The sequence below is a fragment of the Pseudoxanthomonas sp. genome (assembly GCF_036845285.1).
Taxonomy (GTDB): Bacteria; Pseudomonadota; Gammaproteobacteria; order Xanthomonadales; family Xanthomonadaceae; genus Pseudoxanthomonas_A.
Genome location: NZ_DAIUEE010000013.1, coordinates 57,672 through 115,342, shown reverse-complemented (window position 1 = coordinate 115,342; position 57,671 = coordinate 57,672). Strand labels below are relative to the sequence as shown.

The following is a 57,671-nucleotide window of genomic DNA, read 5'->3' as shown; positions in this document are numbered from 1 at the left end:
GCTGGACCTGGACGCCGCACCGGTACTGAAGCCGGGCCAGCCGCTCAAGCTCAAGGCGACTGCGGCCTACCTTTACGGCGCGCCTGCCAGCGGCAACCGCTTCACCGCCAAGCTGGCGGTGGCGGTGGAACAGCATCCGCTGGAGCAACTGCCTGGCTATTTCTTCGGCGATCCCACCATGGAGCTGCCGAAGGAGGCGAAGGACGTCATCGACACCACGCTGGCCGACGATGGCGTGCTGGAAGAAGACATCGCGCTGCCTGCGGAAGCCAAGCCGCGCAGCCCGATCGCCGCCATCGTGTCCGGCAGCGTCTACGAGACCGGCGGCCGCACGGTGAACCGCACGCTCAAGCGCGTGCTGTGGCCGGCCGATGCGCTGGTCGGCATCCGTCCGCTGTTCGACGACAAGGACGGTGCCGATGCCAACGCGAACGCCGGCTTCGAGATCGTGCGCATGGATGCTGCCGGCAAGCCGCAGCCCGGCAAGGGGCTGAAGGCCACGCTGGTGCGCGAACTGCGCGACTACCACTGGAACCATTCGGACGATGGCGGCTGGGACTACGACTTCACCCGCCGCTTCGAGAACAAGGACACGCGTACGCTGGACGTCGGCGCCAACGCGTCGAAGATCGACTTCCCGGTGGAGTGGGGCGAGTACCGGCTGGACGTGTTCGATCCGGCCACCGGCCTGACCACGCGCTATCCGTTCCGTGCCGGCTGGAGCTGGGACGACCAGAACCGCGGGCTGGACGCGCGCCCCGACAAGGTCAAGCTGGCGCTGGATAAAACCGGCTACAAGGCGGGCGACACGCTGAAGGTCACCGTCACCCCGCCGCATGCCGGCAAGGGCCTGCTGATGGTCGAGAGCGACCGCATGCTGTACGTGCAGGCGATCGACGCCAAGCCGGGCAGCACGTTCTCGATTCCGGTGACCAAGGACTGGGAGCGCCACGACGTCTACGTCACCGCGCTGGTGTTCCGCGGCGGTTCGGCGCCGAGCAAGATCACGCCGGCGCGCGCCGTCGGCGTCGCGCACGTGCCGATGGACCGCCGCGACCGTCGCGTCGCCGTCGGTCTGTCGGTGCCCAAGCAGATGCGCCCCGAGCAGGAGCTACCAGTCACCGTCAGCGTGCCCGAGTTGGCGGGCCAGACCGCGCACGTCACCGTATCGGCAGTGGACGTCGGCATCCTCAACATCACCCGCTTCCCGGTACCAGACGCCAACGCGCAGTTCTTCGCGCAACGCCGGCTGGGCGTGGACGCGTACGACATCTACGGCCGCGTGATCGAAAGCTTCGAAGGCGGCAGCGCCAAGATGCGCTTCGGTGGCGACATGGCGTTGGCCGCGTTGCCTCAGGCGAAGCGGCCGACCTCGCGCGTGCAGACGGTGGACCTGTTCTCCGGTCCGGTGCAGCTGGACGGCAAGGGCAACGCGCGCGTGGCGCTGAAGGTGCCGGACTTCAACGGCACCCTGCGTGTCTCCGCGCTGGTCTATTCGGATACGCGCTATGGCAACCGCGACCGCGAAACCGTCGTGCGTGCGCCGATCGTGGCCGAAGCCAGCCTGCCGCGCGTGCTGGCGCCGGGCGACAAGAGCACGGTGACGCTGGACGTGCAGAACTTCACCGGCAAGGCCGGTGCCTTCAAGGTGCTGGTGAACGGTGAAGGTCCGCTCGCCATCGGCGAAGGCAGCAAGAGCGCCGACCTGTCGGTCGACGCCAAGCGCACGCTGACCTTCCCGGTCACGGCGGGTGAGGGTTACACCACCGCGCAGGTGCGCGTACGCGTCGAGGGCAACGGCTTCAAGGTCGATCGTCGCTACGACGTGCCGGTGCGTGCGGGTTGGCCGGCCGTGTTGCGTTCGCGCACGCAGGTGCTGGACAGCCTGGTGCCGGTGGACATGGGCGCCGGTTTCGCCGATGGGCTGATGCCCGGTTCGGTGACCGCCCGCATGACGGTCAGCGCGCTGCCGCCGATTCCGTTCGCCAGTGCGCTGAAGGGCGCGTTGGAGTATCCGTACGGTTGTGCCGAGCAGACCACCAGCAAAGGCTACGCCGCGCTGGAACTGGACGACGCCACGGCCAAGCTGCTCGGCATCGACGGACTGGAAGTGAAGAAGCGCCGCGAGCGCATGGAGGGCGCGTTCGGGCGACTGGCGTCGATGCAGGTGGCGAACGGCCACTTCTCGATGTGGGGCAACGACGACTACGTCAACCCGGGCCTGACGCCCTACATCGCGGAGTTCCTGCTGGATGCGCGCGAGGGCGGTTTCGCGGTGCCGGATGCCGTGCTGCAGAAGGCGCTCACGCGCCTCAACGAGGACCTGCTGGCCGGCGGTGCGCAGTTCTACGGCTACGACCGACGCGACCACCTCAAGTTCGCCAACCAGGCCTATGCCGGTTACGTGCTCGCCCGTGTCAACCGTGCGCCACTGGGTACGCTGCGCGCGCTGTACGACAACGAACGCGGCAAGACCCTGACCGGCCTGCCGCTGGTGCACCTCGGCATCGCGCTGTCGCTGCAGGGCGACAAGGCGCGCGGCGCGAAGGCGATCGCCGAAGGCTTCGAGAAGACCGGCGATCGTCCCGAATACCTGGGCGATTACGGCACCCGGTTGCGCGACGACGCGCTAATGATCGCGCTGGTGCACGAGCGCAAGCTGGCCAAGCCGGAGTACGACCGCCGTGCGATCTCGCTGGGTCGCGAACTGGATGCCCGCCGCAACAGTGGCTGGATGTGGCTGAGCACGCAGGAGCAGGTGGCGCTGGCGCGGCTGGGCAAGGCGCTGATGGTCGACCAGAAGAAGCTGGTGTCCGGGCAGTGGAGTATTGGCGGCGACGCCGAAGCCGTCGCGCCGGTGCGCCTGTTCGGCCGCAGCGTCGACCACGCCGCGCTGGCGCGTGGCCTGCGTTTCACACCGGAAGGCTCGCCGCCCTTGTACGCCTCGCTGGACGTGGCCGGTATTCCGCGCAGCGCGCCGGCGCCGGACGACCGCCAGATCGGCATCGAACGCCGCTACTACACGACCGACGGACAGGAATGGAAGGGCGGCACGCTGAAGGAAGGCGAGGCGCTGATCGTGCGCGTCGGCATCACCGCCAACGTCGCGATTCCGGACGCGCTGTTCACCGACCTGCTGCCGGCTGGCCTGGAGATCGAGAACTTCAACCTGGGCGATGCCAAGCAGTGGGCGGAAGTCGTGGTCGATGGCATCTCAATCAGCGACCGTGGCAGCGCGGCGGACGTCAAGCACGAGGAGTTCCGCGACGACCGTTACGTGGCTGCGCTGAAACTGGATCGCCGCAATACCGCCAAGCTGTTCTACCTGGTCCGCGCGGTAACGCCGGGCACGTACACCGTGCCGCCCTCGCTGGTGGAGGACATGTACCGTCCGGACATCCGCGGTGTCGGCAGGGCGTCGCCGGCGACGATCACGGTGGTACAGCCATGACGCGTCCCTCCTCCCCGCGCGCGGGGAGGAGGGCAACATCGTAGGGTGCCGTGGGAGCGACGTGAGTCGCGACGGATTGCCGGTAACGCTTCATCGCGACTCACGTCGCTCCCACGGCTACATGCAGTGCTGCAATCCTTCATGCAAAAGCGACGTTTCTCCGGACTGTTGACCTGGCTGCGCTGGGCCACCGTCGTCGTGCTCGTGGCGTTGCTGATCCTCGATCTCGCCTTCCCACCCCCGTTGCCGAAAACCCGCGACACCAGCACGCTGGTGGTCGCGCGCGACGGCACGCCGCTGCGCGCCTTCGCCGACCGCGATGGCGTGTGGCGTTATCCCGCGACGCCCGACACCGTATCGCCGCTCTACCTGCAGGCATTGCTGACCTACGAAGACCGCTGGTTCTGGAAACATCCCGGCGTCAATCCGTGGGCGCTGGTACGCGCCGCCGGCCAGTTCGTCCGCCATGGACGCGTGGTGTCCGGTGGCTCCACGCTGACCATGCAGGTCGCGCGCATGCTGGACCGCCATTCGCGCACGCCCTGGGGCAAGGCCAAGCAGATGCTGCGCGCGGTGCAGTTGGAAGCGCACCTGTCCAAGCGGCAGATCCTGACGCTCTACCTGGAGCGCGCGCCGTTCGGCGGCACCATCGAAGGCGTGGATGCCGCCAGCTGGGCCTACCTCGGCAAGCCGGCTGCGCGGTTGTCGCATGCCGAGGCCGCACTGCTGGCGGTGTTGCCGCAATCGCCCAGCCGGCTGCGCCCCGACCGTCAGCCGGATGCGGCGCGCGCGGCCCGCGACAAGGTGCTGCAGCGCATGGCCGATCTCGGCGTCTGGTCAAAGGCCGACGTCGAAGACGCACGCATCGAACCCGTCGTGGCGCGCAGCCTGCAGGCACCCTTGAGCGCCGCGCTGCTGGCCGAACGCCTTCGCCGCCAGCAACCGCGTGCATCTCGCATCGCGTCGACAATCGACGCCAGCCTGCAACGCACGCTGGAGGAGCGCGTGCAAAGTTACTTCTCGACATTGCCCGCACGCACATCGGCCGCGCTGCTGGTGGTCGACAACGCCACCATGGAAGCGCGCGCCTACGTCGGTTCGGTCGCGTTCGGCGATCGCGAGCGCCTGGGCCACGTCGACATGGTGCAGGCATGGCGCTCGCCCGGCTCGACCCTGAAGCCGTTCCTGTACGGGTTGGCGCTCGATGACGGCCTGATCCATTCCGAGAGCCTGTTGATCGACGCGCCGCAGTCGTTCGGGGGTTACCGGCCGGGCAATTTCGATGCGGCGTTCAACGGCCCGGTCAGCGCGGCCGATGCGCTGCGCCTGTCGCTCAACGTGCCGGCGGTGGACCTGCTGGACCGCGTCGGCGCGGCGCGTTTCTCCGCGCGGCTGGCGAACAACGGCCTGGTGCTGCGTTATCCGCGTGGCGCGCAGCCGAACCTGTCGCTGATCCTGGGCGGCACCGGCGCGCGGCTGGAAGACCTGGTGGGTGCCTACGCGGGGTTGAACCGTGGCGGACTGTCAGGCCGCGTGCGCTACACCACGCAGGATCCGGCATCGGACCGTCGCCTGCTGTCGCCCGGGGCGGCGTGGATCATCCGCGAGGTACTGGAGGCGCATCCGCGTCCGGGGTATGGCACGGGCGTGCTCGATACCGGCAACCGGCCGCGTGTCGCCTGGAAGACCGGCACCAGCTACGGCTTCCGCGATGCGTGGGCGCTCGGCAGCACGCGACGCTATACGGTCGGTGTGTGGGTGGGTCGCCCCGATGGCACCCCATTGCCCGGCCAGTACGGCGCAGTCACCGCGCTGCCGCTGATGTTCGAAGTGATCGACAGCCTGCCGCGCGCGCAAGGCGATGCGGGGCCGGTCCCGCCGCCTGTCGGCGTGGCGGAGCAGGCGATCTGCTGCCCACTGGGAACGTTGGCGGAGGCCGAGCCGCCTGTGCTTTGCCAGCGCAAACGCGATGCGTGGACGCTGGGCGGCAACGTGCCACCGACATTCGCCGAACGCGACGCTCGCTTGTGGAACGCCGGCCGCGAGCGTTTCGAGATGGATGCGCGGACCGGCCTGCGTCTGTCGGGGGAGTGCGCGCAGGCGCATGAGGCGCGCAGTACGGAGATCGCTCGCTGGCCGGCATTGGCATCGCCCTGGTTGCCGCAGCGGGAACGGGCGGCATCGCGCCTGCCGCCGCTGTCACCGGATTGCCAGCCCGACGGACGCGATGCCGCCGAGGAACTGCGCATCGACGGACTCAACGATCTCGCCACGCTGGCCCGCGCACCCGGCAGCGAGCACGGCGTGCGCCTGCAACTGCGCGCGTTGGGTACCGATACGCGCGTGCAGTGGCTGCTGGACGGACGCTGGATCGCGGAAACGCGGGGCGCGCAGGCGTTCCAGCAGGATTTCACCGAAGCGGGCGACCACCAGCTCACCGCGCTCGCTGACAGCGGCGCGTGGGCAAGAGTCCGATTCAAGGTGTTGCGCTGACGATCAGCGGTAGTGGGCGAGGAATTCGCTGAGGGACGTGGCGTCCGGCACCAGCAGGTTCATCAGTGCGCCGGCCACCAGCAGGGATAGCGTCGCGGCGAGGAACGGCTTTACCGTGTGCCGCAACGTGGTCGAAAGCCAGTCGGCGTCGACGGCTGGACGTCTCATGCGTCGGTAGAGACCGGCCGACAGGGCCGCGTCCAGTGCGAGTTCCGCCAGCAGCGCGGGGGCGATCCAGATCACCCAGAACACCGCGAGCAGCGCGCCGCCCAGCACCACCAGCACCAGGACGACGGGCAGCGACTCGTCGGCGTCGAGGGAGTCGTCCAGCGACGGCAGTTCGACCGGGGGCGACATCGGATCGAGTGCGGCGAACGATGCCGGCGTCGCCGGGGCATCGAAGGATGCACTGGCGCCGCCACCGCCGGAACCACCACCTGCTCCCTGCCAATCGCTCTTTCCAGATGCCGATGACGGCGACGCACCGCCGCCATCAGGCAGGCTCAGATCCCATTCGCGATGGCGGCGCCAGACCCAGACCAGGCCGAGAAATGCGCCGTAGGCGATCAGCACGCACACCGGATATCGCAGCCAGAGCGCTTCCATGCCGATCGCGGACAGCATCACCGAGGCGAGAAAGCCGCTAGCCGCGGTCAGCAGCACCAGCAAGCTCATCTGCAGCCGCGGCAGGCTGACCCGTGCCGCGACCAGGGACCTCAATGCGTCGTGCGATCCGTCGCAACGCCGCATGCCTCAGCCCAGCTGTTCCAGCATGTGCTCCGCACCCGAGACCTTGTACTCGCCCGGCGCTTCCACAAACACGTGCTTCACCACGCCATCTTCCGCGTACAGCGCGAAGCGCTTGGCGCGCACGCCCATGCCGTAGGCGCTGGCGTCCATTTCCAGGCCGAGCGCCTTGGCGAGGTCGGCGTTGCCGTCGGCCAGCATCTGCAGCCCGTCCGGCACGTGCTGGGTCTTGCCCCAGGCCTGCATCACGAAGGGGTCGTTGACCGACACGCAGAAGACCTCGATGCCCCGGCTGCGGAAGTCGTCGAAGTGCTGCACGTAGCTGGGCAGGTGCTTCTCGGAGCAGGTGGGGGTGAAGGCCCCCGGCACGGCGAACAGCACCGCCTTGCGGCCGTCGAACAGGGCGGCGGTATCGACCGTCTCGACGCCTTCGCGGATGCGCTTGAGGGTCACTTCCGGGATGCGCTCGCCAATCTGGATGCTCATGGGACTGCCTTGTGTGGGGGGAACTCCGGCCAGTGTAGCGTGCCGCCGTCATGCGCCCGTGACTGCCGGTGTCGACGCCGACTGCGGTCCCGGCGATTAGAATGGCGGCATCGCGCGCGCCGGTGCGCAGCGCCCCCGACGGCGGAGATCGCATGCAGTTCAAGGATTACTACGCGGTGCTGGGCGTGGAGCCCACGGCCGGCGATGCGGAGATCAAGACGGCGTACCGCCGGCTGGCCCGCAAGTACCACCCGGACGTCAGCAAGGAGCCGGGCGCCGAGGACCAGTTCAAGGCCGTCAACGAAGCCTACGAAGCCTTGCGCGATCCGCAGAAGCGCGCGGCCTACGACCAGTTGCGGGCGCAGGGGTACCGGCCGGGCGAAGAGTTCAGGCCTCCGCCGGATTTCGGGCGTGGCGGACCCGGCTCCCAGGAATTCGACTACGAGGAGATCTTCGGCGGCGCGGGAGGCGGCAGCGGCGGGTTCAGCGACTTCTTCGAGGGCCTGTTCGGCCGTCGCGCGCGTGCCGAGCAGGGTGCGCCACGCGGGCCGCAGCCGTCGCGCGATTCCCGTGCCAAGTTCGCCGTTCCGCTGCAGGCGGTGCACGACGGGGGCAGCGTGCGGGTGAACGTCAACGGCCGGCAGCTGGACGTGAAGGTGCCGAAGGGCGTCAAGCCGGGCCAGGTGATCCGCCTGGCCGGGCAGGGTGCGCAGGGCGGCAATCTCTTGCTGGAAGTGGAGTACGCGCCGCACCCGCAGTTCGAGGTGGACGGCCGCAACATCATCCACGTGCTGGCGTTGACGCCGTGGCAGGCCGCACTGGGCGCCACCCTCAGCGTCCCGACGCTGGGCGGTGCGGTGGAGCTGAAGATTCCTGCCGATTCGGATTCTGGCCGCAAGTTGCGGCTGCGCGGGCGTGGCCTGCCGGGCACGCCGCCAGGCGACCAGATCGTCGAACTGGAAGTCACGGCGCCGCGCGCGGAGACCGATGCGCAGCGCGAGGCCTACACCGCACTCGGCAAGGCCTTCGACGCCTGAGGCCTGCCTTGCCGGGAGCGGTGTGGCGATATTTTCGCCACCCATCTTGACACCCCGGCGGCACAAGGCCGCCCGAGGGTTATCCACAGTTTCATGCAGGTGTCATCCACACGAGGTGTGGAAAACCTGCGGCGCCATCCGGCGGAAGCCTGTCCCCGAAAGCACCACGCCACCCGAAGGTGGCGTGGTGGATTGCGTACGACCGGCGTGTAGCGGACTCAGCGCGTCTGCTTGCCCGCCGGTGCCGCGCTCGCCGGAGCGGTCAGGCCACGCTTCTCCAGCAGCGGCTCGATCTTCGGGTCGTGGCCGGCGAAGTCGCGGAACAGCTTCATCGCGTCCTGGCTGCCGCCCTGCGACAGCAGCGTCCTGCGGAAGTGGTCGCCGTTCTCGCGCTTCAGGCCACCATTCTGCTTGAACCACTCCACACTGTTGGCGTCCAGCACTTCCGACCAGATGTAGGCGTAGTAGCCGGCCGAGTAGCCGCCCATGATGTGGCTGAAGTAGGGCGTCCTGTAGCGCGGCGGCACCGGTGCGTAGTTGATGCCGTCGGCAGCCAGCGCGGCGGCTTCGAACTTCATCACGCCGTCGGCGGCGGGCACCTGGTCGGCGGTGATCTGGTGCCAGCGCTGGTCCAGCATGGCGGCGCCCAGGTACTCGGTGGTCTTGAAGCCTTCGTTGAACTTCGACGCAGCGATCACCTTGTCCAGCAGTGCCTGCGGCAGCGGCTCGCCGGTCTTGTGGTGCTTGGCGTAGTTGGCCAGGATCGACGGCCAGTCGGCCCACATCTCGTTGACCTGCGACGGGTATTCCACGAAGTCGCGCGGCACGCTGGTGCCGCTGAAGTAGGGGTACTCCACGTCGGAGAACATGCCGTGCAGCGCATGGCCGAACTCATGGAACGTGGTGGTCACTTCGTCCCACGTCATCAGCGTCGGCTCGCCGGTCGGCGGCTTGGGCACGTTGAGATGGTTGGCGACGACCGGCTTGTCGCCGGTGAGGCCCGACTGCGACACGTACGAATTCATCCAGGCGCCACCACGCTTGGAGTCGCGCGCGTAGGGGTCGAAGATGAAGATGGCCAGCTGCGAACCGTCGGCGTTGAACACGTCGTAGGTCCAGGTGTCGGCGTGGTACTTCGGCAGGTCGGTGCGTTCCTTGAACGTCAGGCCGTACAACTGGGTGGCGGCGTAGAACACGCCGTTCTCCAGCACGTTCTTCATTTCGAAGTACGGCTTGAGCTGCGATTCGTCGAAGTTGTACTTCGCCGCGCGCACCTTCTCGGTGTAGAACGCCCAGTCCCACGGTTCCAGTTGGAACGTCGGCTGGCCCTTGGCCTTCTGCTCCTGATCGATCATCGCCTGCAGGTCGGCGGCCTCGCGCTTGGCGTTGGCCACGGCGGCCGGCGCCAGCTTGCCGAGCATCGCGTTGACGGCTTCCGGCGTGCGCGCGGTCTGGTCTTCCAGGCCGTAGGCGGCGTGGTTCGGGTAGCCCAGCAACTTCGCGCGGTCGGCGCGCAGCTTCATGATGCGTGAGACCAGTGCGGTGGTGTCGAACTCGCCGCCGCGGCTGCCGCGCGTGACCGAGGCTTCATGCAGGCGCTGGCGCAGCGCGCGGTCGGTCAATTGCGATTCCGGCGGCTGGCCGGTGGTGTTGAGCAGGGTCAGCACGTACTTGCCTTCGTGGCCGCGCTTCTTGGCGACTTCGGCAGCGGTGGCGATCTGGCCCGGGGTGAAGCCATCGAGCTGCTTCACGTCGTCGACGACGACGGCCGAGGCGTTGACTTCCTTCAGCACGAAGTCGCTGAACTGGGTACCCAGCGAAGCCAGTTCGGCATTCATCGTCTTCAGCGTCGCCTTGTCGGCGTCGTTGAGGTTGGCGCCGGAGCGCACGAAGCTGGTGTGGTAGCGCTCGATCAGGCGCACGCCCTGCGCGTCCAGGCCCAGGTCGTTGCGCTTGTCGAACAGCGTCTTGATGCGGGCGAACAGCTTGGGATTCAGGCTGATGGCGTCGCCGTGCGCGGCGAACTTCGCGGAGTAGTCGGCACGCAGCTTGTTGCGCGCGTCGTTGGTGTCGGTGCCGACCAGGTTGAAGAACACCGTGGTGGCGCGGTCCAGCACCTGGCCGGACTTCTCCAGCGCGATGATGGTGTTGTCGAAGGTCGGTGCGGCCTGGTTGTTGGCGATCGCCTCGACTTCCTTCAGCTGCTCGGCCATGCCGGCGTCGAAGGCGGGAGCGAAATCGCTGTCCTTGATCTTGTCGAACTGCGGATAGTGCAGCGGCAGCGGGCTTTCGGCGAAGAAGGGATTGGCGGCCTGGGCCGTCTGGGTGGCCGGTGTGGCGGCCTGGCTGTAGGCGGGCATGGCGAGTCCGAGGGTCGCGGCAAGCGCGATGGCGAGGCGGGTGGTCATGAGGCGCTACGTCCTTACAAAGGTGGATTCCCAAGGGTAACCCACGGGAGAAAGGCCGGACCCATGACGAAAGGCATGGGCGGCGGGGTACGGCAGCGCCCCCAGGCTGCGGCAGAATGGCGCTTTCGCCCTCATCGGAGAGTCCTGTGAAGCCTGTCCTTGCCTTCTGCTGCGCGTTGTTGCTGGCGCCCTCGGCGCTGGCCGCCGAAACATTGAAATACGTCGCGCTGGTGGATGGCGGCAAGCAAGCCGGCGAGCAGACGGTCACTACAGGCGACGATGGCACCACGCGCGTCGACTTCATCTTCAAGGACAACGGACGCGGGCCGGAACTGAAGGAGGAATTCCGGCTGCGCGCGGATGGCACCTACGAGCGCTACCAGGTCAAGGGCACGTCGACGTTCGGCGCGCCGGTGGACGAGACCTTCACGCGCGACGGCGACACCGGAACCTGGAAGAGCACCTCCGACAGCGGTACGCACGCCTTCACCGGCACCGCGCTGTACACGCCGCTGGGCGGCACGCCGGCGGCGATGTCGGTGGCGCTGGCGGCACTGGCCAGGCAGCCCGATGGCAAGTTGCCACTGGTCCCGAGCGGCACGCTGACGCAGCACACGGTCGCGTCGATGGACGTCACCCACGACAAGAAGGTGCAGACCGTCGACCTGGTGGCGCTGACCGGGATCGGCTTCACGCCCAGCTTCGTCTGGGTGACGCGCGGCGCCGAGCCGCGCCTGTTCGCCTACATCTATCCGGGTTTCCTGCAACTGATCGAGGATGGCTGGCAGGGCAGTGCCAATGCGCTGGAAGCGCGCCAGAAGACCGCCGAGCGCGAAGCGCTGGTCGCGTTGCAGCGGCGCCTGGCGCATCCGTTGCCGGGCACCACGCTGATCCGCAACGCACGCGTGTTCGACAGCGAGAAGGCCGTGCTGGGTGCGGCCTCGGATGTCATGGTGCGCGATGGCAGGATCCTGTCCGTTTCGCCGATCGGCCAGTCGAAGGTCGCGGCCGACAACGTGGTCGACGCGGGCAACCGCGTCCTGCTGCCGGGCCTGTACGACATGCACGTGCACGCCGGCAGCTGGGAAGGCGGGCTGCACCTGGCTGCGGGCGTCACCAGCGCGCGCGACATGGGCAACGACAACGCCACGCTGCAGCAGCTGATGGTGGAAGAACAGGACGGTACGCTGATGCACCCGCGGGTGATTCCCGCCGGCTACATCGAAGGGCAGAGTCAGCATTCCTCGCAGGGCGGCTTCGTGGTGAAGGACCTGGCCGGCGCGAAGCAGGCGATCGACTGGTACGTCGAGCACGGTTATCCGCAGATCAAGATCTACAACTCCTTCCCCAGGGAAATCCTGCGCGACACTACCGCCTACGCCCACCAGCGTGGCATCCGCGTCAGCGGCCACGTGCCGGCGTTCCTGCGTGCGCAGGACGTGGTGGAGCAGGGCTACGACGAAATCCAGCACATCAACCAGGTGATGCTGAACTTCTTCGTCACTCCGGAGACCGACACGCGCACGCTCGCACGCTTCTACCTCGTCGCCGACAAGACGGACGGACTCGACTTCGACAGCAAGCCGGTACAGGACTTCATCGCATTGCTGGCGAAGAAGCAGATCGTCATCGATCCGACGCTGGCGACGTTCGAGTTCATCCATCAGCGCGAAGGCCAGCTTTCGCCGATCGTCGCCGACGTCGCGGACCATTTGCCGCCGGACGTGCAGCGCGGCCGCCGCGCGGCGGAGATGGACATCCCCGACGATGTCACCGGCGCGCGCTACACGCGCAGCTTCGACAAGCTGGTCGAGTTCACCGGTCGCCTGTACCGTGCCGGCGTGCCGCTGGTGGCGGGCACCGACGAGTTGCCGGGCTTTACCCTGCAACGGGAGCTGGAACTGTATGTGCAGGCGGGGCTGACACCGTCGCAGGCCTTGCAGGTGGCCACCTGGAATGGCGCGAAATACAGCCGTACGCTGGATGACGCCGGTTCCATCGTCCCCGGCAAGCGCGCGGACCTGGTGCTGGTCGACGGCGATCCGACCGCCAACATCACCGACATCCGCAAGCTGGCGCTGGTCATCAAGGATGGTCGGGCGTATTACCCGGCGGAGATCCACGAAGCGCTGGGCATCGTGCCATTCGCGCCGGCCATCAAGGTGCAGCCGGCGCGGTGAGCTTGCTGTTGTAGGAGCGACGTCAGTCGCGACCGCAGAGCCGGAGTACATCAGGCGTGCGGTCGCGACTGACGTCGCTCCTACAGAAGGGCAGGCTTACGTCAGGATCTCGTAGCGCCGCCAGATCCAGGACAGTTCGTACAGCAGCGCCGCCACGGCGAAGATGCCGTGGTAGCGCGGACTCCGCGTGATGGCGGCGGCCACGCTCGCCAGCACGAACGCCGCATTGCGGACCCAGTATTCCGGCCCGAGCTGCTGTACGTAGGCCGTTCCCTTGATCAGCGTGTCGCCGGCGTCGACCACGAACATCACCGCCAGCAGGCCGAAGAACCAGCGTCGCCGTCCGTAGTAGTAGTCGCGGTAGCCCACGCCATCGGCCAGCGACTCGGGAAACACCAGCGCGCACAACAAGTACAGCAGCAGCGCGTACAGCGTGACGAACAGGTAGAGATTGAAATTCCAGTGCGTCTGGTGCGACAGGCTGAACTGCCACCACCAGAAGTGCAGCACGTAGACGAACATGAAGCCGGCCCACACCAGGTGCACGCCGTGGACGCGGTGTGCCTGCGGGCGCTCGACGATGCGCGCGACATGGCGCAGCAGGTGGGTCAGGCCCAGGCCGACGATCATGCCCAGCAGGATGCGGACATGGATGTACAGGCTGGCATGGCTGGCGGGGTCGGCGTCGTGCATGGCGGGTTCCCTGGGCCGGTGTCGGCACGGTAGCCGAATCCGGGCGCGTTTCCCACGCATCGCAAGGCGCGGGCTGCTTGCCCGGCGGGCGCGCCGGGTGTCTGATAGCGCCTTTCCCGGAGAACCCGCATGACGACTGCCTACGACTTTTCCGCGCAGGACCTCGACGGTCGCGAACGTTCCCTGTCCGAGTACCAGGGCAAGGCGCTGCTGATCGTCAACGTCGCGTCCAAGTGCGGTTTCACGCCGCAGTACACCGGACTGGAGGCGCTGTGGCGCGAGTTCGGTCCGCAGGGCCTGGTCGTACTGGGGTTCCCGTGCGACCAGTTCGGCCACCAGGAACCGGGCGACGAAGCCGAGATCCGCACCTTCTGCTCGCTGAACTACGACGTGACGTTCCCGATGTTCGCCAAGATCGATGTCAATGGCAGCGATGCGCATCCGCTGTGGAAATGGTTGAAGCAGGAAAAGGGCGGGCTGCTCGGCATCAGCGCGATCAAGTGGAATTTCAGCAAGTTCCTCGTCGGTCGCGATGGCAAGGTCATCAAGCGCTACGCGCCGACCGACACGCCGGAATCGCTCGCTGGCGACATCCGCGCCGCACTGGGCTGAGCGCGGTGGCGTGAGCGACGAAGGTGGCCCTCTGTTCCATATCGCGTTCGGTACCGCCGACTACGGCCTGCGTGCCCGGGTGACGGGCACCAACGGCACGCTGGAGACCACGTTGGCCTACTGGCGCACCATTGCCGAAGAAGTACGCCGGCTGTCGCCGTCCGGTTTGCTGGTGGTCGACGACATGGACGGCCTGCCGCCGCCACCGGAACAGTTGCTCCAGTTCGTGCAGGCGATGCGGGGGCAGGGCATGGAGGCCGTGCGCATCGCCTATGTCGAGCGGCACGCCGAACAGATTCCGCAGGTGGAATTCGCTGGCCTGCTGGCCAACGAACACGGCTTCGATGCCCGTGTGTTCGCGGAGGAAGCCGCGGCCGTCCGCTGGCTGCGCTACGGCGAGCGCTGAGCGTCCAGACGCGCCGGCCCTGCCGCCGCGAGCATGCGGCGGGCGAGCGGCGACCATACCTTCCACGCATGGCCGCCTTTCACCACGACCACGTGGTCCTGCGGCAGCAGTCCGGCCAACGGCGGCATCGCGCCGGCCAGGCGGTCGTCGGCGCCATAGCCCAGCCACACCGTGCGCGTGCGCGCCGGGTCATCGCGCCAGCCCTGCAGGTGGCGCCACAGTTCGCGCTGGTAGTTGCCTGCGTTCACCTCGACGGGCACGGGGCCCGCATCCCATTGCGCCAGCCCGCGCGTGCGGATGTCGTCCAGCAGGTCGCGGTCGCCCAGATAGGGCGCCAGCAGTACCAGCCCGTCGGCATCGCCGGGATATGCGCGGTCGTACATCAGCGTGCCCATGCCGCCCATGGAGGCACCCATCAGCCACACCTCGCGATAGCCGCGTGCACGCGCCGGCACGATCACCTCATCGTGCAGCCGTTGCGGTGCGCGTCCCTGCATGTAGTAGCCGAAGCCGAGTCCGGTGAGCACGACGTCGGCGTCGGGCCATGCGGACTGGATGGCCGCCGCGATACCGCTTTCGCGCAGCGCCTGCACGTCGTCGCCTCGGCCCGGCAGCACCACCACCAGTCGCGCGGGCGCCTCGGCCGCCGGCACGAGCGCCTGCGGCACCGGCGCCTGCGGGTTGACCGCGGGCAGGCAGCCGGCCAGGGCGAGGGAGATCACAACCAGTGCCCCGGACCACCGCCAGCCTGCCGTCATCGCATCGTCTCCCTGCGTCAAGGCGGCGAGACTAGCATCGCCCCTGCGACGGGTGCGTGGATGCGCGCGTCAGGGGCTGCGCGGCGGTGCACGGCCCTGCAGCGCCTCTTCCGGCAACAGGGCAATCAGTTCCCTGGCGAAGGAGTCGAGTACCGCCTCGGAGTAACCACGGTGCGTACGCACGATGCGTCCGTCCTGTCCGATGATGAACATGTTGGGTAGCGCGGTGACGCCGTAGCGGTCGGTGACGACGCCACGGGCATCGTGGACGAAGGTGAGGTCGAGGTCCCGGTTGGCGCGCAGCACGCCGAGATAGTCGCTGCGCGGCTCTTTCATGTTGATGGCGATGACTTCCAGGTAGTCGCGGCCGACCAGTTTCTGCACCTGCCCGAGCATCGGCAGTTCGCGCCGGCAAGGTCCGCACCACGACGCCCAGAAGGTCACCACGACCACTTTTCCCTTCAGCGCCTCCAGGTCGACGGGGTCGCCATCGCGGTCCTTCAGGGCGATCGGTGGCGGCAGCTCACCGATGCCGGGCTGTTTGGCGGTGTCGGCCGCCCGCACGCAGGGCGACGCGGCCAGCAAGGCGGCCAGCAGCAAGAGGTTTCGGATCATGCCAGTCCTCCCCAGGACGTCGTGGCGCCAGCGTAGCACCCGGCATGCCGGTGGGGGCCGTGGGCTACTTCTCGACGAAGGCGCGTTCGAACACGTACTGGCCGGCCGTGCCGATGCGCGGTGCGGCGGTGAAGCCGCGGCCGTCGAGCAGCGCGCGGAAGTCGGCCAGCATCTGCGGGCTGCCGCAGATCATCGCGCGGTCGTGCTCCGCATCCAGTGGCGCAATGCCGAGGCTGTCCATCATCGCGCCGCTGGCCATCAGGTCGGTCAGGCGACCCTGGTGGATGAAGTCCTCGCGGGTCACGGCCGGGTAGTACAGCAGCTTCTCGCGAATGGTCTCGCCGAGGAACTCGTGCTGCGGCAGTTCCTTCTCGAAGTAGTCGCGGTAGGCCAGGTCGTCGGCATGGCGCACGCCGTGGGTCAGGATGATCTTGTCGAAACGCTCGTACGTGGCCGGATCCTTGATCACCGAGAGCCACGGCGCCAGACCCGTGCCGGTGCCGAGCAGGTAGAGGTTGCGGCCGGGGTGCAGGTCGCTGATCAGCAGGGTGCCGGTGGGCTTGCGTCCGATCAGCACGTGGTCCCCGGGCTTGATGTGCTGCAGGCGCGAGGTCAGCGGACCGTGCTGCACCTTGATGCTGAAGAACTCGAGTTGTTCTTCCCAGTTCGCGCTGGCGATGGAGTAGGCGCGCAGCAGCGGCTTGCCTTCGACCTCCAGGCCGATCATGACGAACTGGCCATTCTCGAAGCGGAAACCGTCGTCGCGGGTGGTGGTGAAGCTGAAGTAGGCGTCCGTCCAGTGACGGACGTCGAGCACCGTCTCGGTGCCGAACGCAGAGGACATGGGGGAGTGTGGGCGTTTGAATCGACGCGTCATTGTAGCCGACCGGCCTGGCGCGACCTTGATCGTGCTCAATCCGGTTCAACGGGATCAGGCACCAGGCCGCCACGCCGGTGGAAGCAGAGTTGCTCGACCACGCGACGCGTCGGGCGCGCCGCCAGCAACAGGTTCACCGGGGCATCGAACTGCGCATGGTCGAAGGCCCACCGCAGTGCGCGCTTGAAAGCGAACGCCGGGACCGCCGACGACGCCATGTGAGGCCCGGCGCGTCCCGACAAGGCGCGGACCAGGCTGCGTCCGATGGTCGCACCGTGCCGCAGTCCCGCATGGATGCCGCCCGCCGTCAGCGGCGACACCATGCCCGCCGCATCGCCGATCAGCACGACGTCTTCGCGCTGCATCGGCCGCACCGGGCCACCGCAGGGAATCAGCCCGGCGCGGATGCTGTCGGGTCGGCGCGTGGCGGACAGTCCCGTCATCGGCGCGACGTGGTGGAGGAAACCCGCCATGTCCGGCACCTGCGTGCCGCCGGGGTGGTGTCGCCGGGCCAGGCCGGCCTGCACACCGGTCGGCGTCTGCGCCATCCAGCCCAGGTAGCCCGGCGCGAAACGCTTGTTGATGAAGCAGTGCAGGGCATGGGGTTCGCGCAGTGCGACGCCGTCGAACTCGTACTCCACGCCGTAGAGGAACTGCGTCACCTGGCCGAGGCCCAGACGGTGCGCGACCCGCGATCGCGCGCCGTCGGCACCGACCAGAACGCGCGCATGGCCCACGCCGTCCACGTGCCAGCTCGTCAGCGTGCGCGTGGCGTTCCTGAAAGCCTGTCCACGGCGCAGTTCGACGCCGCAGGTCTCCACGTACTCGCCCATCCAGCGCATCAGCGCCGGCGTGTCGGTGGTATAGAAGCGGTAGCCGTCCGCGCCCAGCCTTACGCTGCGCAGGTTCGGCGCGTACAGGCGCACATGCGGAACCGCACGCAGGAGTGCGCGGGGCACGCCTGCCAGCAGTGGCGCGTCGCAGGCTTCCTGCACCAGGATGCCGGTGGTGTGCATGCGCTCGCCGAGATCCTGCTTGCGGTCGATCACGCAGACACGCAGGCCATGCGTGGCCAGTTCGCGGGCACAGGCCAGGCCGGCGAAACCGGCACCCACGACGATCGCGTCGTAACGTTGATCCTGCATCGTCGGGCCTTCGCTCCATCCGGGGATGGCGCGCAGCGTGCCGGCGGTGCGGGGAGCGGCGATGAAGTCGCCATGAAGTCAACGACGCGTGTCCCCTGAAAACGAAGAAGGCGCCGAGGGGCGCCTTCTTCCTGTCGCTTCAGCCGCCGCCGCCGCCGCGGGGACCGCGTTGGCCGCCACCGCCGGGCCTGCCACCGCCGCCACCCGGGCGACCGCCAGGACCGCGGCCGCCGGCAGGACGACCGCCCGGTCCTGGGCGCGGACCGGCCTGCTGCGGACGATTGCCGCCACCGCCGGGACGTCCCTGCGGACGCGGGCCACGCGGCTGCTGGCCATACGGACTGAAGCCAGGATTGGCGTGATCGGAGGGGAAGCTCGGCGCGCTGGCGGGATGCCCGTAGGGACGCGCCGCGCGCTGCGGCTTGCCTGCACCCTGTGCGCCACGCGGGCCGCGCTCGGCACCGAAGCCGCCGGGACCGCGCTCGTTGCCGAACCGGTCGCCACCGAAGCCACCTGGACCTGCGCCCGGACCACGCTTGCCGGCGCCGCCACCCGGCTTGCCACCGGCACCACCAGGACGCCCACCGGGCTTGCCGCCGTAAGGCTTCTTCGGGCCGCCGGGACCGGCGTTGCGATGGCCGGCCGGACCGGTGTCCACGCCGTCCGGCACGTACCAGCTGCGGAACGCGGCCGGATTGCCATCGGGCAGCGGCTTCGGGCCTTTCGGCGTACGTTGCTTGAACGGGCGCTGCGACTGTTTCGCCGCCTGCTCGCCGCTGACGGTCAGGCCACCATGCGGCTTCTTGCCACGACCACCACGACCGCGGTCTTCGCGTACATGGTCGAAGCGGCGGAGTTCGCGGCCTTCGTCGGCGCTGTTGTGGCCGTTGACGTAAGCGCTGCCGCTGCGGCCGCCGCCCACGTGCACGGTCGACTTGGATGCCTTGCGCTGGCCGATGACCGGCTGCAGCGTGAGTGCGGCGGGTGCGCCTTCTTCCAGGCCCAGTTGCTTGCGCAGCGCCAGCACCTGCGCGTCGGGCAGTTCCTGCGACTGGCCGCGCAGCAGCGGCTGCGGCAGGCTGACCTTGCCGTAGCGCACGCGCTTCAGGCGGCTGACCTGGCAGCCCTGCGATTCCCACAGGCGGCGCACTTCGCGATTGCGGCCTTCCTTGACCACCACGCTGAACCAGTCGTGCGAATCGGTGCCGCCGATGCGTTCGATCTCGTCGAACTTGGCCGGACCGTCCTCCAGCGCCACGCCGCGGCGCAGGCGATCGACGATGTTGTCCGGCACGCTTTCCTGGCCTTCCGGCGCACGCACGCGCACCACGTATTCGCGTTCGACCTCGTAGGACGGATGCATCATCGCGTTGGCGAGTTCGCCATCGGTCGTCAGCAGCAGCAGGCCGGTGGTGTTGATGTCCAGCCGGCCGATGGCGATCCAGCGCGCGCCCTTCAGGGCGGGCAGTGCTTCGAAGATCGTCGGGCGGCCTTCGGGATCGTCGCGGGTGGTGACTTCGCCTTCAGGCTTGTTGTAGATCAGGACGCGCGAGGGTTCGGTCAACGCGCTGGCGACGAAGGTCTTGCCGTCCAGCTCGATGCGGTCGCCGCCCTTGACCGACATGCCGGTCTGCGCGACCTCACCGTTCACCTTGACCAGGCCGTCGGCGATGCGCTGTTCCAGCGCACGGCGCGAACCCAGGCCGGCCTGCGCCAGCACCTTGTGCAGGCGTTCTTCCAGACGGTTGGTGTCGGGTGCGTCGGTGCCTTCGCCGCGCTTCAGCGACAGCTTGCCCAGGGCGGCTTTCTTCGGGGGGGTGTTGCTCATTGTTTCTGCTCCGACGGTGCCCGGTCTTCCTCATCGGAAGCAGCGGCGTCGTCATCTTGGGGTTGAGGTTCATCGCGATCGCCGGCGTCGTCGCCGGCCTCGTCTGATGCGGTGTCTTGGTCGGCATCGTCCGATGCCGGCGTGTCATGGTCTTCGTCCGTGCCGGCATCCGTGTCGCGGCCATCGTCTCCAGCACGCATGTCGTCGCCCTGCGTATCGTCGACGGCGTCGCCACTGGCGATGCTCACCGGCAGCGGCGCGCCATCCAGCGGCAGCTGCGGTTCCAGTTCGCCGATGTCCTTGAGTTCGGACAGCGGCGGCAGTTCGTCCAGCCGCTTCAGGCCGAAGTAGTCGAGGAAGCCCTTGGTGGTACCGAACAGCGCCGGCTTGCCGGGCACGTCGCGGTGGCCGACCACGCGGATCCATTCGCGCTCTTCCAGGGCCTGGATGATGTTGCTGCTGACCGCCACGCCGCGGACCTGTTCGATCTCGCCGCGGGTGATCGGCTGGCGGTAGGCGATCAGGGCCAGCGTTTCCAGCGTGGCGCGCGTGTACTTGGTCTTGCGCTCGGTCCACAGGCGCGCGACCCAGGCGTGGACGTCGGCCTTGACCTGGTAGCGGTAGCCGGAGGCCACTTCGACCAGTTCCACGCCACGGTCGGCGCAGGCGTCGGCAAGGTGCTGCAGGGCCTGTTCCACGCTGCCTTCCGGCGCCGGCTCGTCCTCGGGGAACAGGCCATGCAGTTGCGCCAGCGTCAGTGGCTGGGTGGCGGCCAGCAGGGCGGCTTCCACGATGCGGTTGATGAGCGGTTGATCCATGCGGTCCTGTCGTTCGGAAGTGCGGTGGGCCATGTGGGGGCCAGCCGCGGTCACGGGCTGTCGTTGGCGGCGTCGCTGTCGTCGAACTCGCTGGAGAACTGCAGCGGTTCGTTGGTGTTGTTCAGCGCCAGCGACTTGATGTAGATCGGGGCGAGGGGGGCTTCCTGCACGATGTCGAGCAACTGCTCCTTGGCCAGTTCCAGCATGGCCAGGAAGGTCACCAGCACGCCGAGCTTGCCTTCCTCGGGCGTGAACATGCTCTCGAAGCGGTGGAACCTGCCGTCCTCCAGCCGCGTCAGCACATCGCCCATGCGCTGGCGCACGCTCAGCGCCTCGCGCTTGATCGCGTGGCCGGTGAACAGCTCGGCGCGCTTGAGCACGTCGTGCAGCGCCAGCAGCATTTCCTTCAGCTCGACCGGCGGTGGCAACTTGACCGAAGCACGGTCCGGCACGTCGGCACTCACCGGCGTGGTGTCACGGTCCTGGCGGGGCAGGGCGTCCAGGTCCTCGGCCGCCTGCTTGAAGCGCTCGTATTCCTGCAGGCGCCGCACCAGCTCGGCGCGCGGGTCGCCTTCGTCGCCCTCCTCGCTGACCGGCCGCGGCAGCAGCATCCGCGACTTGATCTCGGCCAGGATGGCGGCCATCAGCAGGTACTCGGCGGCCAGCTCGAACCGCAGTTCCTGCATCACGTTGATGTAGTCCACGTACTGCCGGGTGATCTCGGCGACGGGGATGTCCAGGATGTCCAGGTTCTGGCGGCGGATCAGGTACAGCAGCAGGTCCAGCGGGCCTTCGAATGCGTCGAGGATGACTTCCAGCGCGTCCGGCGGGATATACAGGTCCTGCGGGATCTGCAGCACCGGCTGGCCATGCACCACCGCCAGCGGCATTTCCTGCTGCTGCGGGTGGGTGGTCGGGGTTTGTGGGTTCGCGTCGGACGCGAGTTCTGGGCTCATCAAGAAACAGCCATCGTGCGGATTACCCTGCGGGCCTGCGCGCGGCAGGACGGCGCGGCACCGGCAATGCACCAACCAAGATCATCATGCGTCGCAGGGCGAACGCTTCCCTTACAGCAACCAGCAAAGCACACCGCAGGAATGCGGCAGCGGACAGCGAGAGGTCGTCGGGCGCGGGCGGGTGGGGGCAGCGAATCGAACGTCCCGGTGGTCCCTTGACGGGTCAGGGAGTCCGGCGTGGCCGGTGGTTCCCCTGGACGGGCCGCTGCTTCCGGCCGTGCAATGGGGGACAGGGTAAGCCTTGGCCCAGACCGTGTCCAGCGCCCGCCGGTGTCCCGGCCCGTACAATTCAGACTTCGCCTTTGGAGTGAACACCATGTGGTATGCCATTGAAGGCCATGACGGCCCCGACGTCCTGTCCCGCCGTCTGGCGGCGCGTGCCGAGCATCTGGCACGCCTGACCGCGCTGCGCGACGACGGCCGGTTGTTGCTGGCCGGCCCCTGTCCGGCGATCGACGCGGAGGATCCCGGTCCTGCCGGCTTCAGCGGCAGCATCGTGATCGCCGAATTCGATTCGCTGGAAGACGCCCGGGCCTGGGCCGATGCCGATCCCTACGTGACGGCCGGGGTGTATGCCCGCGTGGACGTGCGTCCGTTCCGCAAGGTGCTGCCGTGAGCCGCATCGAACGCATCCGTGCTGCGCTCCAGGGTGCACTGCAGCCCGAAGCACTGGAGGTGCTGGACGACAGCCACAAGCACGCGGGGCACGAAGGTGCCCGTGATGGGCGCGGCCATTTCACCGTCCGGATCACCAGCCAGGCCTTCGCCGGCAAGGCACCGCTGGCCCGGCACCGGGCCGTGTACGCCGCCCTGGGCGACATGATGCAGACGGACATCCACGCCCTCGCCATCGACGCCCGCACGCCCGGCGAAGCCCGCTGAGGTTCGTCCGCCATTTGGCGCCGCCGCATGCATGGCAGCATGAAAACGTTTACATTCGGCCCCCTTCGATATGCCGGGAGGGCGCCATGAAGCAGAAATCCCTTGTCTCGCCGCGACCACTGCTGTTCGGTTTGGTGGCCGTCCTGCTGGCGGCGCCTGCGACGGCCAAGCCACCGGTCTACGCCACGCCGGCCGAAAAGGCCTTCGTGGACGCGCTGCTGGCGAAGATGACCGTCGAGGAAAAGCTGGGCCAGCTGAACCAGCCTGCCGGGGTGGGCAACAACACCGGCCCGGCGGCGATGACCGGCAACGAGGACCAGATCCGCCGCGGCGAGATCGGTTCCTACCTGGGCACCCAGGGCGCCGTGCTGACCTGCCGCCTGCAACGGATCGCCGTGGAGCAGTCGCGGCTCGGCATCCCCCTGCTGTTCGGTTACGACGTCATCCACGGCCACCGCACCGTGTTCCCGGTGCCGCTGGGCGAGTCCGCCAGTTTCGATCCGGTCGAAGTGCAGCATGCCGCCCGCGTCGCGGCGATCGAAGCGGCGGCCCACGGTATCCACTGGACCTACGCGCCGATGGTCGACATCGCGCGCGATCCGCGCTGGGGCCGGGTGGTGGAAGGCGCGGGCGAGGATCCCTACCTGGGGTCGGTGCTGGCGGCGGCGCGCGTGCGCGGTTTCCAGGGCGACGACCTGCGCAAGCCGGACGCCGTGCTGGCCACGGCCAAGCATTTCGTCGCGTACGGCGCCGCCGAAGGCGGCCGCGACTACGACGTGGCCGACATCTCCGAACGCACCCTGCACGAGGTCTACCTGCCGCCGTTCAAGGCGGCGGTGGATGCCGGTGCGCAATCGATCATGGCGGCCTTCAACGAGGTCGCTGGCGTCCCCATGCATGCGCACCGGCCGCTGATCGAGGACCTGCTGCGCAAGGCCTGGGGCTGGGACGGCCTGCTGGTCAGCGACTACACCGGCGTGATGGAGCTGATGCCGCATGGCGTCGCCGCCGACCGCAAGCAGGCGGGCGCGCTGGGCCTGCGTGCCGGCGTCGACGTCGACATGGTCAGCCAGATCTACGTGAAGGACCTGCCGGCCGAAGTGAAGGCGGGTCGGGTGCCGATGGCACAGGTGGATGCGTCGGTGCGCCGTGTGCTCAACGCGAAGTACCGGCTGGGCCTGTTCGACGATCCCTACCGTTCCTGCACCGACGATGGCGCGCACGAGCGCGCGATGACGCTGACACCGGAACACCGCGCCGACGCACGCCGGATGGCGCAGAAATCGCTGGTGCTGCTGGAGAACGACAACGACGTGCTGCCGCTGTCGAAGTCGGTGCGCACGCTGGCGGTGATCGGCCCGCTCGCCGACCATCGCCGCGCGATGCTCGGCAACTGGGCGGTGGCCGGACGCGAAGAGGATGCGGTCACCCCGCTCGAAGGCCTGAAGGCGGCGCTCGGGGATGGCACCCGCCTGGTGCTGGCGAAAGGCGCCGACATCGACAGCCAGGACACCTCCGGCTTCGCACAGGCCGTTGCGGCGGCGAAGCAGGCCGATGCGGTGGTGATGTTCCTCGGCGAGCATCCCGACATGAGCGCCGAAGCGAACAACCGTACCTCGCTCGACCTGCCGGGCGTGCAGGAACAACTCGCGCTGGCGGTGGCCGCGACCGGCAAGCCGGTGGTGGCCGTGCTGTTGAATGGACGCCCGCTGTCCATCGGTGGCCTGAAGGGCAAGGTGTCGGCGATCCTCGAGGCCTGGTTCCCGGGCGTGGAGGGCGGGCATGCGATCACCGACGTGCTGTTCGGCGACGTCAACCCGTCGGCCAAGCTGCCGGTGACGTTCCCGCACAACGTCGGCCAGGTGCCGATCTACTACGCGCACAAGAACACCGGTCGTCCGCCGAGCGAGCAGGAGAAGTACACCAGCAAGTACCTCGACGTACCGTGGACGCCGCTGTACGCCTTCGGCCACGGACTCAGCTACACGACGTTCCGTTACGACGCGCCTGTGGTGGCGAAGAAGACGCTGGCGCCGTCCGCCCTGCAACAGCAGGTGAGCGTGAGGGTCACCAACACCGGCAAGCGGGCGGGCGAGGAGGTGGTGCAGCTGTACGTGCGCGATGACGTCGCCAGCGTCACCCGTCCGGTGAAACAGCTGCGCGGCTTCCAGCGTGTGTCGCTGGCGCCCGGGGAGTCGAAGACGGTCACGTTCGACCTCGGGTTCGAAGACCTGGCGATGTACGACGACCGCATGCAGCAGGTGGTGGAGCCGGGTACGTTCACGGCGTTCGTGGGCGGCAGTTCCGACCGCACGCGCGAGGTCGCCTTCGAGGTCGCCGCCAAGTAAATGCACGCGTTGCAGCCGCATGGATTTGCTGCAATGCAAAATACTTGCGGATACCTGCCAGTGTCCGTAAGTGCATGAATTCGTGAGGGTTTGAGCGTCGAATAACGCGGGCTTTACACGTTTCCGTGAAAACGGTTACAGTCCGCGCCACTCAAGGCTGTCATCACCGCGGAGGGGCGGGGAATGGCGCGAACCTCGGTCACCATCAAGGATGTCGCACGTGAGGCGCGGGTTTCCGTCGCCACCGTGTCGCGTGCCTTGAACGGCCACGAGAACGTCGCCGAATCCGTCCGCCAGCAGGTCCTCGCCACGGCCGACCGCCTGCGCTACCAGCCGCATGCCGCCGCGCGCAGCCTCAGCAGCCGGCGCACCCAGACCATCGGCGTGGTGTTGCCCGACCTGTACGGCGAGTTCTTTTCCGAACTGATCCGCGGTGTCGACCAGGTCGCCCGTGCACGCCGCCAGCACCTGCTGGTCTCCAGCTACCACGGCCATCCGGAAGAGCAGGGCGAAGCCCTGCGCGCGATGCGGGGTCGTGTCGACGGATTGCTGGTGCTGTCGCCTTACACCGACCGTCCCGGCTTCCTGGTCGACAACCTGCCGTCGTCGCTGCCCGTCGTGCTGATCAACACCGATGTGCAGGATGCGTCGTACCCGGCGCTGACCATCGACAACTACGGCGCTGCCGTGGCGATGGTGGAGCATCTGGCACAGGCCGGGCATCGCCGCGTCGCCTTCATCGGCGGTCCCGAGGGCAACTTCGATGCCCGCGAACGCCTGCGCGGTTACCGCGATGCGATGGCGCGCTTCGTGCCCGGCACGCAGGTCCAGGAGTTCGCCGGCGACTTCAGCGAGTCGTCCGGATACGAGGCGGGCAAGCGCATCACGCAGTCGGCGGAGAAGCCGCACGCCGTGTTCGCCGCCAACGACATGATGGCGCTGGGCTGCCTGTACGCCTTCAACGAAGCCGGCGTGCGTGTCCCTCAGGACATCGCGCTGGCCGGCTTCGACGACATCCCGCTGGCGCGTTTCGTTCACCCGACCTTGACCACGATGCGGGTCAGTATTGCCGAACTGGGGGAACAGGCGATGAGCCGGCTGCTGGAAACGATCGAGTCCGACGGCGCGCGCGTGGCGCCGTCTTCGATGCTGGTGCCGGAGTTGGTGGTCAGGGCATCGAGCGTGGGGGAAGGCCGGCACGCAAAGGAATGAGCATGACCGGGGGCGGTTTTTTTTTACTGCACCTGTAACCGATTACAAGCGGCGAAAACGCCGAAACATGATGTTCAATCTTTTGGAGGGAGAGAGCCAGATGAAGCACCGCAACCGCACTACGACACAACCCCAACGCAAACTGCTGACCTGTGCGCTGGCCAGCGTACTGCTCATCGCCGGCGGGCAGGCGCTGGCGCAGTCGTCCAACGCCACCTTGCGCGGCAAGGCCGAAGCAGGCGCGCAGGTCACGGCCACCAACACCGCGACCGGCTCCAAGCGCGTCGTCACCGCGAACTCGGACGGCAACTATGCGCTGGTCGGCTTGCCGCCGGGCACCTATTCCGTATCGGCCGGTGGTACGGAACGCACCGTCACGTTGCAGGTCGCCACGTCGGTCAATCTCGATCTGGCGGGCGCCCCGGCTGCTCCGGCGGGCGACGCGACTACCCTCGACACGGTGCGCGTGACTGCGCCGCCGCTGCAGGAGGTCAAGACCTCCGAAGTCGGCACCAACGTGTCGTTGAAGCAGATCAACACAGTCCCGCAGCTGACCCGCAACTTCCTCGAGTTCGCGGACACCGTGCCGGGCATGCAGTTCACGACGGATGGCTCCGGCCATAGCGATATCCGCGGTGGCGCCCAGACCACCAGCGCCGTCAACGTCTACATCGACGGCGTCGGCCAGAAGAGCTATCTGTTCGGCGGTGTGTCCGGCCAGCAGCAGAGCGCAGGCAACCCGTTCCCGCAGCTCGCCATCGGCGAGTACAAGGTCATCACGTCGAACTACAAGGCCGAATTCGATCAGGTCGGTTCGGCGGCGATCGTCGCATCGACGAAGTCGGGCACCAACGAGTTCCACGGCGAGGTGTTCGGCCGTACGACCAACAGCAGTTTCCGGCAGCCGACGGCAGCTGAACTTGAACCCGGAAAGAGTAAGCAGAAGACCCACCAGGACGAATACGGTTTCGCATTGGGTGGCCCGATCATCCAGGACAAGATGCACTTCTTCTTCAGCTATGAAGGAAAGGGCTTCGAGATCAGTGCCGATCCTGTCGTGCCGGGCATGAACGTTGGCATTGGCGCCTTCCTGCCGCAGGACGTGCAGGCCAAGCTGGGTCCGGTCACGCGTCCGTTCAAGGAAGACCTGTACTTCGGCAAGTTGAGTTGGGACATCGGCGACAACGATCGCCTGGAGTTCTCGGCCAAGGTCCGCGAAGAGGACAGCCGTGACAGCGTGGGTAATACCACCACCGCCGACGCAGCCAAAGTCAACAACAACTCGGAAAAGCGCTACGACTTGAGCTGGGAGCATTACGGCGAGTCGTATTTGAATGAAATGCGCATCACGTACGAAGATGCGTTCTTCAATCCCACCGCCTATACGATCGGTAACCAGTCGGTTTACACCCGTGGTCTTGTCCAGAACGATGTCGTGCTGTTCGATGATGCCACCAGCGGCTTGGCGATCCAGCTGAAAGGCCAGAAGGGTCCTGCGTTCCAGAACGACATCACCTTCACCTCCCTGGGTGACCATGTCATCAAGGCCGGCATCAAGTACAAGCAGGTCGACCTGACGCAAAGCGAAAACTCGATCTCCAATCCCTCGTTCTACTATGCGGTGAACGACGGATCGATCCCCGGTCTGCCGGTCGGTACGGCGACCGTCCCCTACATGGTGAAGTTCAACCTGCCGTTTGCGGGTGCGACGCCTTCGGTCACCACGGCGAGCAAGCAGCTGGGTCTCTATATCCAGGATGACTGGAACGTCACGGACAGGCTGCAGCTGAACATCGGCCTGCGCTGGGATTACGAAGAGATCCCCTCCTACGTCGACAACGTCACGCCGGCCGAAGTCAGGGCGGCGCTGACAGGGCCGGGTACGAATCCTGCCATCAGCGCGACCTATGCCGAGCAGCTCCTCAAGGGCGGCATCGACATCAATGACTATCTGAGCAATGGCAACAGCCGCAAGGCGGACAAGGACAACTTCGCACCGCGCCTGGGCTTCTCCTTCGATCTGGGCGGCGACGAGCGGCACGTGATCTTCGGTGGTATCGGCCGCAGCTACGATCGCAACCTTTACGACTACATGGGTCTGGAACAGGTCAAGTCCGCGCTATCGGGTTATGAAGTGCGCTTCTCCGATGTCACCGGTTGCACTCCGACGCCGAACAGCTGCGCCCCGTTCAATCCGGCATACCTGACCGATCCGGCGGCGTTGGCTTCTCTGGCAACGTCGCGCGTTCGCAACGGCGAGATCGACCTGCTGAACAACGATCTGGAGACGCCGTATTCAGACCAGATCTCGCTGGGTATGCGCAACAGCGTCGGTGAATGGAACACGTCAGCCACGCTCGCCTACATCCACAGCAAGGAGGGTTTCGTCTTCACCCTCGGCAACCGTTACCCGAATGGCGACTGGTACCAGAACGGTTCGCAGCCCTGGGGCCATACGCCGCCAGGCTTCGGCGCGCTGATCCTGGGCGACAACGGTATCGAGACCAAGACCACGCAGTTGCTGCTGTCGCTGGACAAGCCGTATACCAAGGAAAGCGGCTGGGGCTTCACGGCTGCCTATACGTGGTCGCATGCCAAGGGCAATCGGGGTGGCGACGAGCACTATGCGTTCGACGCACCGACCATCGAGCAGTACCCCTTCATCGACCTGAAGGCCGTACCCGAGCATCGCTTGGTCATGACGGGCATCTACGATCTTCCTTGGAACATCACGGCTTCCGCGAAGCTGACCTTGTCCACCCCGCCGCCGTTGAACGAAGTCGTGGGCTGGTACAACTATGGCGCACCGGACACGACACTTCCGAGGCCGGTGGCACTGGATGCGCCGCAGACCTTTGGTGTCAAGCAGCTCGACCTGTCGCTGTCCAAGGACATGTTCGTGACGGAGAACGTGACCGTACAGGTGCGTGCTGATTTGATGAACGCCCTCAACAACGACAATTTGAGTGGTTACATCATCAACTGGGGCGGCGGCGGCGTTTACAACCCGCAGGTGTCGCAGCAGCCTTACGGGTCGCAATTCACCCAGCCGCGCGCACTGTTCCTGAGTGCCCGCGTCATCTGGTAACGATCCAACGGTCGTGCAACAACCACAAGACCCGCTTCGGCGGGTCTTGTCTTGCGGGTGTTCCCAGATCCAACGGATGGATGTCCGGCGCGTCGCCGACCCGGCATTCACGTGAGAGAGGTGGAGTTCGATGAGCGAAGACGCAATCAGGACCATCGTCATCGTGGGCGGCGGAACCGCAGGCTGGATGACGGCCGCGGTACTGTCCAAAGTGCTTGGCAGTGCCTACACGATCCGACTGGTCGAATCTGAAGCCATCGGCACCGTCGGCGTGGGCGAGGGCACTATCCCGCACATCCGGTTGTTCAACAGCCTGCTTCAGATCGACGAGACCGACTTCGTCCGCAAGACCCAGGGCACGTTCAAGCTGGGCGTGCAGTTCAACAACTGGGGCAGGGTCGGCGATACCTACATGCATGGTTTCGGCAATGGCATCGGGCAGAACCTCGGTCTGCTTCCATTCCACCAGTGCTGGATCAAGGCTTCGCGCGCCGGCAAGGCCGACGACATCGGCAGTTATGTACTGAGTTCGCTCGCGGCCCCGCGCGGCAAGTTCATGGTCTCGGCCAATGACGTGCCGCAGACGTCGCCGTTGGCGAATATCGCCTACGCCTACCACTTCGACGCCGGCCTGTATGCGCGCTACCTGCGTGCGTACTCCGAACAGCGCGGCGTCCAGCGCACCGAAGGCATCGTTGCGCGCGTGGCGTTGGATCCCGAGTCCGGCCACGTCGAAGCGATCGATCTGGACAACGGCGAGACGATCCGTGGCGACCTGTTCATCGACTGCTCCGGCTTTCGCGGCCTGCTCATCGAAGAGGCCCTGAAGACGGGCTACGTGGCATTCAATCATTGGCTGCCCTGCGACCGTGCCTTGGCGGTGCCCTGCGAAAACGTGGGGCCACCGACGCCGTACACACGCGCTACGGCACGCGAAGCTGGCTGGCAATGGCGCATCCCGCTCCAGCACCGCACCGGCAACGGCTACGTCTATTCCAGCGCCCATATCAGCGACGACGAGGCGGCCGCCACGTTGCTGAAACACCTGGATGGCCGCGCGCTGGACGATCCGCGCCCGCTGCGTTTCGTTACCGGTCGCCGCAAGCAGTTCTGGAACAAGAACGTCGTGGCGATCGGCCTGTCCAGTGGTTTCGTCGAGCCGCTGGAGGCGACCAGCATCTATTCGATCCAGTCGGGCATCATGCGCCTGCTCAGTCTGTTCCCGCGCGATGGCTTCAGCCAGGCGCTGATCGACCGCTACAACACGCAGATGGTGTTCGATTTCGAACGCATCCGCGATTTCCTGATCCTGCACTACCACGCCACCCAGCGCGACGACACCGCGTTCTGGCGGCAATGCCGCGACATGTCGATCCCTCGGGAACTGCAGGACGTCATCACGCTGTTCCGCGACAGCGGCCGTTTCTACCGTAATGGCGAGGAGATGTTCGCCGAGATGAGCTGGGTGCAGGTGATGCTGGGGCAGGGCATCGTTCCTCGCAGCTACCACCCGTTCGTGGATCAGCTGTCGGATGAAGAACTGGAGGGATTCGTTTCGGGCGTCGGCAGGATCGTCAGTAATTGCGTGGATGCCATGCCGGCGCATCAGGCCTTCATCGACCGGCACTGCCGCGCGGCTGCGCCGTGATGTCCCCATCGCGTTGCGATGCAGCAAAAACCTGGATGATTTCCTTTGGCACTTCAGTGGCTTGGATGCTGTTCCGCTGGCCGGGCAAATGCTTTTGCCCCTCGCTCTGAAAACGGTTACATTGCCGGATGTGAAGAGTCGGCCGTGGAGGGCGGACGTGACACAGAGCTGTCCTGATGGTTTCGCGTTCATTCGAAGGATGGACGCAGTAGCGGCACTGCGCGTGCATCCAGTGCCGGAGCGCGATGGTAGTGGCACGGTCGGCGCGGGGAGCATCGACATGCTGCACTACACCCGGATGTAGCCGGTTTTTTTTGAATCGCGATGTAATCGATTACACGCGTTATCGGTACTGCGGACGCGGTACCTCATTCTTGGAGGGGAGACCAATGAAGCATCACGCACGGACCATGTTCCATCCCAATCGCAAGCTGTTGTCCTGCGCCCTGGCGAGTTGTCTGGCAATGGCCGCGCCCCAGGTGCTGGCGCAATCGACATCTGCCACGTTGCGCGGCGCAGCGATCGCCGACGCGACCGTCACCGTTACCAATGTCGATACCGGTCTTACCCGCACGGCAAAAGCGTCCAACGGCAGTTACAACATCGGCGGCCTGCCGCCAGGCACGTACCGGATCGAGGTCAACGCCGGCGGCCAGACCAGCAGCCGCGCGGTGACCTTGGCCGTGGGCCAGACCGCCACGCTGAACCTGCAGGAGGCGCCGCCGGTGTCCGCACCGGCAGGCGACGCCACCACGCTGGATACCGTGCGCGTCACCGCGCCGATGCTGGTGGAAACCAAGACGTCGGAAGTGGCGACGTACGTGTCGAACAAGCAGATTGAACTGCTGCCGCAGAATTCGCGCAACTTCCTGGCGTTCGCCGACCTGGTACCGGGCATGGAGTTCACCGTCGCGTCCGGCAACGGCGAATCGCAGTTGCGCAGCGGCGCCCAGGGCGCCAACAACATCAACGTCTACATTGATGGTGTCGGCCAGAAGAATTACGTGACGCCCGGTGGCCTGACCGGACAGGATGACAGTCGCGGAAATCCGTTCCCGCAACTTGCGATCGGTGAGTACAAAGTCATCACTTCGAACTACAAGGCCGAGTACGACCAGATCAGTAGCGCGGCGGTGACGGCGGTGACCAAGTCGGGCACCAATGAGTTCAGCGGCAGCTTTTTCTGGGATCGCACATCCGATGCGTGGCGCAGGCCGACGCCACAGGAGGAAGTTGCGGGTAGAAAGGCCGAGGAATCCACCCAGCAATACGGTCTTGCATTCGGTGGGCCGATCATCAAGGACAAACTGCATTTCTTCGTGACGTACGAAGCCAAGGATTACATCGTGCCACGGATGCTTGCACCGCCGTCGGCCGTGGTGAGTTCGCAACAATTGCCTTCCTGGATCACCAGCTACTACGGCCCTACCAGCCAGCCTTTCAAGCAAGAAGTGTATTTCGGCAAGTTGAGCTGGTTGGCCAATGAGTCGAACTTGTTCGAGCTTTCGGCCAAGTATCGTGATGAAGTGGGCTTGCTGGATGTCGGTGGCACGCGGACTGAATCCGCCGCCACTGCGCTAGTCAACGACGAAACACGCATCGACCTGCGCCATCAGTTCACTTCCATGAATTGGTTGAACGATGCGCACCTCACCTACGAAGAGTCCGCCTACAACCCGTCCGCGGTGGTGTCGGGGCCTGCTATTTTCTACACGGTCGTCGAACCCAACCAGACCGACCCGACCAGAAATACGCGCGTGTTGTGGATCGGCGCCGGCACCAACAACCAGGACAAGGGGCAGAAGGGTTGGAGCGTACAGGACGACCTGACCTGGTTCGGCTGGGAAGGCCATACCCTGAAGATGGGCATAAAGTACAAGCAGGTTGACCTGAGTTCGTTCTCGAACCCTCCGACGCAATATACCTACGACATCAACGATCCTTCAGGTCTTCCATACCAATTGACCTACAACGCGGTGCGTCCGGGCCGCTCGCCTAACGTCTTGTCCGAGAATAAGCAGTTCGGCGTCTACATCCAGGACGACTGGGAGGTCAACGAGAAGCTAATGCTTAACCTGGGTGTCCGCTGGGATTACGAGCGAAATCCGAGCTTCGAGAACTACGTACTGAATCCCACCATCGCCACGACCGTACGCGCCTATGCGGCGAGCATCACGAATCTCGACTACAACATCGAAGACTTCATCAGCAACGGCAACAACCGCTCTGCGTTCAAGGGCGCCATCCAGCCGCGTCTGGGTTTCTCGTACGACCTATTCGGTGATCAGCGGCATGTGATCTTCGGCGGAGTCGGCCGGGCCTACGATCGCAACATCTTCGATCACATGGCGCGCGAGTTCACGGCGGGGTCGAGGGCCAACGCCACGCTCAATTTCGCAACGGCGCTTCATCCTTGCAATGCGAGTCGGGCCTGTGTGCCTTGGAATCCGGCACTGCTGACGGAAGACGGCATTGCCGCCTACTTGGCGGCCAATCCAATCAATGCCAATGGTGAAGTGCTTCTGATTGACAACGAAATCAAAACGCCGTACTCGGACCAGTTCAGCTTGGGCATGCGCAATACCTTCGCATTATGGGAACAAGACTGGAACTCGTCCGTCGCCGTGTCGCACATCCGTAGCTACGATGGCATCTATTTTCCTACTGGCCGCCGGCGTCCGGATGGCAGTTTCCATCAATTTGAGGCGCAAGGTCAGACATACGGCGGTGGTCCTGGAAACCCCGCTGGACAGAGTAATCTGCTACTTGGTGTGAATGGTTTCGAGTACCGCACCACCTCGCTGCTGGTTTCGCTGGACAAGCCCTATACCGAGGCATCGAAGTGGGGCGTCAATCTCGCTTATACGTACAGCGAGGGCGAAGAGAACCGGCCTGGTTCGACGACATCGGATGCGACATTCGTATTCGACTATCCGTGGGTCAGTAACGAGTTCTACGAATCGACGGGCGTGGCCAAGCATCGCCTGGTCTTGTCAGGCATTTATTCGCCGGGCTGGGATCTTATCTTCAGTGGCAAGTTGATCCTGTCCACACCGAAGCCGCTATCGTCCATCAATCGCCTTAATTCGCCCGCCCCCAACACGTGCGCACCGGTGACGGGAGTAGCGACTTGCAACGACCTGCGCGCGTACCACGATCCGGTCACCCCAGACGGCACCTTGGGCTTCAAGCAGTTGGATCTGGCCCTGGAAAAGCGCTGGGACACCGGTACCGATCTTACTTTCAAGGTGCGCGCTGACCTGTTGAATGCCTTCAACTGGCGCAATTGGACATCGTTCAACACCAATTGGGGGCCTGCCGGTGGGCCTATGAATCCCACGGTGGGGCAACGCAACGGCAACAGCATCGAGTTGCCTACCCGGACGTTCAAGTTGTCCTTCGGCCTCGACTGGTAAGTCGCCCCCGCCCTCGGGCGGCGCCCATCGGCGTCGCCTGACCGGCGGGTTTGTTTGACGCTCTTTTGGAATCGGTTACAACAGGAAAACGCTTTGAACAAGATCACCCCAGCCCCGCGTACGTCCTGGTTCATCGGCGTCGCGCTGACTCTGTTGATCGCCGGTTGCCAGAAGGCGCCGGAAGAGAAAGCCGCACCGGTCGCAAAGCCGGCAGCCGCGCCCGTGGTGGTGGCGAAGCCGGAACCGCCGGCGAAGCCCGAACTGCCGCCGCTGTTCCGCGATATCGAACGCCGCACGTTCCAGTTCTTCTGGGACACCACCAACGAAACGAACGGCATGACGCCGGACCGCTATCCGTCGCGTCCGTTCGCCAGCATCGCGTCGATCGGCTATGCGCTGACCGCATACCCCATCGGCATTGAGAACGGCTGGGTCAGCCGTACGCAGGCGGTGGATCGCACCCTGACCACGCTGAAGTTCCTGCGGGATGTGCCGCAGGGGCCGCAGAAGGAAGGGAAGGCCGGCCACAAGGGGTTCTACTACCACTTCCTTGACATGAATACCGGCGAGCGCTTCAACACCTGGGTGGAACTCTCCAGCGTGGACACGTCGCTGCTGCTGATGGGCGTGTTGTTCGCGCAGTCGTACTACGACCGCGACGATGCACGCGAAAAGGAGATCCGCGCGATCGCCGACATGATCTACAAGCGCGTGGACTGGACGTTCCTGCAGAACAACAAGCCGCTGATCTCGATGGGCTGGTTCCCCGAGAGCGGCGTCATTCCGCACGACTGGAAGGGCTACAACGAGGCCATGATGGTCTACGTGCTGGCGATGGCGTCGCCGACGCATCCGGTCGGCCCGGAAGCGTGGGAAGTGTGGACGCGCAGCTACAGCGAACTGTGGGGCGTGTTCCAGGGACAGGAATACCTGACCTTCGCGCCGCACTTCGGCCACCAGTACAGCCATGTCTGGATCGATTTCCGTGGCATCCAGGACGCGTACATGCGTGAGCGCGGGATGGACTACTTCGAGAACAGCCGTCGCGCCACGTATGCGCAACGTGCGTATGCGATCGAGAACCCGATGAAGTGGAAGGACTACGGCGAGAACGTCTGGGGCCTGACCGCCTCGGACGGCCCGCAGCAGACCTTGCAGGAATACCGCGGCGAGCAGCGTCCGTTCCGCCACTATTCGGCCCGTGGCGCGGGCTTCCGCGAGAACTTCGACGACGGCACCATTGCGCCGACCGCCGCCATCGCCTCGCTGCCGTTCGCGCCGGAGATCGTGATTCCGGCGACCGAGGAAATGCATCGGCGTTACGGCGACTATCTCTACTCCAGCTACGGTTTCCTGGATTCGTTCAATCCCAGCTTCGACTACGACATTCCACTGAAGACCGGGCGCATCGTGCCGGGCAAGGGCTGGGTGGCGAGCGATTACATCGGCATCGACCAGGGTCCGATCCTGGCGATGATCGCGAACTACCGGAACGACTTCGTCTGGAGCGTGATGAAGAAGAATCCGTACATCCGCGATGGCCTGAAGAAGGCCGGCTTCCAGGGCGGTTGGCTGGACGCGAAGGCGGGGCAGGCCGCAGCGGGCGCGGAGACCGCGCCGACCGCGCCGCCGGATCTCGATGCGGCGGCGGCGCGTGCGCTGGGAACGGCGGAGTCGCGCGCCAACCAGGCGGCACAGCCCGAGGCGGTGCGCCCGCAGCAGCCAGAGTAAGCTGTCCGCATGGAACCGTGTGCGCCAGCCAGGGTCTCTCCGGCACGCATCAGGGTCTTCTCCGGTGGAAGGAGGACCCTGGTGCGCTGCTGTTCCCTCGTGGCCCTGATGCTCGCACTGATGGTCGCCGGCTGCGCACGCACGCGGGACGATCGCACCGTTGTGCGGTTCTGGGTGATGGGCTATGAGGGCGAGGTCGTCGCGAAGCTGTTGCCCGAGTTCGAGCGTCAGCATCCCGACATCCATGTCGACCTGCAGATCGTGCCTTGGCTTTCCGCGCACGAAAAGCTGCTGACGGCCTTCGCCGGCGAATCGCTGCCCGATGTCAGTCCGATCGGCAACACGTGGATCCCGGAGTTCGCCGCCCTGGGCGCGCTCGAACCGCTGGACGACGAGATCGCAGCCACCCCGGGTTTCGAGCAGGCGGATTTTTTCCCCGGCGTCTGGGACACTGGCGTGATCGATGGGCGTGCCTATGCGGTGCCGTGGTACGTCGAAACGCGCCTGCCGTTCTACCGGCGCGACATGCTGGCCAAGGCCGGCGTGAAGACCTTGCCGGCCAGCTGGGACGAATGGCGCGTGGCGATGCGCGAGGTCAAGCGGGTCGCGGGGCAGGGCAACTATTCGATCCTGTTGCCGCTCAACGAATTCGAACCGCTGCTCAGCCTGGCGATCCAGCAGCCGGAGCCGCTGCTGCGCGACGGCGGGCGCTACGGCAATTTCCGCAGTGCGGGCTTCCGGCAGTCGCTCGGGTTCTACAAGGAGATGTTCGATCGGCAGTGGGCGCCGGTCGTCACCAACAACCAGATCTCCAATGTGTGGGACGAGTTCGGCAAGGGTTTCTATTCGTTCTACATTTCCGGTCCCTGGAATATCGCCAAGTTCAAGGAACGCCTGCCGGCATCCCAGCAGGCCGACTGGATGACGATGCCGCTGCCCGGTCCTGAGGGCCCCGGTGCATCGCTCGCCAACGGCACCAGCTTTGTGGTGTTCAAGGATTCGCCCAACAAGGACGCGGCGTGGCAGCTGATCGCCTGGCTGTCGTCGCCGGCCGTGCAGGCCGAATTCCATGCGCTGACCGGCGACCTGCCACCGCGCCGCTCGCCCTGGCTTACGCCCGCCCTGGCGAACGATCCGTATGCCAAGGCGTTCCGTGAGCAGCTCGAACGCGCCGTGTCCACGCCGAAGGTGCCGGAGTGGGAGCGCATCGCGACGGAAATGCGGCTGGTCGGTGAGCAGGTCGCCAATGGTCGCCTCACCGTCCACCAGGCGGCCGAGGAACTGGACCGCCGTGCCGACCGTATCCTCGAAAAGCGTCGCTGGATGCTGGACCACGCAGCGAAACCCGGAGGGACGCCATGAGGTCGTCGCATTCGCTGGCCGGCTGGTTGTTCGCCGCGCCCGCGCTGACGGTCATCGTGGTCTTCTTCGGCCTGCCGGTGCTGGCCGCGTTGGCGCTCAGCCTGACCGACTTCGATATCTACGCACTGGCCGACATCAATAACCTGCGCTTCGTCGGCGTCGACAACTACATCGGCCTGTTGCAGAACCCGATGTTCTGGAAGTCCCTGGGCAACACCGTGTACTTCGTGGTGGTGGGCGTGCCGCTGTCGGTGGCGCTGTCGCTGGGGGCGGCGCTGTTGCTGCATTCCAGGCTCGGCCGCTTCAAGGGCTTCTTCCGCACGGCCTTCTTCGCGCCGGTGGTGACCACCGTGGTCGCGGTGGCGGTGATCTGGCGTTACCTGTTCCACACCAAGTACGGCTTGGTGAACTGGGGTCTGTCGTGGATCGGTATCGATCCCGTCGACTGGCTGGGCGATCCCACCTGGGCCATGCCGACCATCATCCTGTTCGCCGTGTGGAAGAACTTCGGCTACAACATGATCGTCTTCCTCGCCGGGCTGCAGAGCATCCCGGAAGACCTGTACGAGGCCGCCCGCATCGACGGCGCGTCGCGCTGGGCGCAGTTCCGCCACGTCACCCTGCCGCAGCTGGGTCCGGTGCTGCTGCTGGTCGGCATCCTGACCATGGCGGGTTACTTCCAGTTGTTCGCCGAACCCTACGTGATGACGCAGGGCGGTCCGCTGGAGAGCACCAAGAGCGTGCTGTACCTGATGTACGAAGAAGGCTTCAAGTGGTGGAACCTCGGCAACGCATCCGCGGTGGCGTTCCTGCTGTTCGTGCTGATGACGGTCGTGACCAGCGGCCTGCTGTGGTTCGCGCGCAAGCGGGGTGTGGAATGAACCAGCGCCTGGCTACCGTTGTCGTCAACGCGCTGCTGGTCGCGCTGGCCGTGGTCAGCCTGGGGCCGCTGCTGTGGATGCTGTCGGTGTCCTTCATGCAGACCGGCGAGGCTGGCCACTTCCCGCCGCCGTTGTTGCCGTCCGCGCCGACGCTGGACAACTACCGCGAGCTGTTCGTGCGCGCCGGCATGGGTCGCTATCTGTTGAACAGCTTCATCGTGTCGACCTGCGTCATGCTGCTGTCGCTGCTGTTCAACACCATGGCCGGCTACGCGTTCGCGAAGCTGCGCTTCAGGGGGCGCGACCGCACCTTCCGCGCGCTGCTGGCGGCGCTGGTGATCCCGGCGCAGGTGGCGATGATGCCGCTGTTCCTGCTGCTCAAGCAGATGGGCCTGGTGAACACCTACGCTGGCGCCATTGTGCCCGGCATGGCGGCGATCTTCGGCATCTTCCTGGTGCGCCAGTACGCACGCTCGATCCCGGACGAACTGCTGGAGGCCGCGCGCATCGACGGCGCCAGCGAGGCGCGGATCTTCTTCCAGATCGTTTTGCCTGGCCTGAAGCCGATCCTGGTGACGCTGGCGATCTTCAGCTTCCTCGGCGCATGGAACGATTTCATGTGGCCGCTGATCGTGCTGAGCGACGACAGCCTGCAGACCTTGCCGGTCGCACTGGCGGGCCTGTCGCGCGAGCACGTGATGGACTACGAACTGATGATGGCCGGCTCGGTCGTCACCATCCTGCCGGTGCTGCTGCTGTTCCTGGCATTGCAGCGCTACTACATCCAGGGCCTGTTGCTGGGCAGCGTCAAAGGCTGACCCGGAGCGGGTCATCGTGGAGTTTGAATCACCATGAAGATCGAATCGTCATTCCTGCGCAGGCGGGAACCCAAAGGCTTCGCCTCCCGCAACACTGCGCTGGCTTGCGGCCTGCTGCTCGCGTGCGCCGCGCCCGCCTTCGCCGCACAGGAGGGCGCCCGCGTCCTCGACGACTTCAATGATCCGTCGACCTGGCGCGTGGTGACGTCCAACCAGGTCAGCGGCGCACTGCGACCGGTCGATGGCGTGGACGGGAAGGCAGTGTGCCTGGACTACAACTTCAACGGTGTGTCGGGCCACGCGGGTATCCAACGCGACCTGCTTATCGAGTATCCGCAGAACTACCAGTTCGACTTCCAGCTGCGCGGCGACTCGCCACGCAACGACCTGCAGTTCAAGGTCGTCGATGCGAGCGGCGACAACGTCTGGTGGGTGAACCGGCCGAAGTACGAATACCCGACGGCATGGACGCCGGTGCGCTACAAGCAGCGTCATATCGACAAGGCCTGGGGACCCGACCCGGATCGCGTACTGCGCAGGAGCGTCAAGCTCGAGTTCACCGTCTACAACAACGTCGGCGGCAAGGGTTCGGTCTGCTTCGACCAGCTGACGTTCCAGCCGCTGCCGGTGGATGACGGCGCGCCGCTGACCGGCAAGGCCAGTGCTTCCGTCGCGTTTCCGGCCGGCGCCGCTGCCTTGGCCGTCGACGGCAAGGCGGATACGGCGTGGTCCGCCGACTTGCACGGCGAGAAGGATCCGCAGCTGACCCTGGACCTGGGCAAGGTGCGCGAGTTCGGCGGCCTGGTGCTGCGATGGAAGCCCGACCAGCATGCGTCGGATTACCTGGTGCAGCTGTCCGACGATGGCATGCGCTGGCGCGACGTGCGAACCGTGGTCGATGGCAACGGTGGCAACGACTATCTGGCACTGCCGGAGTCGGAAGCGCGCTATGTACGGCTCACGGTCGGCGACGGACCGGGCCGTTCGTTCGCGCTGGCCGAGCTTGAGGTGAAGCCGCTGGCCTTCGCCGCGCATCCCAACGACCTGATCAAGGCGATGGCGGCCGAATCGCCGAAAGGCTGGTTCCCGCGCGGCTTCAGCGGCGAACAGCCGTACTGGACCATCGTCGGCCTCGACGGCGGGCGCGAGCAGGGCCTGATCGGCGAAGATGGTGCCATCGAGATCGCCAAGGGCGGCGTGAGCGTCGAGCCGTTCGTGCAGGTCGACGGGCGCTGGATCGGCTGGTCCGACGTGCAGGCGACACAGTCGCTGCAGGATGGATACCTGCCGATTCCGACCGTCGCATGGAAGCACGCCGACTTCGCGCTGACGACCACCGCGTTCGCGGCAGGCAAACCTGGCGACTCGCGCGTCGTCGCGCGCCATCGCCTGACCAACACCGGCAGCGTGCCGCGCGACTATGTGCTGGCGCTGGCCGTGCAGCCGTGGCAGGTCAATCCGCCCAGCCAGTTCCTCAACACGACCGGCGGCTTCAGCCCGATCAACGATCTGGCGATCCGCGACGGCGTGGTCAGCGTGAATGGTCGCGCCAGTCTGCGCTTCGCCAAGCCGGATGCAGCGCTGGCGTCGCGCTTCGACGAAGGGCTGGTGCGCGAGCGGTTGGCGTCGATGGACGGCATGGCCAACGGCGCTGATGCGCAGGTGGCGGGCGAACCGAGCGGACTCGCATCCGCCGCCGTGCTGTACCGCATCACGCTGGCGGCGGGTGAAAGCCGCGACATCGACTGGGTGGCGCCGCTGGAAGGCGCATTGCCCGCGAAGATCGATGCGGCGCGCGAACAGCAGGCGACCGCGGCGATGTGGCGCGGCAAGCTCGGCGAGATGAAGCTGCAGGTACCCGCTGAAGGGCAACCGGTCGCCGATACCCTGCGCACGGCGCTCGCGCACATGCTGATCTCGCGCATCGGCCCGCGCCTGCAACCGGGCACGCGCTCGTACTCGCGCAGCTGGATCCGCGACGGCGCGATGATTTCCGAAGGCCTGCTGCGCCTTGGTCGCCCTGAAGTGGTGAAGGAGTACGTGGAGTACTACGCGCCATACCAGTTCGAGAACGGCAAGGTGCCATGCTGCGTCGACGACCGCGGCAGCGATCCGGTGCCGGAAAACGACAGCCACGGCGAGCTGATCTTCAACATCGCCGAGTACTACCGCTATACAGGCGACAAGGCTTTCCTGAGGAAAATGTGGCCGCACGTGCAGGGCGCGTTCGCCTACATGGAGGCACTGCGCCTGAGCGAACGCACCGAGGCGAATCGCGCGGTCAACGCGGCCTTCTACGGCATGATGCCGGCTTCGATCAGCCACGAAGGCTATTCGGCCAAGCCGATGCATTCGTACTGGGACAATTTCTGGGCGCTGCGCGGCTACAAGGATGCGGTCGAAGTGGCTGACGCACTTGGCCAGACGACGGAATCGAAGCGCATGGCCGCCTCGCGCGACCAGTTCCGCGACGATCTCTACGCCTCGCTGCAGGCGGCGACCAAGCTGCATGGCATCACCTACCTGCCGGGCGCGGCCGAGATCGGCGACTTCGATCCCACCTCGACGACCATTGCGCTGGCGCCGGGCGGCGAGCAGGGCACGCTGCCGGCGGACCTGCTGCTCGGCACCTTCGAGCGTTACTGGACCGAGTTCGTGCAACGCCGCGATGGCACGCGCGCGTGGAAGGACTACACGCCGTACGAATGGCGCAACGTGGCGGCATTCGTCCGCCTCGGTTGGCGCGAACGCGCGTGGGACGTGCTGGAGTTCTTCTTCAAGGACCGCGCGCCGCAGCCCTGGAACCAGTGGGCGGAAGTGGTCTCGCGCACGCCGCGCACGCCGTTCTTCGTCGGCGACCTGCCGCATGCGTGGGTGGCCTCGGACTTCGTGCGCTCGGCGCTGGACATGTTCGCGTACTCGCGCGAACTCGACGACAGCCTGGTGCTGGCGGCGGGCGTGCCGGCCACCTGGCTGGACGGCGAGGGCATCGCCATCGACGGCCTGCGGACGCCGAACGGCGTGCTGGGGTATTCACTGCGCAGAACCGGCAGCGAGGTGGTATTGGACGTGAAGGCCGGGTTGAAGCTGCCGCCCGGTGGCCTGGTGCTGCCGTGGCCCTACAAGGATGCTCCCGGCGAGACGCGTATCAACGGCAAGCCGGCGCAGTGGAAAGATGGCGAGCTGCGCATCACCACGCTGCCGGTGAAGGTCGTCATCCGCGCGCCATGAGGCAACAAAAAAGCGCCGGCTTGCCGGCGCTTTTTCGTGTCTCGGGGAATCCGCGTCGCGTGTCTAGTTACCGCGCACGCGCTGCACGATGCCCGCCGCCTTGGCCGAGCTTTCGGTGACCTTGTCCCACTCGCCGTTGTCGAGCCAGCCCTTCGGCACCATCCACGAACCGCCGATGCAGACCACGTTCGGCTGCGACAGATAGTCGGCCGCGGTGTCTTCGGTGATGCCGCCGGTGGGACAGATCTTCAGTTCCGACATCGGGCCTGCAAGCCCCTTCAGCATCGCCAGTCCACCGACGGCGGTGGCGGGAAACAGTTTGCAGACGCGAAAGCCGCGCGCCATCAGCGCCAGCAGTTCGGTCGGCGTGGCGGCGCCCGGCACCACCGGTATGTCCGCAGCGGCCAACTCGTCTGCGAGTGCCGGTGGCGTGCCCGGCGTGACCAGGAAGTCGGCACCCGCATCGATGGACTGCTTCATCTGCTCGGTCGTCAGCACCGTGCCCGCACCGATCACGATGTCGGGCAGTTCCTTTTTCAGCATCGCCAGCGCTTCCATCGCCACCGGCGTGCGGAGCGTCAGCTCGATCGCCGGCAGGCCGCCTTTCAACAGCGCCTCGGACACCTTGCGTGCCTCGTCCAGCGTATGCACCGTAACGACCGGCAGGATGCCGGCGGCGCGGAGGAGGGATTCGGCTTTCTGCTGGCGGGCTTCGATGGTCATTGGGGGCAATCGGAATTCGTGTTGTGGGAGCGACGTAAGTCGCGATCGATGTCAGGTGGAAGCTTCGCGACTTACGTCGCTCCCACAGCAATGATGTCCAGTGAAAGGCCTGCTTTGGCGTTACGCATCCTTGGCTTCGTGCGGTGCCTCGGCTGCATGCGCAGCATCGCCCAACTCATACTCGGCGTCGTATTCCCAGGTGCCATCGTGGTACGGCAGACCGCAGGAGATCGACATCGCGCCGCGGTCGGCGGGCGTCACCACGTCGCGACTGACCGCGAACAGGTTGCGACCCAGGTCCAGCGCGGCGGGAGACGTGTTCGGCGCGAGTTCGCGTGCCGCCCATTCGGTCGCATCGACCAGGGCTTCCAGCGTGCCGGCTTCGGCATCGAGTCGGATGATGTCGCCTTCGCGCAGCTTCGCCAGCGGACCACCACGTGCGGCTTCCGGGGTCAGGTGGATGGCGGCGGGAATCTTTCCCGAGGCGCCGGACAGGCGACCGTCGGTGACCAGCGCCACGCGCCGGCCCTGGTTCTGCAGCAGGCCGAGCAGCGGCGCGAGCGAGTGGAGTTCCGGCATGCCGTTCGCACGCGGGCCCTGGTAGCGGACCACCGCGACGAAGTCCTGCGGCAAGACGCCGGCGGCATGCAGCTTGTTGAGCGCGCGCGGATCGTCGACGACGACGGCCGGCGCCTCGATGTATCGGTACTCCTGTTTCACCGCCGAGGTCTTGATCAGCGAACGCCCCAGGTTGCCGCGCAGCAGGCGCAGGCCGCCCTGCGCTTCGAACGCGCGCGACACCGGCCGTGCGACATCCTCGTCCGCGCTCTGCACGATGCCGGGCGCGTAGGCGAGCTTGCCGTCCTGAAGGCGTGGTTCGTCGCAGAATGCGCGCAGTCCGCCGGGGACGATGGTGGTGATGTCGTGCATCAGCCCCGCATCGAGCAGTTCGCGGAACACGAATTGCGTGCCGCCCGCGGCGGCGAAACGGTTCACGTCCGCCTCGCCGTTGGGATAGACGCGTGCGAGCAGCGGCACGGTCTGCGCGATCACGTCCATGTCGTCCCAGGTCAGCACGATGCCGGCCGAACGCGCGACGGCGATCCAGTGGATGGTGTGGTTGGTGGAACCGCCGGTCGCCATGAGTGCGGCCATCGCGTTGACGATGGCGCACTCGTCGATCAGGCGTCCGATCGGGCGGTAGTCGTCGCCGAGCGCGGTGATGCGCAGCGCGCGCTCGGCGGCGGCACGCGTCAGTACATCGCGCAGCGGCTGGTCGGGATTGACGAACGACGTGCCCGGCAGCTGCAGGCCCATCGCTTCCAGCAATACCTGGTTGGAATTGGCGGTGCCGTAGAACGTGCAGGTGCCGGCGGCGTGGTAGCTGGCCGCTTCGGCTTCCAGCAGTTCCTCGCGGGTCGCTTCGCCGGCGGCGTAGCGCTCGCGGACGGCGGCCTTTTCCTTGTTCGGGATGCCCGGTGACATCGGTCCGGCCGGCACGAACACCGCAGGCAGGTGGCCGAAGGCCAGCGCGCCCATCAGCAGGCCGGGCACGATCTTGTCGCACACGCCCAGGTACAGCGCGGCGTCGAACATGTCGTGGCTCAGCGAGATCGCCGTGGCCTGCGCGATCACGTCGCGCGAGAACAGCGACAGCTCCATGCCGGGACGGCCCTGGGTCACGCCGTCGCACATCGCAGGCACGCCGCCGGCGACCTGCGCGGTGGCGCCGAGGTCGCGCGCGACCTGGCGGATGATCCCGGGGTAGTGCTCGAACGGCTGGTGCGCCGACAGCATGTCGTTGTACGCGTTGATGATGCCGAGGTTCGGCGTCACGTCGGCACGCAACCGGCCCTTGTCGGTGGGACCACACGCCGCGAACGCGTGCGCGAGGTTGCCGCAGCTCAGGCGCGCGCGTTGCGGCCCGTCGCGATGCGCGGCATCGATGCCGTCGAGATAGGCGCGGCGCAAGGGTGCGCTGCGCTGGCGGATGCGTTCGGTGACTTCCTGGATGCGGGGGTGCAGGCTCATGGGCGTAGGGCTGTGCTGCAGACAGAAGCATTCTGCATGGCGTGGCGAAGAAGGGCCGTGAGGCAGCGGCCTTCCTGCAACTCCAGCGCGTGGAGGGGAAGGGCGGTGAACGACGGCGACGGCATGATGCTTTCTACCGCCTTTGCCGCAGGGGCGAAAGCGACCAAAGTCAGACCAGTCCGCGTGTCATGGCGCCGCGCGTGCTGCATTGCAGCGCGCCTCTGCGCAAAACCTCACGCGTGCGCGGCGGTTTTCGGACCGAACAGTTCGACCGCGTACGCGGCCGCACCGAGCAGGCCGGGACGCGGATGCATGTTCGCGAGCGTCGGCACGCGGCCCATCGCAGGCGAGAAGCGGCCCTTGTGTTCGAAGCGCTGGCGGAAGCCGGAATGCTGCAGCGAGGTCAGCAGCTTCGGCACCAGTCCGCCGGTGAGGAACACGCCATCCCATGCGCCGGTGGTGAGCACCAGGTCGCCGGCGATCGCGCCGAACACCGCGCAGAACACGTCCAGCGTGCGCACGCAGCGCGGATCGCCGGCGGCGGCGCGTGCGGTGACGTCCTTCGGTTCCAGCGGGCCACCCGGATCCTCGCCCGCGATCTCGCTGAGCGCGCGGTACAGATTGACCAGGCCGGGGCCGCAGATCAGGCGCTCGTTCGACACGCGGCCGAACTGCGCCGACAGGATGTCGAGGATGCGGATTTCTTCCGGCGTGCCGGGCGGAAAGCTGACGTGGCCGCCTTCGGTTTCCAGTGGATACGCACGACCGTCACGGATGATCAGCGCGGCCACGCCCAGGCCGGTGCCGGGGCCGATCACGGCGTAGGTGCGCGGCACCGACAACGGTGCGGGCTTCCACTGCACGCCGCCGATCGCCACGACATCCTTAGGCGTCAGCAGCGACACCGCCATCGCCTGCGCGGCGAAGTCGTTGACCAGCTTCAGGCCCTGGAAACCCAGTGCCTGCCGCGTGCGGTTCACCGAGATCACCCACGGATGGTTGGTGATGCGGGCTTCGTCGCCATCGACGCGGCCGGCGACGGCGAACACACCGTTCTGCGCGGTCGCGCCGGTTTCATCCAGGTAGTGCTGCGCGGCCTCGGCGAGCGACGGGAAATCGGCGACCACGAACTCGCGCACGCTCTCGTCCAGCAAGGGAACGGAGGCGGACGTATCGGCCAGCGCGAAGCGCGCATTGGTGCCGCCGATGTCGGCGAGCAGGACGCGATCGGCGTTGCTCATGCGGCAGACATCCTGTTCAGTGCGGGGTGGCTTCCAAAACGGGTCCGCTGCATTCGCCTGGTCGATCCTGTGCTGCCGTGAAAGGGCCACATCGCGTGGGCGGCGCATGATAGCGCGCACCTGCGCCGGCGGCGTGCAAGCCCGCACGCGCATGCGCCATCCGTATACGTATGCGTCATTCCGCAACAGGTGGCGGCGCGGGCGCGTATCGAGTGCGATGGCAATGACATGGACGGCGCCGGGCGTGTGCGGGATCGGGAGCAGGCAGGCACGCGATCCGCTGGTGCTGTGAAAACGGTTACATGGCAGAATAGCGCACCTTCCCCGACCACGGAACGGGAAGCCGAGCGCATCGCCTGCGAAGGCATGCCTGCACCCGGGAGGGCCGGGCCGCAGCGAACAATCACGGGCGCCGCCCGACCGGAGCAATGATGGCCAGTGTCCAACTCGACCGCGTGCGCAAGGTGTACGACAACGGTCAGGTGGCCGTGCACGGGGCCAGTTTCGAGATCGCCGACGGCGAGCTGATGGTGCTGGTCGGCCCATCCGGCTGCGGCAAGTCCACGCTGCTGCGGATGATCGCCGGCCTGGAAGAGATTTCCGATGGCAACCTGCTGATCGGCGAGCGCCGCGTCAACGATGTGGCCCCGAAAGACCGCGACATCGCGATGGTGTTCCAGAGCTATGCGCTGTACCCGCACATGACCGTGGCCGAGAACCTCGCGTTCGGGCTGAAACTGCGCGGCGTGCCGCGCGCGGAGATCGACCGGCGCGTCAGCGCGGCGGCGGAAACGCTGGGCATGACGTCCATGCTGGGCAAGCTGCCGCGCGAGATGTCCGGTGGACAGCGACAGCGCGTGGCCCTGGGCCGTGCGCTGGTGCGCGAACCGTCGGTGTTCCTGCTCGACGAACCGCTGTCGAACCTCGACGCCAAGTTGCGCCATTCCGTGCGCACCGAGATCGGCCGCCTGCATCGCCAGCTCGGTGCGACGATGATCTACGTGACCCACGACCAGGTCGAAGCGATGACGCTGGGGCAGCGCATCGTGGTACTGAAGGACGGCGAGATCCAGCAGATCGACACGCCGATGGCGCTGTACGAAAAGCCGGCCAACCTGTTCGTCGCCGGCTTCCTCGGCAGCCCGGCCATGAACGTACTGCACGGCACGCTGCACCAGGCGGACGGACTGCACCTGGCGCTCGACGACGGCACCACGCTGCCGCTGGGGCAGGCCACGGGTGCGGAGTCGTGGCTTGGTCGTCGCGTCGCGGTGGGCGTGCGGCCGGAACACCTGTCGCCTGCCGGCATCGGCAAGGCGGCGTTCGAGGCGCAGGTGGACCTGATCGAACCGGTCGGCAACGAAGTCTTCGTCAACCTGGCCTATGCCGGCCACGCGCTGGTCGCCCGCATGCCGCCGCAGCACCTGCCCGAACCGGGGCAGGCATTGCGGGTGACCGTCGAAGGCGCCGCGCTGCATGTCTTCGATCCGGACACCGGATTGCGGCTGGGCTGACCCACGCGGGATGCGGAAAGAAAGAAGGGAGGCCGAGGCCTCCCTTCTTCGTCTGGAGCATGCGTGCGTGGTGCGTCAGCCGCGGCTGACCGTACGCACCGCCTCCGCCACGTAGGCCAGGTTCTGCTGGTTCAGCGCGGCCACGCAGATGCGACCGGTGCCGACCGCGTAAATGCCGAACTCGTCGCGCAAGCGGTCCACCTGCGCCTTGCTCAGGCCGGAGTACGAGAACATGCCGGCCTGCTGCTGGATGAAGGCGAACTCCGGCGCGCCGAGGGCGGCCAGCTGGTCCACCAGGCCGGCGCGCAGGGCATGGATGCGTTCGCGCATGCCGCCCAGTTCGCTTTCCCACTGCGTGCGCAGCTCGCTGCTGGTCAGCACGCCGGCCACGAGTGCCGCACCGTGAGTCGACGGGCTGGAGTAGATCGTGCGGATGATGCGCTTGACCTGCGACTGCACGGCCTTGGCCGCGGCCGCATCCGGTCCGACCACCGACAACGCCCCGATGCGCTCGCCGTACAGCGAGAACGACTTGGAGTACGAGTTGGCGACGATGAAGCTGTCGATGCCGGCCTCGGCGACGATGCGCACGGCGGCGCCGTCTTCGGCGATGCCCTTGTCGAAGCCCTGGTAGGCCATGTCGATGAAGGGGAACAACCCGCGGTCCTTCATCAGCGCGGCGACCTGCTTCCACTGCTCGACCGTCAGGTCGGCGCCGGTGGGGTTGTGGCAGCAGGCATGCAGCAGGACGACGGTGCCCGGCTTCAGCTGGCCCAGGTCGGCCAGCATCCCGGCGAAGTCCAGGCCATGCGTGGCGGCATCGAAGTAGGTGTAGTCGACGATGTCGAAGCCTGCCGCGCCGAACACCGCGCGGTGGTTCTCCCAGCTCGGATTGCTGATTGCGATGGTGGCGTGCGGCAGCAGCTTCTTCAGCAGGTCCGCGCCGACGCGCAGCGCACCGCTGCCGCCGATCGTCTGGGTGGTGGCCACGCGACCGGCGGCGACGAGGTCGGAGTCCTTGCCGAAGACCAGCTCGCGGGTGGCGGCGTCATAGGCGGCCAGGCCATCGATCGGCAGGTAGCCGCGTGGTTTGCCGGCGGCGGCGAGGGCCTGTTCCACCTGGCGGACGCAGTCGAGCAGGGGAATGCGGCCCTGTTCGTCGTAGTAGATGCCGACGCCCAGGTTGACCTTCTGGGTACGGGGATCGGCGTTGTACGCCTCGGTCAGCCCCAGGATGGGGTCGCCGGGCACCAGTTCGACGGATGCAAAAAGAGACACGGAGTGGGGACCGTTGGATGTGTGAGGGAGGGGGGTGAAGCCGCCGGCGATGCTAACAGGCGCGGGCCTCTTCCGTACGCCGGCTGCCTGCAAGCGTACGGCGCCCGACGGTCCGGGCATCCCATGCCATGGGCGGCTATACTCATCCGTTGGCGTGCCTGACGGCAGGCCTGATTGCCACGGAATCAATGAGTTGGCAGTCGAAGCTGATCCCATTTCACACTTGCGGCAGCGCGTCGGACCGGTCCGGTCGCGGTGCCCGGAAGACACCGTCGCATGCGCCTTTCCACCATCAAGCTGTCCGGCTTCAAGTCGTTCGTCGATCCCACCGTGCTGCACCTGCCGACCAACATGACCGGCGTGGTCGGCCCGAACGGCTGCGGCAAGTCCAACATCATCGACGCCGTGCGCTGGGTGATGGGCGAAAGCTCGGCCAGCCGCCTGCGTGGCGACTCGCTGACGGACGTGATCTTCTCCGGCTCGGCCGCACGCAAACCTGTGTCGCAGGCCTCGGTCGAGCTGATCTTCGACAACAGCGACCACACCATCAGCGGCGAATTCGCCGCCTTCAACGAAATCTCGGTCCGCCGCCTGGTCAGCCGCGACGGCCAGAGCAACTACTACCTCAACGGCACCAAGTGCCGCCGGCGCGACATTACCGACCTGTTCCTCGGTACCGGCCTGGGCCCGCGCAGCTACTCGATCATCGAGCAGGGCATGATCAGCCAGATCATCGAGGCGCGTCCCGAAGACCTGCGCGTGTACCTGGAGGAAGCCGCCGGCATCTCCAAGTACAAGGAGCGCCGCAAGGAAACCGAAACCCGCATCCGCCACACCCGCGAGAACCTGGACCGCCTCAACGACCTGCGCGAGGAGATCGGCAAGCAGCTCGAACACCTCAAGCGCCAGGCCAAGCAGGCCGAGCAGTACAAGGCGCTGCAGGAAGAGCGCCGGGTCAAGGACGCCGAGTGGAAGGCGCTGGAATACCGCGGCCTGGACGGTAGGCTGCAGGGCCTGCGCGAGGCGTTGTCGCAGGAAGAGACGAAGCTGCAACAGCTGATAGCCGAACAGCGCGAAGCCGAGCGCCTGCTGGAAACCGATCGCGTGCGCCGCGAGGAAGCCGCCGACGGACTCAACAAGGCGCAGGGCGAGGTCTACCAGGTCGGCAGCACGCTGGCCCGCATCGAACAGCAGATCCAGCACCAGCGTGAACTCGGCGACCGCCTGAAGCGCGCGCGCGACGAAGCGCACAACGCCCTGCAGGAACTCGGCCAGCACATCAGCGGCGACGAGACCCGTCTCAACGTCTTGCGCGAATCGGTCGCCGATGCCGAACCGCAGCTCGAACAGCTGCGCGAGGAGGACGTATTCCGCCAGGACGCGCTGCGCGAGGCCGAGACGGCGCTGGCCGACTGGCAGCAGCGCTGGGAAACCCACAGTCGCGACTCCGCCGAGGCCTCGCGCGCCGGCGACGTCGAACGCACCCGCGTTGACTACCTCGACCGCCAATCGCTGGAAGCCGAGCGCCGCCGCGAAGCGCTGGCCAACGAACGCACCGGGCTGGACCTGGACGCGCTGGCCTCCGCGTTCGAGCAGTTGCAGCTGCAGCACGACACGCAGAAGGAATCGCTGGAGACGCTGACCGAGCAGGTCGAGGCGCGCAAGCAGGGCGCCGCCGACGTGCAGGAACAGCAGCGCGGTACGCAGACCGAGCTGTCCGACGTGCGCAAGCGCGCACAGGAGGCCCGTGGCCGCCTGTCGTCGCTGGAAACCTTGCAGCACGCCGCGTTGGGCCAGGAGCAGGGCGCCGCGATGAGTTGGCTGAAGGCGCGAGGTCTCGACAACGCCTCGCGCGTCGGCGAGAAACTGACCGTCGAGCCGGGCTGGGAAAACGCCGTCGAAGGCGCGCTCGGCCAACTGATCGAAGGCGTGCTGGTCGATGCGCCCGAAGCGCTGGTCGACGCGCTGGGCGAACTCGGCGACGGCCGCATCGCGCTGGTGTCGGACGATCGTGGCGACGTCGCGTTCGCGCCGACCTCGTTGGCCGCGAAGGTGCAGGGTCCGGCGGCGATCCGCCGCCTGCTGGCCCGTCTGCATATGGCCGACGACCTCGCCGAAGCCCGCCGCCTGCAATCCCAACTCGGCGAAGGCGATTCCGTCATCACCCGCAACGGCGAACGTCTCGGTGCGGGCTGGGTGCGCGTGCTGCGCTCCGGCGCGGCCAAGCAGGGCGCATTGCTGCGCGAGCGCGAGATCCAGTCGCTGCGCGGCGAGATCGAAACCCTGCAGGCGCGCGAGGCCGAACTGGAAGAACGCCTGGCCAGCCTGCGCGACCAGTTGCTCGCCGCCGAGCAGCAGCGCGAAGACGCCCAGCGCACGCTGTACATGGCGCATCGCGGCGTGTCCGAACTGGCCGGCCAGTTGCAGAGCCAGCAGGGCAAGGTGGAGGCCACGCGTACCCGCCTGGAACGCATCGATGGCGAAATCGCGCAGCTTGTCGAAACGCTGGACACCAGCCGCGAGCAGGCCCGCGAGGCCCGCAGCAAGCTGGAAGACGCGGTCACCCGCATGGGCGATCTGGAATCGGCCCGGCAGGCGCTGGAAAATGAGCGCCGCCAACTGGTCGATGCCCGCGACCAGGCCCGCGAAGCCGCACGCACCTCGCGCGATACCGCCCACGCCCTGGCGCTGACGCTGGAATCGCAGCGCACCCAGATCGTCTCGCTGAGCCAGGCGCTGGATCGCATGGGCGGCCAGCGCGGCCACCTGGATTCACGGCTTGAAGAACTCACCCTGCAACTGAGCGAAGGCGATTCGCCTGTGCAGGAACTGGAAACCCAACGCCAGGCCGCGCTGGAACACCGCGTCACTGCCGATCGCCAGCTCGCCGAGGCGCGTTCGCTGCTGGAAGGCATCGACAACGAGCTGCGCAAGTACGAACAGACCCGCCAGCAGCGCGACGAGCAGGCACTGGCCCAGCGCGAGCGCATCTCGCAGCGCAAGCTCGACCAGCAGGCGCTCGCGCTGAAGGCCGAGCAGCTGTCCGAGGCCGTCGTCGCCGGCGGCTTCGTGCTGGACGACGTCATCAATACGCTGCCCGAGGTCGCTGACATCCGTGAGTGGGAGCAGAGCGTCACCCAGATCGACGGCCGCATGCGCCGGCTGGAGCCGGTCAACCTGGCCGCGATCCACGAATACGGCGAGGCCAGCCAGCGCTCGGAGTATCTGGACGCACAGAACACCGACCTCACCACTGCGCTGGAAACGCTGGAAGAGGCCATCCGCAAGATCGACCGCGAGACCCGTGGGCGCTTCAAGGACACCTTCGACCGCGTCAACGCCGGCGTGCAGCAGCTGTATCCGCGCCTGTTCGGCGGCGGCCACGCCTACCTCGAACTCACCGGCGAAGACCTGCTCGATACCGGCGTGGCCATCATGGCGCGCCCGCCCGGCAAGCGCGTGTCCAACATCTCGCTGCTGTCCGGCGGCGAGAAGGCGATGACCGCGGTGGCGCTGGTGTTCGCCATCTTCCAGCTCAATCCCGCGCCGTTCTGCCTGCTGGACGAAGTCGACGCGCCGCTCGACGAGGCCAACGTCGGCCGCTTCACCGCCATGGTGAAAGAGATGAGCGAGAAGGTGCAGTTCCTGTTCGTGTCGCACAACAAGGCGACGATGGAAGCCGCACACCAGCTCAGTGGCGTTACCATGCGGGAACCCGGTGTCAGCCGGCTGGTGTCGGTGGACCTGGAAGAGGCCGCCCGCCTGGCTGGCGCCGCCTGACCCTTCATTCCACCCTGCCGGAGAATCCCCTGTGTCCGACATGGCCATGCTTCGTATCGGAATCATCGTCGCCGGCCTGCTGTTGCTGGCGGCGATCTTCCTGTTCGGCCGACCCAAGAAACCCAGCCAGGGCCGCCGCCTGGAACCTGCCGAACGCGACACCTCACGCGTTGAACCCAGCCTGGCCGGTGACGACACCAGCGAGCAGGTGCAGGACTACAGCGGCGAACGCGTCAGCCAGCCCGAACTCGGCCTGCCCGGCGGCACGCCGGTGGCGGGCGTGGAAAGCGACCTCGGCAAGCGCCCGAATCAGGATTTCGACAAGATCGTGTCGCTCTATGTCGCGGCCAAGGCCGGGCAGGTGCTGCGCGGCGAGGACATCGTGGTCGCGGCCGAGAAGACAGGCCTGACCTTCGGCCACATGAATGTCTTCCACCGATTGGTGGAAGGGCACCCGGAACGCGGCCCGGTCTTCAGCATGGCCAACATCATGCAGCCGGGCAGTTTCGACATGGCCAACATCCGCGCACTGGAAACCCCGGCGATCGCGTTCTTCCTCACGCTGCCGGCGCCAATGACGGCGCTGGAAGCGTGGGAGAAGCTGGTCCCCAACGTCGAACGCATGGCCGAACTGCTCGGCGGCGTGGTCCTCGACGACAGCCGCAACACCCTCGGCCGCCAGCGCATCCAGCACATCCGCGAGGAACTGCGCGCGTATGACCGCCAGCATGAGGCGCCGCCGTTGACTAAGGCGCCGCGCTGGTAAGGTTGCCATTCGCTTGGTTTGGCAGGCGCGGAGCGATGAATGAATCGTTCTGCCCAGTTTGCTGATCCCGCTTCGCCTTTCTTATGTCTTCTTAGCGGGGAGTACGAAATGCGGCGAGCCTTCAAAAGGGCAGTGATATCGGGTTTGGGTCCATGGTCATTCTTCGTTGCGCTGGCACTGACCTTTCTGTTTCCTCAGCAAGCTGCCGCGACCTCGATTTGGTACAACTGTCCTTGGGGAGACAAGGATCAGATTGCGCACTTCGGCATGGCGTCCGTCGTGGTCGTAGCCACCGTCGAGAAGGTGGTCGTAAAAGGCGCACCGAAAGATCCCCCCGTACGTACAGTCAGGTGGAAGGTGCATGAATCCTGGAAAGGTCCGCATTACAGGGGCGCGGACTTCAGCACGGTCGAAGAGTACTTTGGACCGGAGTACAGCTGGGATCTCAGCGAGGGTAGGGCAATGCTGCTGTACCTCAAGGGAAATGCGCCATACGAGCTTCATGCTCAGCGATGTGGAAGAAGCGGCTATCTCGAAGAATCGATTGAGGCACTCAACGACCTGTTTCGGCTACGGCAGAAGTGGGAGCAAGGGCCAGACGCCTTCGATTGGCCGAAGAGGTAGATCACTGCGCATAGGTTGGGGTGAGCGAAGCGAAGCTCAATGTCCCACGGGTTGGTCAGGCGCTGGATAGAATCGAGGGCGCGTGTTGGGGTTAGCTTCGCTCACCCCAACCCATAGGATCCCTGCCGATTGCAACGCAATGGAGTGATTCCGATGTCGCACCGCATCTTCACCACCACCTTCGCCAGCGTGTATCCGCTGTACGTGAAGAAGGCCGAGCGCAAGGATCGGACGAAGGCCGACGTCGACGAGGTCTTCCGCTGGCTGACCGGTTACGACCAGGCCGGACTCGAACGGCAGATCGACGCGAAGAAGGACTTCGAGGCCTTCTTCGCTGAGGCCCCGCAACTCCATCCACATGCGTCGCTCATCAAGGGCGCGGTCTGCGGTGTCCGTGTCGAGGACGTCGACGATTCGCTGATGCAGAAGATCCGCTACCTCGACAAGCTGGTGGACGAACTGGCGAAGGGGAAGGCGACGGAGAAGATCCTGCGCTGATACCGTGACCCGGCACGGAATGCCCGGAACAGGTGTGTGACCGCAACGGAGGTGGAGCATGCAACGGTATCTCTTGATGACCCTGTTGGCGTGTCTGGCGTCAGCGGAGGCGATGGCGCAGAACCGCGATCCCGCCTTCGTGCCCGCACAGGGGTGGATCCTGGTGGACGAGACGCCCGAGGCGGTGCAGGCTGACATCGCGTCCTATGCCGCGATTTGGTTCGTCGTGCATCGCCCCGACAGCTTCCGCGTCGAACTCCATCCGCAACCCGGCGGACGCATCGCATTGCTGTTTCCCGACGGCTTCCCGGCCCTTGATCTCGCCGGACTGGCGGCATGGCTGGGGTCGCCCTGCAGGAAGCAGACGCCGCCAATCGCTGCTGCGTGGATCGCGGTGCCGGATGGCGACGCTTATTACTTCGAATCCGATCCGACACTGCACGACGTGGAGGACGGCGAGGACCAGCGCGACAGGTGCGACGAGGATGGCGGTCTGCTCGTGGGTGCCTCGCGTGCGGGGCAGTCAGTGCGATACGACGTCCCGAGAACGCACCTGGTGAGGTCCGACGCGGGGCCTCCCTACCGCCCGGAGCCGGCACTGCGGCGTTCCGTCGACGCCATTACGGTCCATGTAACGCTCGATACCGGGACGCCCGACCGCAGCGATGCACTGGTCCTCGATACGCGCAGCGGACCGGAGCTGGTGGACGAAGCCATCGGCTATTGCCGCGACCTCAACGTGGTCGATGAGAATGCTGTGGGTGGCGAACTCTGGTTCTGGTTGCAGAGTCACCGTGTCGATGTGTCCAGGGAGCTGTGGCACGAAGCGGGCCGCGCTGCCATCGCGGCAGCGAAGACCACCGCGACCACGGGCGTCGACAAGGCCTGCCTGCGTCGCCTCGAACGCGAAGCGGAGATCCTGGACATCGTCCGCGAGTAGACCCCATGCCCCGCAACGTCCTCTTCATCTGCACCCAGAACCGTCTGCGCAGCCCAACCGCGGAGCAGGTATTCGCCGACTGGCCGGGCGTGGAGACGGCCTCGGCAACGATGCGGAGGTGCCGGTCTCGCCCGAGCTGCTGGCGTGGGCGGATACGGTGTTCGTCATGGAGAAGGCGCACCGCAACCGCCTGTCCGCGAAGTTCAAGCGCCATCTCAATGGCAAGCGCGTGATCTGCCTTGATATCCCGGACGACTACGCGTACATGGACCCCGCGCTGGTACGCCTGCTCAAGCAGAAGGTATCGCGCTTCCTGCCCGCGGCCTGATCTGCAGTTACGCTGGCGCTCCCTTGCACCAGATTTCGCCATGACCTCGACCTTGGGAACGGACGCCGCGGCGCTCCAGCGTGCCGTCAGCGAAGTGCTGCACTACCTGTGGGATCCCATCGGCGTAGCGGGAACCCCCGAAGCGCGCGACGAATACGACGGCTACGTGGATGGCGTCTGTGGACTGCTGTGGCGCGGAGCGGATGCGGACACGCTGGTCGCCCATCTTGTCGGTATCGCAGACGTATCGATGGGATTGCCGGGGACGCAGGAGCGGGCCGCGCGTGCGGCCGAGATCCTGCTGATCTGGCGCGATGTCGTCACGCGGTAGCATGTCGGTGTCCCGTTCGAACTACCCTTCGATGTATGAGGTATGAGCCGGCCCCTCCAGACCTACAAAGGCAGCTGCCACTGCGGCGCGATCCGCTTCGAGATCGACACCGACTTCCCCGAGCTGACCCAGTGCGACTGCTCGATTTGCCGCAAGAAGAACGCGCTGATGGTGAAGGTGCACGAAAGCGCCTTCCGCCTGCTGGCCGGCGCGGACGCGCTGGCCGACTACCAGTTCCACACGCATACCGCGCACCACCATTTTTGCAAGCTCTGCGGCATCTACCCGTTCCACCGCAAGCGCGTCACCCCTGACCATTACGGCGTCAACGTGTATTGCCTCGCCGGGTTCGACCCTGCCGGCATCCCGGTGCGGATGACGGTCGGTGCAGGTATGCCGTAACCGCACCGCGATGAGCGGCGAGTGATTCGACTGGCATCGCGGTGGGAGATATTCGCTCAGTAATCATGTGCGTTGGAGCGATCAGGAAGGTGCTGCTTGCTTGCAGGATCAGGGGGGAGTAACGTAGTTTTACCCCAGTAAAACTTTATCGGGCACCGTCATGTCCTGTACCGCTGTCCTCCGCCAGTCCGGCGGCTCCATCATCCTGTCCATCCCGAAGGCCATCGCCAGCACCCTGGCTGTCGAGGCAGGTTCGGTCGTGGAGTTGATGGTGGAAGGTCGCACCTTGACGGTATCGCCGGCGCGCCGTTCGCTGGCGGATCGCTTGGCTGCGAGTCCCGCCGCGCCCGGTGCGTGGAACAGGGACGAGGCGTGGCTCGAGGATGAGCCGGCCGGGCGCGAACTGCTCTAGGAGGAGCGGACATCATGGGCAAGGGAATCCCACAGCGCGGCGACATTCTGGAACTGAGCCTGGACCCGACACAGGGACGCGAGATCCGCGGCGCCCGTCCGGTTCTGGTGTTGTCCGCCAGCGCATTCAATCAGGCCTCTGGCCTGCTTCTCGTGGCCCCGATCACGCAGGGCGGTCAGGCGGCCCGCGTGAATGGCTTCGGAGTGACGTTGATGGGGACGGGGCTGCGCACGCAGGGGATCGTTCTGTGCGACCAGACGCGAACCGTGGACGCGCGTGCGCGCACCTTCAAGCGGATCGAGAGGGCGCCGGATGGTCTGGTGCAGGAAGCATTGGACGTGGTGCGCGCCATCCTGGAGTGACGCTCGCACCGCACCGTGGCCGGTAGAATCACGCCATGGAACCTGCCGCCCGCATCGCCGACCTCCGCCGCCAGTTGGAGGACGCCAACTACCGCTACCACGTGCTGGACGAACCCAGCATCCCGGACGCCGAGTACGACCGCCTGCTGCGCGAGCTGGATGAACTGGAGGCGGCGCATCCAGACCTGGTCACCGAAGACTCTCCGACCAAGCGAGCGGGAGATGAACCCGTCAAGTCATTTCGACAGATTCAT

General features: G+C 66.3%; 44 protein-coding genes and 1 pseudogene (2 of these 45 cut by a window edge). 30 read left to right on the top strand and 15 right to left on the bottom strand.

Features of this window, described 5'->3' with window-relative positions; genetic code table 11:
- On the top strand, window positions 1-3,451 hold the 3' portion of the coding sequence (locus tag V7060_RS15205) for an alpha-2-macroglobulin (protein ID WP_334180110.1). Its footprint begins 1,445 nt before the window's first position; only the last 3,451 of its 4,896 coding nucleotides appear in the window; its start codon lies off the left edge, out of view; the stop codon is at window positions 3,449-3,451.
- 141 nt (window positions 3,452-3,592) lie between these two features.
- A complete protein-coding gene (gene pbpC, locus V7060_RS15200; RefSeq protein WP_334180093.1) occupies window positions 3,593-5,944 on the top strand; it encodes a penicillin-binding protein 1C in 2,352 nt (783 codons plus the stop codon).
- Between the two features lie 3 nt (window positions 5,945-5,947).
- On the opposite strand, the gene V7060_RS15195 is transcribed toward pbpC, so the two are convergent.
- Entirely contained in the window at window positions 5,948-6,664 is a 717-nt protein-coding gene (locus tag V7060_RS15195; protein ID WP_334180092.1) for a hypothetical protein, read from the bottom strand.
- Window positions 6,665-6,697: 33 nt separating this feature from the next.
- Window positions 6,698-7,177, bottom strand: coding sequence for a peroxiredoxin (locus V7060_RS15190; protein ID WP_334180091.1), 480 nt, complete (start codon window positions 7,175-7,177; stop codon window positions 6,698-6,700).
- Between the two features lie 152 nt (window positions 7,178-7,329).
- On the opposite strand from V7060_RS15190, the gene V7060_RS15185 reads away from it, so the two are divergent.
- On the top strand, window positions 7,330-8,214 hold the full coding sequence (locus tag V7060_RS15185) for a DnaJ C-terminal domain-containing protein (RefSeq protein ID WP_334180090.1): 885 nt from the start codon (window positions 7,330-7,332) through the stop codon (window positions 8,212-8,214).
- Window positions 8,215-8,432: 218 nt separating this feature from the next.
- On the opposite strand, the gene V7060_RS15180 is transcribed toward V7060_RS15185, so the two are convergent.
- Window positions 8,433-10,622, bottom strand: coding sequence for a M3 family metallopeptidase (locus V7060_RS15180; RefSeq protein WP_334180089.1), 2,190 nt, complete (start codon window positions 10,620-10,622; stop codon window positions 8,433-8,435).
- A gap of 146 nt (window positions 10,623-10,768) precedes the next feature.
- Here V7060_RS15180 and V7060_RS15175 point away from each other — a divergent pair, with 146 nt between their 5' ends.
- Window positions 10,769-12,802 carry an amidohydrolase family protein gene (locus V7060_RS15175; RefSeq protein WP_334180088.1) on the top strand — a complete coding sequence of 678 codons (2,034 nt, stop codon included), beginning with the start codon at window positions 10,769-10,771 and terminating at the stop codon, window positions 12,800-12,802.
- A gap of 96 nt (window positions 12,803-12,898) precedes the next feature.
- Here the strand turns inward: V7060_RS15175 and V7060_RS15170 are convergent, their stop codons facing one another.
- A complete protein-coding gene (locus tag V7060_RS15170; RefSeq protein WP_334180087.1) occupies window positions 12,899-13,495 on the bottom strand; it encodes a hypothetical protein in 597 nt (198 codons plus the stop codon).
- Between the two features lie 129 nt (window positions 13,496-13,624).
- Here V7060_RS15170 and V7060_RS15165 point away from each other — a divergent pair, with 129 nt between their 5' ends.
- Together V7060_RS15165 and V7060_RS15160 are read left to right on the top strand one after the other, a co-directional pair.
- Window positions 13,625-14,107 carry a glutathione peroxidase gene (locus V7060_RS15165; RefSeq protein ID WP_334180086.1) on the top strand — a complete coding sequence of 161 codons (483 nt, stop codon included), beginning with the start codon at window positions 13,625-13,627 and terminating at the stop codon, window positions 14,105-14,107.
- A gap of 10 nt (window positions 14,108-14,117) precedes the next feature.
- Window positions 14,118-14,513: a hypothetical protein gene (locus tag V7060_RS15160; protein ID WP_334180085.1), complete on the top strand. Its 396-nt coding sequence runs from the start codon at window positions 14,118-14,120 to the stop codon at window positions 14,511-14,513.
- On the opposite strand, the gene V7060_RS15155 is transcribed toward V7060_RS15160, so the two are convergent.
- The 7 genes from V7060_RS15155 to V7060_RS15125 form a co-directional block, all read right to left on the bottom strand.
- The gene (locus V7060_RS15155) at window positions 14,498-15,235 is read right to left on the bottom strand and encodes an alpha/beta hydrolase (protein ID WP_334180084.1); all 738 of its coding nucleotides are present in this window, start codon (window positions 15,233-15,235) and stop codon (window positions 14,498-14,500) included. The two genes, V7060_RS15160 and V7060_RS15155, sit on opposite strands and share 16 nt — an antisense overlap.
- A gap of 105 nt (window positions 15,236-15,340) precedes the next feature.
- On the bottom strand, window positions 15,341-15,886 hold the full coding sequence (locus V7060_RS15150; RefSeq protein WP_334180083.1) for a TlpA disulfide reductase family protein: 546 nt from the start codon (window positions 15,884-15,886) through the stop codon (window positions 15,341-15,343).
- A gap of 64 nt (window positions 15,887-15,950) precedes the next feature.
- On the bottom strand, window positions 15,951-16,730 hold the full coding sequence (locus tag V7060_RS15145) for a ferredoxin--NADP reductase (protein ID WP_334180082.1): 780 nt from the start codon (window positions 16,728-16,730) through the stop codon (window positions 15,951-15,953).
- A gap of 68 nt (window positions 16,731-16,798) precedes the next feature.
- Entirely contained in the window at window positions 16,799-17,908 is a 1,110-nt protein-coding gene (locus V7060_RS15140) for an NAD(P)/FAD-dependent oxidoreductase (protein WP_334180081.1), read from the bottom strand.
- A 139-nt stretch (window positions 17,909-18,047) separates the two neighbouring features.
- Complete coding sequence (locus tag V7060_RS15135) at window positions 18,048-19,736, bottom strand: pseudouridine synthase (RefSeq protein WP_334180080.1); 1,689 nt, start codon at window positions 19,734-19,736, stop codon at window positions 18,048-18,050.
- Window positions 19,733-20,554 carry an SMC-Scp complex subunit ScpB gene (gene scpB / locus V7060_RS15130; RefSeq protein WP_334180079.1) on the bottom strand — a complete coding sequence of 274 codons (822 nt, stop codon included), beginning with the start codon at window positions 20,552-20,554 and terminating at the stop codon, window positions 19,733-19,735. The genes V7060_RS15135 and scpB overlap by 4 nt, the downstream gene beginning before the upstream one ends.
- 50 nt (window positions 20,555-20,604) lie before the next feature.
- Window positions 20,605-21,510, bottom strand: a complete 906-nt coding sequence (locus V7060_RS15125; protein ID WP_334180078.1) for a ScpA family protein — start codon at window positions 21,508-21,510, stop codon at window positions 20,605-20,607.
- Window positions 21,511-21,886: 376 nt separating this feature from the next.
- On the opposite strand from V7060_RS15125, the gene V7060_RS15120 reads away from it, so the two are divergent.
- The 12 genes from V7060_RS15120 to V7060_RS15065 all read left to right on the top strand — a co-directional run bounded on the left by V7060_RS15120 (window position 21,887) and on the right by V7060_RS15065 (window position 42,187).
- Window positions 21,887-22,186: a YciI family protein gene (locus V7060_RS15120; RefSeq protein WP_334180077.1), complete on the top strand. Its 300-nt coding sequence runs from the start codon at window positions 21,887-21,889 to the stop codon at window positions 22,184-22,186.
- Window positions 22,183-22,452, top strand: a complete 270-nt coding sequence (locus V7060_RS15115; protein ID WP_334180076.1) for a BolA family protein — start codon at window positions 22,183-22,185, stop codon at window positions 22,450-22,452. The genes V7060_RS15120 and V7060_RS15115 overlap by 4 nt, the downstream gene beginning before the upstream one ends.
- 86 nt (window positions 22,453-22,538) lie before the next feature.
- Window positions 22,539-24,800, top strand: a complete 2,262-nt coding sequence (locus V7060_RS15110) for a glycoside hydrolase family 3 N-terminal domain-containing protein (RefSeq protein WP_334180075.1) — start codon at window positions 22,539-22,541, stop codon at window positions 24,798-24,800.
- 183 nt (window positions 24,801-24,983) lie between these two features.
- Entirely contained in the window at window positions 24,984-26,012 is a 1,029-nt protein-coding gene (locus tag V7060_RS15105; protein ID WP_334180074.1) for a LacI family DNA-binding transcriptional regulator, read from the top strand.
- A 100-nt stretch (window positions 26,013-26,112) separates the two neighbouring features.
- Window positions 26,113-29,100: a TonB-dependent receptor gene (locus V7060_RS15100; protein ID WP_334180073.1), complete on the top strand. Its 2,988-nt coding sequence runs from the start codon at window positions 26,113-26,115 to the stop codon at window positions 29,098-29,100.
- 130 nt (window positions 29,101-29,230) lie between these two features.
- The gene (locus tag V7060_RS15095; RefSeq protein ID WP_334180072.1) at window positions 29,231-30,748 is read left to right on the top strand and encodes a tryptophan halogenase family protein; all 1,518 of its coding nucleotides are present in this window, start codon (window positions 29,231-29,233) and stop codon (window positions 30,746-30,748) included.
- A 389-nt stretch (window positions 30,749-31,137) separates the two neighbouring features.
- Window positions 31,138-34,164 carry a TonB-dependent receptor gene (locus tag V7060_RS15090; RefSeq protein ID WP_334180071.1) on the top strand — a complete coding sequence of 1,009 codons (3,027 nt, stop codon included), beginning with the start codon at window positions 31,138-31,140 and terminating at the stop codon, window positions 34,162-34,164.
- Between the two features lie 93 nt (window positions 34,165-34,257).
- Window positions 34,258-35,895: a glucoamylase family protein gene (locus V7060_RS15085; protein WP_334180070.1), complete on the top strand. Its 1,638-nt coding sequence runs from the start codon at window positions 34,258-34,260 to the stop codon at window positions 35,893-35,895.
- 81 nt (window positions 35,896-35,976) lie between these two features.
- Window positions 35,977-37,257, top strand: coding sequence for a sugar ABC transporter substrate-binding protein (locus V7060_RS15080; RefSeq protein WP_334180069.1), 1,281 nt, complete (start codon window positions 35,977-35,979; stop codon window positions 37,255-37,257).
- The gene (locus tag V7060_RS15075; RefSeq protein WP_334180068.1) at window positions 37,254-38,138 is read left to right on the top strand and encodes a sugar ABC transporter permease; all 885 of its coding nucleotides are present in this window, start codon (window positions 37,254-37,256) and stop codon (window positions 38,136-38,138) included. The genes V7060_RS15080 and V7060_RS15075 overlap by 4 nt, the downstream gene beginning before the upstream one ends.
- Window positions 38,135-38,956 (top strand): carbohydrate ABC transporter permease, encoded by an 822-nt coding sequence (locus tag V7060_RS15070; protein ID WP_334180067.1) that lies wholly within the window; start codon window positions 38,135-38,137, stop codon window positions 38,954-38,956. The genes V7060_RS15075 and V7060_RS15070 overlap by 4 nt, the downstream gene beginning before the upstream one ends.
- A 33-nt stretch (window positions 38,957-38,989) precedes the next feature.
- Window positions 38,990-42,187 (top strand): discoidin domain-containing protein, encoded by a 3,198-nt coding sequence (locus V7060_RS15065; protein ID WP_334180066.1) that lies wholly within the window; start codon window positions 38,990-38,992, stop codon window positions 42,185-42,187.
- Window positions 42,188-42,250: 63 nt separating this feature from the next.
- Here the strand turns inward: V7060_RS15065 and V7060_RS15060 are convergent, their stop codons facing one another.
- From V7060_RS15060 to glk, 3 genes are all read right to left on the bottom strand, one after another.
- A complete protein-coding gene (locus V7060_RS15060; RefSeq protein ID WP_334180065.1) occupies window positions 42,251-42,910 on the bottom strand; it encodes a bifunctional 4-hydroxy-2-oxoglutarate aldolase/2-dehydro-3-deoxy-phosphogluconate aldolase in 660 nt (219 codons plus the stop codon).
- A gap of 120 nt (window positions 42,911-43,030) precedes the next feature.
- The gene (gene edd, locus V7060_RS15055) at window positions 43,031-44,941 is read right to left on the bottom strand and encodes a phosphogluconate dehydratase (protein WP_334180064.1); all 1,911 of its coding nucleotides are present in this window, start codon (window positions 44,939-44,941) and stop codon (window positions 43,031-43,033) included.
- 233 nt (window positions 44,942-45,174) lie between these two features.
- Window positions 45,175-46,182, bottom strand: coding sequence for a glucokinase (gene glk / locus V7060_RS15050; RefSeq protein ID WP_334180063.1), 1,008 nt, complete (start codon window positions 46,180-46,182; stop codon window positions 45,175-45,177).
- Between the two features lie 431 nt (window positions 46,183-46,613).
- Here glk and ugpC point away from each other — a divergent pair, with 431 nt between their 5' ends.
- On the top strand, window positions 46,614-47,696 hold the full coding sequence (gene ugpC, locus V7060_RS15045; RefSeq protein WP_334180062.1) for a sn-glycerol-3-phosphate ABC transporter ATP-binding protein UgpC: 1,083 nt from the start codon (window positions 46,614-46,616) through the stop codon (window positions 47,694-47,696).
- A 75-nt stretch (window positions 47,697-47,771) separates the two neighbouring features.
- Here the strand turns inward: ugpC and V7060_RS15040 are convergent, their stop codons facing one another.
- Window positions 47,772-48,974 carry an amino acid aminotransferase gene (locus V7060_RS15040; protein ID WP_334180061.1) on the bottom strand — a complete coding sequence of 401 codons (1,203 nt, stop codon included), beginning with the start codon at window positions 48,972-48,974 and terminating at the stop codon, window positions 47,772-47,774.
- Between the two features lie 276 nt (window positions 48,975-49,250).
- Here V7060_RS15040 and smc point away from each other — a divergent pair, with 276 nt between their 5' ends.
- The 11 genes and pseudogenes from smc to ligA all read left to right on the top strand — a co-directional run.
- Window positions 49,251-52,754, top strand: coding sequence for a chromosome segregation protein SMC (gene smc / locus V7060_RS15035; protein ID WP_334180060.1), 3,504 nt, complete (start codon window positions 49,251-49,253; stop codon window positions 52,752-52,754).
- A 31-nt stretch (window positions 52,755-52,785) separates the two neighbouring features.
- Window positions 52,786-53,520: a cell division protein ZipA gene (gene zipA / locus V7060_RS15030; protein ID WP_334180059.1), complete on the top strand. Its 735-nt coding sequence runs from the start codon at window positions 52,786-52,788 to the stop codon at window positions 53,518-53,520.
- A gap of 39 nt (window positions 53,521-53,559) precedes the next feature.
- Window positions 53,560-54,144 (top strand): hypothetical protein, encoded by a 585-nt coding sequence (locus V7060_RS15025; RefSeq protein WP_334180058.1) that lies wholly within the window; start codon window positions 53,560-53,562, stop codon window positions 54,142-54,144.
- A 153-nt stretch (window positions 54,145-54,297) separates the two neighbouring features.
- Entirely contained in the window at window positions 54,298-54,642 is a 345-nt protein-coding gene (locus V7060_RS15020) for a DUF2200 domain-containing protein (RefSeq protein ID WP_334180057.1), read from the top strand.
- A gap of 58 nt (window positions 54,643-54,700) precedes the next feature.
- The gene (locus V7060_RS15015; protein WP_334180056.1) at window positions 54,701-55,582 is read left to right on the top strand and encodes a hypothetical protein; all 882 of its coding nucleotides are present in this window, start codon (window positions 54,701-54,703) and stop codon (window positions 55,580-55,582) included.
- Between the two features lie 5 nt (window positions 55,583-55,587).
- Window positions 55,588-55,910, top strand: a pseudogene (locus V7060_RS15010) (low molecular weight protein tyrosine phosphatase family protein).
- A gap of 40 nt (window positions 55,911-55,950) precedes the next feature.
- The gene (locus V7060_RS15005) at window positions 55,951-56,241 is read left to right on the top strand and encodes a hypothetical protein (RefSeq protein WP_334180055.1); all 291 of its coding nucleotides are present in this window, start codon (window positions 55,951-55,953) and stop codon (window positions 56,239-56,241) included.
- Between the two features lie 42 nt (window positions 56,242-56,283).
- Complete coding sequence (locus V7060_RS15000) at window positions 56,284-56,643, top strand: GFA family protein (protein ID WP_334180054.1); 360 nt, start codon at window positions 56,284-56,286, stop codon at window positions 56,641-56,643.
- Window positions 56,644-56,803: 160 nt separating this feature from the next.
- A complete protein-coding gene (locus V7060_RS14995) occupies window positions 56,804-57,055 on the top strand; it encodes an AbrB/MazE/SpoVT family DNA-binding domain-containing protein (RefSeq protein WP_334180053.1) in 252 nt (83 codons plus the stop codon).
- Between the two features lie 14 nt (window positions 57,056-57,069).
- On the top strand, window positions 57,070-57,417 hold the full coding sequence (locus tag V7060_RS14990; RefSeq protein ID WP_334180052.1) for a type II toxin-antitoxin system PemK/MazF family toxin: 348 nt from the start codon (window positions 57,070-57,072) through the stop codon (window positions 57,415-57,417).
- Between the two features lie 35 nt (window positions 57,418-57,452).
- Window positions 57,453-57,671: the beginning of an NAD-dependent DNA ligase LigA gene (gene ligA / locus V7060_RS14985; RefSeq protein WP_334180051.1), read on the top strand. The gene runs 2,163 nt beyond the window's last position; only the first 219 of its 2,382 coding nucleotides appear in the window; the start codon lies at window positions 57,453-57,455; the stop codon falls past the right edge of the window.

Excerpts from the sequence above, each read along its gene's own strand:
- pbpC (WP_334180093.1), top strand. The coding sequence starts at position 3,593 with ATGCAAAAGCGACGTTTCTCCGGACTGTTGACCTGGCTGCGCTGGGCC.
- V7060_RS15190 (WP_334180091.1), bottom strand. The coding sequence starts at position 7,177 with ATGAGCATCCAGATTGGCGAGCGCATCCCGGAAGTGACCCTCAAGCGC.
- V7060_RS15185 (WP_334180090.1), top strand. The coding sequence starts at position 7,330 with ATGCAGTTCAAGGATTACTACGCGGTGCTGGGCGTGGAGCCCACGGCC.
- V7060_RS15180 (WP_334180089.1), bottom strand. The coding sequence starts at position 10,622 with ATGACCACCCGCCTCGCCATCGCGCTTGCCGCGACCCTCGGACTCGCC.
- V7060_RS15170 (WP_334180087.1), bottom strand. The coding sequence starts at position 13,495 with ATGCACGACGCCGACCCCGCCAGCCATGCCAGCCTGTACATCCATGTC.
- V7060_RS15165 (WP_334180086.1), top strand. The coding sequence starts at position 13,625 with ATGACGACTGCCTACGACTTTTCCGCGCAGGACCTCGACGGTCGCGAA.
- V7060_RS15150 (WP_334180083.1), bottom strand. The coding sequence starts at position 15,886 with ATGATCCGAAACCTCTTGCTGCTGGCCGCCTTGCTGGCCGCGTCGCCC.
- V7060_RS15145 (WP_334180082.1), bottom strand. The coding sequence starts at position 16,730 with ATGTCCTCTGCGTTCGGCACCGAGACGGTGCTCGACGTCCGTCACTGG.
- V7060_RS15140 (WP_334180081.1), bottom strand. The coding sequence starts at position 17,908 with ATGCAGGATCAACGTTACGACGCGATCGTCGTGGGTGCCGGTTTCGCC.
- V7060_RS15135 (WP_334180080.1), bottom strand. The coding sequence starts at position 19,736 with ATGAGCAACACCCCCCCGAAGAAAGCCGCCCTGGGCAAGCTGTCGCTG.
- scpB (WP_334180079.1), bottom strand. The coding sequence starts at position 20,554 with ATGGATCAACCGCTCATCAACCGCATCGTGGAAGCCGCCCTGCTGGCC.
- V7060_RS15125 (WP_334180078.1), bottom strand. The coding sequence starts at position 21,510 with ATGAGCCCAGAACTCGCGTCCGACGCGAACCCACAAACCCCGACCACC.
- V7060_RS15120 (WP_334180077.1), top strand. The coding sequence starts at position 21,887 with ATGTGGTATGCCATTGAAGGCCATGACGGCCCCGACGTCCTGTCCCGC.
- V7060_RS15110 (WP_334180075.1), top strand. The coding sequence starts at position 22,539 with ATGAAGCAGAAATCCCTTGTCTCGCCGCGACCACTGCTGTTCGGTTTG.
- V7060_RS15105 (WP_334180074.1), top strand. The coding sequence starts at position 24,984 with ATGGCGCGAACCTCGGTCACCATCAAGGATGTCGCACGTGAGGCGCGG.
- V7060_RS15100 (WP_334180073.1), top strand. The coding sequence starts at position 26,113 with ATGAAGCACCGCAACCGCACTACGACACAACCCCAACGCAAACTGCTG.
- V7060_RS15095 (WP_334180072.1), top strand. The coding sequence starts at position 29,231 with ATGAGCGAAGACGCAATCAGGACCATCGTCATCGTGGGCGGCGGAACC.
- V7060_RS15090 (WP_334180071.1), top strand. The coding sequence starts at position 31,138 with ATGAAGCATCACGCACGGACCATGTTCCATCCCAATCGCAAGCTGTTG.
- V7060_RS15075 (WP_334180068.1), top strand. The coding sequence starts at position 37,254 with ATGAGGTCGTCGCATTCGCTGGCCGGCTGGTTGTTCGCCGCGCCCGCG.
- V7060_RS15070 (WP_334180067.1), top strand. The coding sequence starts at position 38,135 with ATGAACCAGCGCCTGGCTACCGTTGTCGTCAACGCGCTGCTGGTCGCG.
- V7060_RS15065 (WP_334180066.1), top strand. The coding sequence starts at position 38,990 with ATGAAGATCGAATCGTCATTCCTGCGCAGGCGGGAACCCAAAGGCTTC.
- V7060_RS15060 (WP_334180065.1), bottom strand. The coding sequence starts at position 42,910 with ATGACCATCGAAGCCCGCCAGCAGAAAGCCGAATCCCTCCTCCGCGCC.
- edd (WP_334180064.1), bottom strand. The coding sequence starts at position 44,941 with ATGAGCCTGCACCCCCGCATCCAGGAAGTCACCGAACGCATCCGCCAG.
- glk (WP_334180063.1), bottom strand. The coding sequence starts at position 46,182 with ATGAGCAACGCCGATCGCGTCCTGCTCGCCGACATCGGCGGCACCAAT.
- ugpC (WP_334180062.1), top strand. The coding sequence starts at position 46,614 with ATGGCCAGTGTCCAACTCGACCGCGTGCGCAAGGTGTACGACAACGGT.
- smc (WP_334180060.1), top strand. The coding sequence starts at position 49,251 with ATGCGCCTTTCCACCATCAAGCTGTCCGGCTTCAAGTCGTTCGTCGAT.
- V7060_RS15025 (WP_334180058.1), top strand. The coding sequence starts at position 53,560 with ATGAATCGTTCTGCCCAGTTTGCTGATCCCGCTTCGCCTTTCTTATGT.
- V7060_RS15020 (WP_334180057.1), top strand. The coding sequence starts at position 54,298 with ATGTCGCACCGCATCTTCACCACCACCTTCGCCAGCGTGTATCCGCTG.
- V7060_RS15015 (WP_334180056.1), top strand. The coding sequence starts at position 54,701 with ATGCAACGGTATCTCTTGATGACCCTGTTGGCGTGTCTGGCGTCAGCG.
- V7060_RS15005 (WP_334180055.1), top strand. The coding sequence starts at position 55,951 with ATGACCTCGACCTTGGGAACGGACGCCGCGGCGCTCCAGCGTGCCGTC.
- V7060_RS15000 (WP_334180054.1), top strand. The coding sequence starts at position 56,284 with ATGAGCCGGCCCCTCCAGACCTACAAAGGCAGCTGCCACTGCGGCGCG.
- V7060_RS14995 (WP_334180053.1), top strand. The coding sequence starts at position 56,804 with ATGTCCTGTACCGCTGTCCTCCGCCAGTCCGGCGGCTCCATCATCCTG.
- V7060_RS14990 (WP_334180052.1), top strand. The coding sequence starts at position 57,070 with ATGGGCAAGGGAATCCCACAGCGCGGCGACATTCTGGAACTGAGCCTG.